General features: G+C 60.7%; 34 protein-coding genes and 1 pseudogene. 14 read left to right on the top strand and 21 right to left on the bottom strand.

The window, feature by feature from the left end:
* Positions 1 to 126 precede the first annotated feature (126 nt).
* Positions 127 to 849: pseudogene (locus GIW79_RS24115) on the top strand (penicillin-binding transpeptidase domain-containing protein); the annotation flags it as partial.
* 1 nt (position 850) lies between these two features.
* Here the strand turns inward: GIW79_RS24115 and GIW79_RS24110 are convergent.
* A complete protein-coding gene (locus tag GIW79_RS24110) occupies positions 851 to 1,252 on the bottom strand; it encodes a GFA family protein (RefSeq protein ID WP_054898206.1) in 402 nt (133 codons plus the stop codon).
* Between the two features lie 98 nt (positions 1,253 to 1,350).
* On the opposite strand from GIW79_RS24110, the gene GIW79_RS24105 reads away from it, so the two are divergent.
* The 4 genes from GIW79_RS24105 (at position 1,351) to GIW79_RS24090 (ending at position 5,772) form a co-directional block, all read left to right on the top strand.
* On the top strand, positions 1,351 to 1,818 hold the full coding sequence (locus tag GIW79_RS24105; protein WP_054898207.1) for an SRPBCC family protein: 468 nt from the start codon (positions 1,351 to 1,353) through the stop codon (positions 1,816 to 1,818).
* Between the two features lie 186 nt (positions 1,819 to 2,004).
* Entirely contained in the window at positions 2,005 to 4,362 is a 2,358-nt protein-coding gene (locus tag GIW79_RS24100; RefSeq protein ID WP_127882044.1) for a DNA polymerase II, read from the top strand.
* 49 nt (positions 4,363 to 4,411) lie between these two features.
* A complete protein-coding gene (locus GIW79_RS24095; RefSeq protein WP_236454853.1) occupies positions 4,412 to 5,044 on the top strand; it encodes a glutathione S-transferase family protein in 633 nt (210 codons plus the stop codon).
* A 152-nt stretch (positions 5,045 to 5,196) separates the two neighbouring features.
* Positions 5,197 to 5,772: a DUF4174 domain-containing protein gene (locus GIW79_RS24090; RefSeq protein ID WP_034125844.1), complete on the top strand. Its 576-nt coding sequence runs from the start codon at positions 5,197 to 5,199 to the stop codon at positions 5,770 to 5,772.
* Positions 5,773 to 5,843: 71 nt separating this feature from the next.
* Here the strand turns inward: GIW79_RS24090 and GIW79_RS24085 are convergent, their stop codons facing one another.
* The 15 genes from GIW79_RS24085 to GIW79_RS24015 all read right to left on the bottom strand — a co-directional run bounded on the left by GIW79_RS24085 (position 5,844) and on the right by GIW79_RS24015 (position 25,650).
* Positions 5,844 to 6,887, bottom strand: a complete 1,044-nt coding sequence (locus tag GIW79_RS24085; protein WP_060772669.1) for an acyltransferase family protein — start codon at positions 6,885 to 6,887, stop codon at positions 5,844 to 5,846.
* A 22-nt stretch (positions 6,888 to 6,909) separates the two neighbouring features.
* Positions 6,910 to 8,319: a lipid II flippase MurJ gene (locus tag GIW79_RS24080; RefSeq protein WP_236454852.1), complete on the bottom strand. Its 1,410-nt coding sequence runs from the start codon at positions 8,317 to 8,319 to the stop codon at positions 6,910 to 6,912.
* Complete coding sequence (locus tag GIW79_RS24075; RefSeq protein ID WP_054898211.1) at positions 8,319 to 9,752, bottom strand: O-antigen ligase family protein; 1,434 nt, start codon at positions 9,750 to 9,752, stop codon at positions 8,319 to 8,321. Before GIW79_RS24075 ends, GIW79_RS24080 begins: the two co-directional genes overlap by 1 nt.
* Positions 9,749 to 10,852, bottom strand: a complete 1,104-nt coding sequence (locus tag GIW79_RS24070; protein WP_181125379.1) for a glycosyltransferase family 4 protein — start codon at positions 10,850 to 10,852, stop codon at positions 9,749 to 9,751. Before GIW79_RS24070 ends, GIW79_RS24075 begins: the two co-directional genes overlap by 4 nt.
* Positions 10,843 to 12,060, bottom strand: coding sequence for a glycosyltransferase family 4 protein (locus GIW79_RS24065; RefSeq protein ID WP_181125378.1), 1,218 nt, complete (start codon positions 12,058 to 12,060; stop codon positions 10,843 to 10,845). Before GIW79_RS24065 ends, GIW79_RS24070 begins: the two co-directional genes overlap by 10 nt.
* A gap of 8 nt (positions 12,061 to 12,068) precedes the next feature.
* Entirely contained in the window at positions 12,069 to 13,397 is a 1,329-nt protein-coding gene (locus GIW79_RS24060; RefSeq protein ID WP_034125838.1) for a cellulase family glycosylhydrolase, read from the bottom strand.
* The gene (locus GIW79_RS24055; protein ID WP_054898214.1) at positions 13,387 to 14,577 is read right to left on the bottom strand and encodes a glycosyltransferase; all 1,191 of its coding nucleotides are present in this window, start codon (positions 14,575 to 14,577) and stop codon (positions 13,387 to 13,389) included. The genes GIW79_RS24060 and GIW79_RS24055 overlap by 11 nt, the downstream gene beginning before the upstream one ends.
* A complete protein-coding gene (locus GIW79_RS24050) occupies positions 14,577 to 16,568 on the bottom strand; it encodes a GumC family protein (protein WP_034125836.1) in 1,992 nt (663 codons plus the stop codon). The genes GIW79_RS24055 and GIW79_RS24050 overlap by 1 nt, the downstream gene beginning before the upstream one ends.
* Positions 16,569 to 16,582: 14 nt before the next feature.
* Positions 16,583 to 17,359 (bottom strand): polysaccharide biosynthesis/export family protein, encoded by a 777-nt coding sequence (locus GIW79_RS24045; RefSeq protein ID WP_034125835.1) that lies wholly within the window; start codon positions 17,357 to 17,359, stop codon positions 16,583 to 16,585.
* Between the two features lie 29 nt (positions 17,360 to 17,388).
* Complete coding sequence (locus GIW79_RS24040; protein WP_054898216.1) at positions 17,389 to 18,300, bottom strand: glycosyltransferase family 2 protein; 912 nt, start codon at positions 18,298 to 18,300, stop codon at positions 17,389 to 17,391.
* 1 nt (position 18,301) lies between these two features.
* A complete protein-coding gene (locus tag GIW79_RS24035) occupies positions 18,302 to 19,759 on the bottom strand; it encodes a mannose-1-phosphate guanylyltransferase/mannose-6-phosphate isomerase (RefSeq protein ID WP_054898217.1) in 1,458 nt (485 codons plus the stop codon).
* Complete coding sequence (locus GIW79_RS24030; protein WP_054898218.1) at positions 19,759 to 21,198, bottom strand: undecaprenyl-phosphate glucose phosphotransferase; 1,440 nt, start codon at positions 21,196 to 21,198, stop codon at positions 19,759 to 19,761. Before GIW79_RS24030 ends, GIW79_RS24035 begins: the two co-directional genes overlap by 1 nt.
* A gap of 405 nt (positions 21,199 to 21,603) precedes the next feature.
* Positions 21,604 to 24,093 carry a TonB-dependent siderophore receptor gene (locus tag GIW79_RS24025; RefSeq protein WP_054898219.1) on the bottom strand — a complete coding sequence of 830 codons (2,490 nt, stop codon included), beginning with the start codon at positions 24,091 to 24,093 and terminating at the stop codon, positions 21,604 to 21,606.
* Positions 24,094 to 24,197: 104 nt separating this feature from the next.
* Positions 24,198 to 25,148 carry a FecR domain-containing protein gene (locus tag GIW79_RS24020; RefSeq protein ID WP_127882049.1) on the bottom strand — a complete coding sequence of 317 codons (951 nt, stop codon included), beginning with the start codon at positions 25,146 to 25,148 and terminating at the stop codon, positions 24,198 to 24,200.
* Positions 25,135 to 25,650 carry a sigma-70 family RNA polymerase sigma factor gene (locus tag GIW79_RS24015; RefSeq protein WP_127882050.1) on the bottom strand — a complete coding sequence of 172 codons (516 nt, stop codon included), beginning with the start codon at positions 25,648 to 25,650 and terminating at the stop codon, positions 25,135 to 25,137. Before GIW79_RS24015 ends, GIW79_RS24020 begins: the two co-directional genes overlap by 14 nt.
* Positions 25,651 to 25,818: 168 nt before the next feature.
* Between GIW79_RS24015 and GIW79_RS24010 the strand changes: the two genes are divergently transcribed.
* A complete protein-coding gene (locus GIW79_RS24010; protein WP_236454850.1) occupies positions 25,819 to 26,448 on the top strand; it encodes a LysE family translocator in 630 nt (209 codons plus the stop codon).
* Between the two features lie 692 nt (positions 26,449 to 27,140).
* Here GIW79_RS24010 and inhA read toward each other — a convergent pair.
* Positions 27,141 to 27,821, bottom strand: coding sequence for an isonitrile hydratase (gene inhA / locus GIW79_RS24005; RefSeq protein WP_236454849.1), 681 nt, complete (start codon positions 27,819 to 27,821; stop codon positions 27,141 to 27,143).
* An 89-nt stretch (positions 27,822 to 27,910) separates the two neighbouring features.
* Here inhA and GIW79_RS24000 point away from each other — a divergent pair, with 89 nt between their 5' ends.
* Positions 27,911 to 28,879, top strand: a complete 969-nt coding sequence (locus tag GIW79_RS24000; protein WP_089042739.1) for a GlxA family transcriptional regulator — start codon at positions 27,911 to 27,913, stop codon at positions 28,877 to 28,879.
* Here GIW79_RS24000 and GIW79_RS23995 read toward each other — a convergent pair.
* The 3 genes from GIW79_RS23995 to GIW79_RS23985 are packed head-to-tail and all read right to left on the bottom strand — an operon-like array spanning position 28,865 to position 32,383.
* The gene (locus tag GIW79_RS23995) at positions 28,865 to 29,776 is read right to left on the bottom strand and encodes an alpha/beta fold hydrolase (RefSeq protein WP_236454847.1); all 912 of its coding nucleotides are present in this window, start codon (positions 29,774 to 29,776) and stop codon (positions 28,865 to 28,867) included. The two genes, GIW79_RS24000 and GIW79_RS23995, sit on opposite strands and share 15 nt — an antisense overlap.
* On the bottom strand, positions 29,764 to 31,590 hold the full coding sequence (locus GIW79_RS23990) for a glycoside hydrolase family 15 protein (protein ID WP_034125824.1): 1,827 nt from the start codon (positions 31,588 to 31,590) through the stop codon (positions 29,764 to 29,766). The genes GIW79_RS23995 and GIW79_RS23990 overlap by 13 nt, the downstream gene beginning before the upstream one ends.
* Positions 31,583 to 32,383, bottom strand: a complete 801-nt coding sequence (locus tag GIW79_RS23985) for a glucose 1-dehydrogenase (protein WP_054898226.1) — start codon at positions 32,381 to 32,383, stop codon at positions 31,583 to 31,585. Before GIW79_RS23985 ends, GIW79_RS23990 begins: the two co-directional genes overlap by 8 nt.
* Before the next feature lie 146 nt (positions 32,384 to 32,529).
* Here GIW79_RS23985 and GIW79_RS23980 point away from each other — a divergent pair, with 146 nt between their 5' ends.
* The 7 genes from GIW79_RS23980 (at position 32,530) to GIW79_RS23950 (ending at position 39,794) form a co-directional block, all read left to right on the top strand.
* The gene (locus GIW79_RS23980) at positions 32,530 to 32,931 is read left to right on the top strand and encodes a cytochrome c (RefSeq protein WP_082423435.1); all 402 of its coding nucleotides are present in this window, start codon (positions 32,530 to 32,532) and stop codon (positions 32,929 to 32,931) included.
* A 79-nt stretch (positions 32,932 to 33,010) separates the two neighbouring features.
* Positions 33,011 to 33,511, top strand: a complete 501-nt coding sequence (locus GIW79_RS23975) for a sigma-70 family RNA polymerase sigma factor (RefSeq protein ID WP_054898227.1) — start codon at positions 33,011 to 33,013, stop codon at positions 33,509 to 33,511.
* A gap of 26 nt (positions 33,512 to 33,537) precedes the next feature.
* Entirely contained in the window at positions 33,538 to 34,488 is a 951-nt protein-coding gene (locus GIW79_RS23970) for a FecR family protein (RefSeq protein ID WP_236454845.1), read from the top strand.
* A 97-nt stretch (positions 34,489 to 34,585) separates the two neighbouring features.
* A complete protein-coding gene (locus GIW79_RS23965; protein ID WP_034125820.1) occupies positions 34,586 to 36,979 on the top strand; it encodes a TonB-dependent siderophore receptor in 2,394 nt (797 codons plus the stop codon).
* A gap of 245 nt (positions 36,980 to 37,224) precedes the next feature.
* Complete coding sequence (locus GIW79_RS23960) at positions 37,225 to 38,241, top strand: type III secretion effector protein (RefSeq protein WP_169918900.1); 1,017 nt, start codon at positions 37,225 to 37,227, stop codon at positions 38,239 to 38,241.
* Between the two features lie 292 nt (positions 38,242 to 38,533).
* Positions 38,534 to 38,710, top strand: a complete 177-nt coding sequence (locus tag GIW79_RS23955; protein ID WP_080757665.1) for a type III secretion effector protein — start codon at positions 38,534 to 38,536, stop codon at positions 38,708 to 38,710.
* A gap of 421 nt (positions 38,711 to 39,131) precedes the next feature.
* Positions 39,132 to 39,794, top strand: coding sequence for a type III secretion effector protein (locus GIW79_RS23950; protein ID WP_230633825.1), 663 nt, complete (start codon positions 39,132 to 39,134; stop codon positions 39,792 to 39,794).
* 9 nt (positions 39,795 to 39,803) lie between these two features.
* Here GIW79_RS23950 and GIW79_RS23945 read toward each other — a convergent pair.
* The coding region (locus GIW79_RS23945; RefSeq protein WP_236477422.1) for an MFS transporter at positions 39,804 to 40,476 on the bottom strand (673 nt) is incomplete at its 5' end.

Genomic DNA, 40,476 nt, shown 5'->3' with positions numbered 1-40,476 from the left:
GCCTGGAAAGTGTCCGGATGGCCGTGGAATCGGTGTCCGGATGCTCGTGGAATGAGTGTCCGGATCAGCGTGGAATCACTGTCCGGATGTGCGTGGAATGGGTGTCCGAGTCAGCGTGGAATCCGCAATCTGGCCCATAAACTCGGGATCGATCGCCTGCACGACTATCTGGCCGAGTTCGGCCTGGGTCAGAAAGTGTCCCTGGATATGTTCGAAGAGTCTGCCGGCTTAATGCCATCCCAGGCCTGGAAGCGTGCAACCCGACGCCAGCCGTGGTTCCCAGGCGAAACCGTGATCCTCGGCATTGGTCAAGGCTACATGCAAGTAACACCTCTGCAATTGGCCCAGGCCACTGCATTGATCGCCAACAAAGGCGTATGGAACCGACCGCACCTGGCCAAGACAATCAATGGTGTGCCACCGGTGGATGAGCACCCAATGCCCAACGTGATCCTCAAGGACCCGCGTGACTGGGAACAGGTCAACCATGGCATGCAATTGGTGATGCACGATCCCCGCGGTATCGCCCGAGCGGCAGCGCAAGGCGCGCAATACCGCATCGCCGGCAAGAGTGGTACCGCCCAGGTGGTGGCGATCAAGCAGGGTGAGCGCTACAACCGTAACAAGACGTTGGAGCGGCATCGCGATAACGCCTTGTTCGTCGGTTTCGCGCCGGCCGAACATCCGAAAATCGTGATTTCAGTCATGATCGAAAACGGTGAGGCCGGCGGCCGTGTAGCCGGGCCTGTGGTGCGACAGATCATGGATGCCTGGCTGCTCGACCAGGAAGGCCATCTCAAGCCGCAATATGCAGCGCCGGCCAAGGCGCCCGGCGATCCAAGGGTTTGACTCAAACCTCCCACTCATCCCAGCGTGCTACGCCGTCATAGGCCAGCCACGGTACTTCATGGGCCGTCCAGATATGCGAGGTGGGCCTGACGCCCGGATCATCATCCAGCGTCGCCACCCGCACGATCACGTGAGGCTGATGCCCACGTTCAGCGATCAGATGTGAGCCGCAACGCGAGCAGAAATGTCTGAATTTGCCCGGTGAAGATTCAAATGACGACAGCAGCTCTTCACCCTGCGTCCAGCGAAAATGCTCACGCATCACCCCGGCCGTGGCAACAAATGCTGCCGCGTGTGCCTTGCGGCAGCTTTCGCAGTGGCAGTGGCTGATGGGCATGTCCAGGCTGTCCACTTGGTAGCGCACGCCTTTGCACAAGCAACTTCCATTCAGTGGGTCAGTCATAACCTATGGCCAGGCAAGGAGGGGGTCATCATCATCGCGCACAACGCAAGGTTGCGCATTGATTGATGTCGCCTACTGTTCAATGAAGGAGGTGACTTATGCACGTATTAGATCGCATCGAACGTAAAGTCCTGCTCAATGCGTCACGTAAACAGGTCTGGGAGGCTCTCACGCAGGCCGAGCAATTTGGACACTGGTTCGGTATCGCGCTTAAGGGTAAAACTTTTGTGGCTGGGGAAACCATCGAAGCGCCGATTACCTATCCAGGTTATGAACATGTCGTATGGAAGGCCCGGATCGAACGTATCCTGCCCCAAACGCTGTTTTCCTTCTGGTGGCATCCTTTTGCAGTGGAAGAGGGCGTCGACTACGACAAAGAGGAGCCGACGCTGGTGGAGTTCACGATTGAAGATCGCGCTCCAGGCATTCTGTTGCGGGTCGTTGAGTCCGGTTTTGACAAGGTGCCCGAAGCGCGGCGTCAGAAAGCCTTCAAAATGAACTCCCGTGGCTGGGATGAGCAAATGGGCAATATCGAAAATTATCTGAGCAAGCCCCCAACAAAGTGATGGCGCACACCGGAGGGCAGTCTTCACTCCCCTAGGCAGACAGGCCGCTGACGGGCTCACAAAGCACGTTCAGCTCGATGCCTTTTCTTGATTTGCTGGCCTTCATGCACATAGCGGTCGGTGGTGGCGTTTGCACGGATGCCGAGTAGAATCACGCCCTGAAAGCGATTCCTGAGGTGCGGTACGGTGGATCTACAGCAGGGTTTTGTCCTGACCCGGCATTGGCGCGATACCCCGGCGGGTACGGAGGTCAGCTTCTGGCTAGCCACCGACCAAGGGCCAAGGTGCATTCGCCTACCCGTGCAGACCTCGGTGGTTTTCATCCCAGAGGCCCATCGCAAGCCACTCGATTGGCTGCTCAAGGGGGAGCGCGATCTCGAGTTGCGCCCCTTGCAGCTATGCGACTTTCATCACCGCCCGGTTCTGGGCCTCTACGCCCGCCAGCACCGCCAGTTGATGGACATCGAGAAGCGCCTGCGCGCTGCCGGGGTCGATGTCTACGAAGGTGACGTGCGCCCTCCGGAGCGCTACATGATGGAGCGTTTTATCACCGCTCCTGTCTGGTTCGGTGGCACCGCTGATGCAAGCGGCACCTTGCTCGACGCGCAAATGAAGCCCGCCCCCGACTACCGTCCTCCCTTGAAGCTGGTGTCCCTGGACATCGAGACCACCGCCCAGGGCGATCTCTACTCCATCGCTCTTGAAGGCTGTGGCGAACGCCAGGTGTACATGCTCGGCCCGCCGAACAAAACCGACGCCGTGGATTTCAAGCTCGACTATTGCGACACCCGCGCTCAACTGATCGAACACCTCAACCAATGGCTGGCCACTTTTGACCCCGACGCGATCATCGGCTGGAACGTGGTGCAGTTCGACCTGCGCGTACTCCACGAACACGCCCAACGCCTGAACGTGCCGCTGTTGCTGGGACGTGGCGGGGAATCAATGGCCTGGCGCGAACACGGCAGCCGCAATCACTACTTTGCGGCGGCGGCAGGAAGACTGATCATCGACGGTATCGAAGCGCTGCGTTCGGCCACTTGGAGTTTTGAATCCTTCAGCCTGGAAAACGTTGCACAAACCCTGCTCGGCGAAGGCAAGGACATCTCCACGCCGTACCAGCGCATGGACGAAATCAACCGCATGTTTGCCGAGGACAAGCCTGCCCTCGCGCGCTACAACCTCAAGGACTGCGAACTGGTCACGCGGATTTTCGAGAAGACCGAGCTGCTCAAGTTCCTGCTGGAACGTGCCAGCGTCACCGGGTTGCCGGCCGACCGTAACGGCGGCTCCGTGGCCGCCTTCACCCACCTGTACATGCCGTTGATGCACCGCCAGGGTTTTGTAGCACCGAACCTGGGCGACAAACCGCCCCAAGCCAGCCCCGGCGGTTTTGTCATGGACTCGCGCCCAGGCCTCTATGAGTCGGTGCTGGTGCTGGACTACAAAAGCCTTTACCCGTCGATCATCCGCAGCTTCCTCATCGACCCGGTGGGCTTGATCGAAGGCCTCAAGCATCCCGACGACAGCGATTCGGTGGAAGGCTTTCGCGGAGCGCGCTTCTCCCGCACCCGGCATTGCCTGCCGTCCATCGTCACGCGGGTGTCCGAAGGCCGCGAAGAGGCCAAGCGCGAGCGCAATGCGCCGTTGTCCCAGGCACTGAAGATCATCATGAACGCCTTTTACGGTGTGCTCGGCTCCAGCGGCTGCCGGTTCTTCGACACCCGGCTGGCGTCCTCGATTACCCTGCGTGGGCATCAGATCATGCGCCAGACCCGCGCACTGGTCGAGGCCCAAGGGTACGAGGTGATTTACGGCGACACCGACTCCACCTTCGTCTGGCTGGGCAGCGCGCACTCTGCGCAGGACGCCAATCGCATCGGCCTGGCGCTGGTGCAGCACGTCAACGACTGGTGGCGCGCGCACCTGAGCAACGAGTACGGCCTGCAAAGCGCCCTGGAACTGCAATACGAAACCCACTTCAGTCGCTTCCTGATGCCGACCATTCGTGGCGCCGAGGAGGGCAGCAAAAAGCGCTATGCCGGCCTGGTCGTGCGCGAAGATGGCAGCGAAGAAATGGTCTACAAAGGCCTGGAAACCGTGCGCAGCGACTGGTCGCCCCTGGCCCGGCAATTCCAGCAGGAACTCTACCAACGCATCTTCCATCGCCAACCCCATCAAGACTACATACGCGACTATGTGCGGCGTACCTTGAGCGGCGAATTCGATGAGTTGTTGATCTACCGCAAACGCCTGCGCCGGCCCTTGCACGACTACGAACGCAACGTCCCGCCCCACGTACGCGCCGCGCGCCTGGCAGACGAGTACAACGATCGCCTGGGCCGCCCGCGTCAGTACCAGCGGGGTGGCTGGATCAGCTACGTGATCAGTGTCAACGGCCCGGAACCGCTGGAAGTGCGGCGGGCACCCATCGACTACGACCACTACGTCACGCGCCAATTGCAGCCCGTGGCTGACGCAATCCTGCCGTTCGTGAATGACGATTTCGGTACCCTGGTAGGCGGGCAGATGGGGCTATTCTAGGTACCCGACCACAGGCTCGATATTGCCCATCGCTCAGGAGGAAACGCCCATGTACACCCTTTATGGCACCGACGAATCCGGCTCCTGCATGATCGAAATTGCCCTGCAACGCTGCGCAGTGCCGTGGCATCGCGTGCAGGCCAGTTCCTGGCAGGACGGCGAGGGTAGCGACGCGCTTGCACGAATCAATCCACTCAAGCAGATCCCCACCCTGGTCACTCCAAATGGCCAGGTACTGACCGAAAGCGCCGCGATCCTGATCCACCTGGGCCTGGAGTATCCCAAGGCCGAGTTGCTGGCTGGCGATCGTGCGCAGATCCTGCGTGGCTTGCTGTATATCGCCGCCAACTGCTATTCGGCGATCGGTATGATCGATTACCCGCAACGCTGGTTGGGCAATGCCGATGAGGCGCAGCAAGCGCAACTGGTCAGCGGCACACGGCGCTACCTGCACCAGGCTTGGGTCGTGTTTGCCGATCAGTTTGCCGGCCAGCTGTTTACCCCGAGCAACGCGCCGAATGCACTGGGCATCATGGCGGCAGCGGTGTCGCGTTGGGACGACGCGCGCGAGGTGCTCGGCAACCTGGCGCCGGGCTTTGCGCAGAGCCTGGAGCGGGTAGACGCTGACCCTGTCGTGGCCCCCGTTTTTGCCCGGCATTGGCCGCAGTGGAAGGTCTCGTAACCGGAAGAAACAATGACCAGGCCACTGTCCAAGCCCTTGCGTAGCGGGCTTCCTGACCTACGCTTCTTAAGGTGGTGTAGGAATCATCCTTGAATTTGGCTGTCGCAGACATGAAACTCAAGAACCCTGCATGGAATTCAAAGGAGGTGCGCATGCTCATCCGGTCGCTGACCCTGGCTACCTTGATGGCTTTTACGGGGCCGTTGTTGGCCGCTGATGATAATCCGCTCAAGCAGGAATTGGGCAAGACGCGCCCCCTGGTGGTCGTGGAGCTTGATGCTGGAAACCCGACACTGGCAACGCTGAAGAAACAGCTGGAAGAGGCTGCCACCAAGCAGGCCTTCGAAGAGCGCAGCATGGTGTTCTACACCGTGAAGTTCGGCAGCATTGGTGCCGAAGGGGAGAAGTTCGCCAAGGATCCCAAAGACAGCAAAAAGCTCACGCCGCCTGAAACCAACGCACTGATCCGTGCCCTCAAGCTCGGCGTCGGCAGCGGCACCAAAGTGATTCTGGTCGGCAAGGACGGCGAGAAAAAACTCGAGAAAACCGTGCCGCCGGACAGCCTCGACCTGAAGGAATTCTTCAGCGCCATCGACCAGATGCCGATGGCAGAAAAAGAAGCAGCTGCCGTGGCAGAACCTGAGCCTGCCGCACCTGCTGCGCCGGCCAAGGGGGCCAAACCTGGCAAACCCGTCAGCAAGTCGGCGCCTCAGCAACTTGATGATTAACTACATGACCCATGTGGGAACTGGCTTGTTGTGGCAAGCAAGCCCGCTTCCCCATTAGTCCTGTAGTGCTTTTACGGTTTAGGCGCTTTGCGCACCGGAAACGGAAAATAGAAAAATCGCAAGAACGCCACCCGCTTGATCACTTCCCCGATCAGCAACGGCACCAACAGTGCCACCACCAGACCTACACATGCCGCCATGAACGGATGCAGGCCCAGGCGCTCCATCAGGTCAAACGTCTTGTGCTGGATTTCGCCATGGAAGATCAACAGAATCAGGGTGGACTGGCCGATATAGGTCATCACTCGGGTGAGCAGCGCCGACACCATCAACACCCGCGCCAGCGCCCAGCAAATGTACACGCCGATCACTGCCAGCAGGCTGGTCCACAGCCAGTGGTCGTAGCGTCGCTGGGCCAAGTCCATGGTGTCGTGGCTGTAAATGAACACGGCGGCGAACAGCACCACCGAGATCAACAGGGTCAGCAACGAACCTTCATGCCGGCGCAGCCAATCGCGCAGCAGGTAGCCATAGATGAAGTAGGTGCTGCTGATCAGCGTGACGTCGAGGCTGAAGGGCAGGCCGGGCAGCGTCCAGGTGTGGTCACCGACGCTCACCGGTATCTGCCAGAACCATTGCAGCGTCCAGATGCCTAGCAACAGTTGCACACCGATCAGCATGCAGGCGGCCAACAGGGGCAGCTTCAGGCGCTGGATCAGCCGCAGCATCAGCCAACTGAATAGAATCGCCACCCAGAAGTGCGGCAAGAACCACAGCGCTTGCCATGGGATAGTGTCCACCGAGGCATACAGCACGCCGCCTATATCCGGCAGCAGCGGTTGCCCCCGCAGTACGTCACGTACGATCACGTACAGCAGCATGGTGAAAAAAAACGGCTTGAGCAGGCCATCGGCCTTGCGCACCGCCATCTCCACGAACGGTTGCTCGGGCTTGAAGAACACCCCTGACAGGAAAAAGAACAACGGCAGCACGAACGACGCCAGGATCGGGTACATCAAGTCCAGCGAGGTGGCGACGAACCAACTGTGGCCATACACAATAATCAGGATACCAATGCCCTTGGCGATATCCATTTGAATCCAGCGATGTTTCATCTAAGTCTTCCCGAACGATCATTCACGCCTTGCGCCACGGCCTAAGCCACAGCCCCATGCCCAGCAACACCAAAGCACCTGCCAGGGTACTCAACCCCAACTGCAGCCATACGCCTTGCAACCCGAACAACACCAGCGCCGCCAGCCCCAGCATCAACGTGCCGAGCAGCCAGTGCCGCGCCCAAGGCAGTGCCGTGAGCAGCCCCTGGCGCTGCATCAGCAGCAGCGCGGTGCAGATCACCCCAGCCAACGCCGCCAACGGAATACCGGCCAGGCCAAATGCAAACGGCAGTACGCAGAGCAACAGCACATTGACCAGGCTGCCCAATAATTCACAGCGCAGCGGCTGGCGCGTATCGCCCGCGGCATACGCATAGCGCGCCAGCAGGGCGTTCCATGCGCCAAACACCAAGGGCACGGCAAACCATGCCAGCAGCAGTGGCAGAGGCGAATCAACCGATTGCTTGGGCAGCAGCAACGCCACCAGACTGGGCGCCGCCGCCACCAGGCCGACGCCGGCCGGCAGCGTCAGCACACTGGCGGTTTCCAGGCCGCGCTTGAGCAGGGCCAGGCGTTCATCGCCCTGACGGCGGCTCATCATGCCCAGCAGCACCTGGTTGAGGCTCATCAGCGCAATCAGCGGCAGGTTCATCAGCTTGCGGGCCAGGTTGACCCAGGTCACCGCACCTTCCCCCAGCAGCGACGCCACCAGGCGTTCTATCAAAGCCAAGCCCTGGCTGGCGCCGTTGCTCAGTAACAGCGGGCCTATACGCTGGCCCAACTCCCGCAGGGGGGCAACCGTCAGCTGCATGCGCCACGGCCGCCAGCCCTGACGCCAAATCGACGGCAACAACGCCAAAGGCATCAACAGGCTACCGGTGAGACAGGCCAAGGCGAGGCTATGGGGTTGACTGGCCGTGCCGGCCAACGCGAGATAGGCCACCGGCGGCAGGTTAAACAACAACGAGCCGAGCCCTGCCAGCACAAAACGCTCGCTGGCCTGCAAGGGAATACTGAACAGTGCATGCAGCATCAAGCCTGGCACGCACCAGGCCACGACCTGCAAATTGCTGGCGGCCAGGGCGGTGGCACTGGTCGCCAGCCCTGGGCCCAGTACCTGCACCAGCCAGGGGGCTGACAGCATCAGCAGCAGACTGACCAGCAGGGCAACCAACAGCAATGCCGGGAACAACACGGCCAGCCAATCGAGGCGCTCGCTGTCCTTGCGCTTCAAGTAGAGCGGCAACGCGGCGGCGCTCAACACGCCACCGGCCAGCGACATTCGCAGCGCCTCGGGCAAGAACAGTGCGATCAAGAACGCATCACTGCGCTCCCCCGCGCCCCAGGCCGCCACCAGTAACCATTCGCGTGCGAACCCCAGGCACAGGCCGAGCAGGGTCGCCAGCGTCAGCCATACGGCAGAACCGAGCATCAGGGGCGCGCGCCATCAAGCAGCGGCTTGCGAAAAACCACAGTCTTGACCTGTGGCAGGCGCGCTGGGAACAAGCGCCGTGCTTCCAGCACATTGATCCCAACCATCAGCCAGAACAGCGCGACCATCACGACGGCAAAACTGAAGTAGTGGTCAAATAACCCACTGACCAGCGCCGACAGAATTCCTGCCGTGCTGCCCAGCCACAGGGCATTGTCCTTGGTCAGGCGGATCGGGCCTTTTTCCGGCCTGGCTTCACGCCACCAACGCACCGTAACGGCTATAAAGAGCAGCATGCCGACGATGCCGGTCTTGTAGATAAAGTTCAGCCACAGGTTGGAGATCCCCAGCAAGTGTGTGCCCGGTACCGGAGGGTCAACCTTGAAGCCAATGCCGAACGGATACGCCACCATGGCCTGGGGGAACATGCGGTATTCATCAAAACGAACTTCGGTGCTGGCGTTGCTCGACGAAAAGATCGTCGCCAAGCGTTCCTGCAGCGGTGGATAGGCCATTACCAAGGCCACGGTCAACGCCGCGCCGATCATCAACAAGCGTCCGGTGTAAGGCACGCGACGGGTGGCCATCCACATCAATACCAGCGCCAGGCTGACCATCGCGCCACGGCTGCTGGCCAACAGCAACGCCGCCGCTCCCAGGCACGCCACGCCAAGGCCCAGCGCACGTTTGAAACCTTGTTCGGTCATGCCGTAACAGAACGCCAGGGGCAGCAACAGCGCCATGATCCCGCCGATGGCGTTCGGGTGCATCCACGGTGAACCCATGCGCGACGACATGGCTTCCAGGCCGAATTTCAACATGTCGAAGTTGCCGTAGTTGAGAAGGGCGAGAATCGGCGCAATCCCTGCCCCGGAGCGCGTGCGCACGAACACGGCGATCGACATCACCAGCATCGCCAGAGTGCCCAGCAGCAAGGCGATCACCAGGCTTTCGCGGCGTTTATAGTCCACCAGCAGCTTGGCGGCCAGGAACACCCCCGACAGGTTCAACAACCAGCGCAGCCAGTTGGCTACGCCGCTGCTTTCGGCGTGGATGCTCACCTGGCCAACGATAAACGGGAACACGCTGAACAGCATCAGCCACAGCAGCATCTGGTCGGTGGGCCGGCGTGCCAGGCGCGGTGCATCGGGCAGGCGTGACAGGAAGCTGTGCCACAGCACGGCGCCCCAGGTCAGCGCCAGGATGGCTTCGCTTACCGTGCTGCGGATGCCCAGGTTGAGGGTGGAGTAGGGCATGAAGGTCGCGACCAAGGCAAACAGCAACAAGCCCCAGAAGGGAAAGCGCAGGATGGTCACGGCTGCCGCAACACCCATCACAGCGAGAAAGGCCTTGGCCGGTGACAGCGCCAGGGCGGCTGCACCAAACAGCACGCCGAAGAGGATGGCGACGAGGCTTGCCAGGGAGAGTCTCATTTCAGTTCCTCGATCAGTTCGGCCAGGCGCCGACGATAGGCGTTTGGGTTGTAGCGTTCGGCCCATTGCTTGCGTTGTTCTGCAGAAGACTCGTCGCTGCGCTCGCCCAGGCTCAGCATCAGTTGCACCAACGCCGGGCCATCGGTCGGGGAAAACCGCGGCGCCGACGGCGGGGTGATTTCATCCAGCGAGGTACCGCTGGCCACGGCCACAGGTGTGCCGACGCTCAGCGCTTCAATCACCGGTAAACCAAACCCTTCCGCGTAGGAGGGCTGCCACACACGGGACGCCTGGCGGTACAACGCCTGCAGTTGGGCATCGGTGACACCACTGAGTGCGCGAATTCCCGGTAGCCCGCGCAGTGCTTCGGGCAAATGCTCAAGGCTGCCCACCAGCATCAATTCCGGTACAGCGGGTGATTGCTGCCGCGCCTGCTGCCAGGCCTTCACCAGAAAGGGTACGTTCTTGCGCAACTCGCGAGTACCCACCAGTAGCCAGAAGGCTTCGGGTAAGTGGAGATCGGACAGGTCTGCTGCCGGCTCATTGAACCCATCCACCTGATTGGGCAGCACACGCACCTTGCCCGCCGCCTGGGGAAACAGGCGTACGGTTTCATCGGCACTGTATTGCGAGGGTGTCCACACGCGGTCGGCGCTGCGCACCGCATAGGCAATCGACAGCCGGTCGCTGGTCTTGTAGATCAGGGCCTTGAGGCGATTGGCGTGGTAGTTGTCCAAAGTGATCTGGAACAGGTCGTGCAGCAGTACCACAGTGCGCAGCCCCTTGGGCTTGGGTGGTAATGGCAAGCCCATATTGAAGGTGCTGATGTACAGGTCAATCTGTTGTTCGCGCAGGGCCCGGGGTAAAAAGCCGGCTTCGAAACGCAGGCGATTCTGTGGCTGATGCATCGCCGTCTTCGCGCAACCCCAGGTCGGGCAGTGGGCCTGCAAGCGTGTCTGGTCGCCCAGCGGGGCCACGGTAAACCGTTCCAATTCGATACCCGGCAAGGCACGCAAGGCGCTTTCCAGGGCATACACCTGGCGGCTGATACCCGATTGCGGCGAGGTGCCGACGGTGCGGTAATCCAGGCCTACACGCATACAGGCTCCTTTTGAGTGAGCGGCGACAGGCTGGCGTACACCTGCTCCAATTGGCTGGCGGCCACGCTCCAGTCATGGGCGCGCCGCACATAGGCGCGCCCGGCTTCGCCCATGGGCGCTGCGGCCGCGGGGAATTGCAGCAGGCGTACTACAGCATTCGCCAGGTCAGCGGCGGTTTGCCCTGCGAGGTAGTCCAAGCCGTCGACCAGGTCCAGGCCCGACACGCCCTGCTCGGTGCTGGCCAGGGGCAGGCCGGCCGCCAGCGCTTCCAGCACTTTGAGCTTGGAGCCGCCGCCATGGCGCAACGGTGCCAGGAACACTGAACAACTCGATTGCAGGCTCAGCAGGTTCGGCACGAACCCTTGCCACTCGATGCGGGGGTCCTGCCAGCGCTCGCGCCAGCTGTCGGGCATGCCGAAACCGCACACGCTCATGCGCGCATCCGGGCAGCGCTCCCAGACTTTGGGCAGAATTTCATCCAGGGCCCACTCGATCGCATCCACATTGGGCGCGTACTCATAGTTCCCGAGAAACAGTACACGGCGTGTCGATGGATCTGGGTGTGCGGCGGCAAAGTGGTCGCAGTCCACGCCATTGACCACCACCGGCACCGGTTTGCCGGCGATGCCTTGCATCACCTGTGCATCGCTGTCGGTTACTGCTACTACCTGGGTAGCCTGGCGCATTACCCGGCGTTCCCAGCGCATATAGCGCCATTGATCGTAGCGAATGAACGGCAGCGCCCAGCTCGGCAGGCGGTCATAGGTGGCCGCGCCCAGGGCCGATTCCACGTTGTGTTCGGTGAGCACGAAGGGCTGGGGTTTGCGCACCAGGGCGTCTTCATACGGCTGGAAGCTGTAGCTGTGTTCTATTTGCACCACATCCCAGTGCTCATTGAGCAGTTGGTTGAATCGGTCCTGCAACGCCCCCGACAGCCCATTCACGCTGGCCAGCAAGGGGTAGGGTGCAAAGAGTCCGGCCACCAGGGTCTTCACGCTGCGCAGTGGGCGGCGGGGCAAGATGATCAATTGCTCGAGAAAGGCTTCCAGTACCTGGCGATCGGTCAGCGATACCGGGTGTTTGTCATGCAGGAGCAAGGTGATCCGATGCCCCCGGGCCGCCAGGCTGCGCAGCAGGTGGAACTGACGCGTCTTGCCGCCGCTGGTGGCGGGCCAGGGTGAGTAGGGCAGGATCCATAAAATGCGCATGACGGGTTTCAATCCCATAACAGAATTTGCAGGTTCGGCTTGACCGCAACGGTCAAGCCGTTGGTGCCGCTCACTGGGGTTTGCGTGCCGCGCAGCGGGTCATACAGGGTGGCGTTGGCGAGGTCCGGCAGGTGCGCATTACCGCCTTTTGCCGACCAGAAGAACCACAGCTTGCGACCATCGGCGCGGGTCCATCCGATGCTGAACAGGCCCTCGGGCAGTTGATCGGCGGCGGGTGGGTCGCCAGGCGTCAATTGCGGTCCGCTGACGTCGAGAAAATGCTTCAGTGCGGTATAGACCGGTTTTGGCTTGGCATCGAGGTCGAGCAAGCCGTAGGCACGGTCGCGCACGCTGGCGCGCTGGTCGAGGTCGCTCAAGGTGAACAGGAAGATCTTGTCGAAATCCATCGCGCTCATCAGGGCCAGGCGGCGGAGCACATAGTCGGCCTGGCCTTGCAGGGTAATGATGTCCTGGACTTCCTTGGGCCCCGTGTACGCTGACCAGCCCCATTCGGTGCTCCACAGCGTCTTGACGCCATTGCTGCGCAGTTTTTGGTTGAGCGCAGTTGTCTTGGCGACGAAGTCCAGGTTGGCGGGGTCGTTTCCTTCGGGCAACTGGGTGTAAGGGTGATAGGACATCACGGTGTTCAGGCTGGGCACGCCGAGGGCATCGAAGGCGTCGAGCATGGTCTGGCCGTTGGGCATCTCGCTGAAAAACGCCAGGCCAGCCGCCACCACTGGTTTATTCGGGTTGACCGCACGCAGGGCCGCTGCGCTGCTTTTCAGCAGGGCGGCGTAGCCGGCCGGGTCGGCCACGGGGCGCCAGAAGCCGAGCAGATTCGGTTCATTCCACACCTGCCAGGCATCAACGCTGGGATAACGTTGGGCCAACAGCGCCATGCGGATCGCGAACACATTCGGGTCCTTGGGCGGGTACTGGTCCTGATACGGCGCACCCACGGGCGCGGTGGTGATGAAGGGCGCCGAACCCACCAGGTAGAAGACCGACTTGAGCTGGTTGTCCTGCAACTTGGCCACCAGTTCGTCCAGCGTGGCCACCTGGTACTGATCAGCCACCGGCTCCAACCGATCCCAATGCAGGTCCAGGCGTACCCACTGCAAGCCCAGGTCCTTGAGACGGTCGATCTGCATCTGGTAACGCTGGGGGCTGAACCACAGGAACTGCGCGTTCACTCCCAGGAAATCCTTCCACACCAGCACCTTGTTGCCCTTGAGCACATGGCTCTCGGCATCGGCCGGGCGCCCCCAGATAAAGACGGTAACGCCCATGACCGCCACCAGTGCAAGCGTGGCCAAGTACGTACGTTTACGCACCATAAGGGGCCCCCGCAATCGCTTGCTCAAAAAGCTGCTTGAACTGCCGTGCGGTCAGTGGCCACAGGCGTTGGCCGCCAATGTGCGCGGCGCGTTCGGCCCAGTCCCTGGCCAGCGTCGGGGTCTGCGCCAGGCGCAGTAGTTGCGCGCTCAACGCGGCGACGTCGCCTTGGGGATAGATTGCGCCGTTCCCGCTGGCAACCTCTTCGGCAAATGCCCGTGCATCCGAAGTAATCGCCCCGCGCCCGCACGCGGCGGCCCAGGACAACGCGCCGCTGGTGCCGCGCTGGCGACCCAGCAGGCCGAGTTTTTTCGATTCGCGATACGGCAGCACCATCACGTGGTGCGCCTGTATCGTCTGCGCAATCTCGCTGGCCGGCAGGTTCAGCCGCCAGTCGATGGAGCCAGACAGGCCAAGGTCGGCTATCTGGCGGTTCAATTGTTCAAGGTAATTGCCGCCAGCCCCAAACGCCATTTCGGCGGCAGTGCCACCGGCCAGGGTCAGGCGCACACGGTCACGCAATTGGGGGGCTTGCTGGAAAACTGCGGCCAGGGCCTGTAACAGGTCTTCAATGCCTTTGCCCCGGTAGATAAAGCCGAAATACAGCAGGTGCAGCGTATCCAGGGGCGGCAGCGCCACCGCCGCAATCGCCAGGTTGGCATGGTTGATCACCGCCACTTTGCCTGCGGGCAATTGCATGCGTTGGCTGAGGCAATCGGCGCCCAGGCGGGTGAGGGTGATCAGTCTTGTGAGGCCGCGGGCCACCTGCCGCTCTTCACGCAGGGTCAGCGGGTCTGCCAGCACCACCGCCGCTTGCGGCAACGGGCTGGGCAAGCGCTCCAACAGATTGAGCGGGAAGGGCAGTTGCTCGCGCCGCCATACCATGCGCTCGGGGTCATGCACGGTTGCCGTCAGCGGCAGGTTGGGATAGGCCTTGCGCAACTCGCGCAACGCCAGGAACTCCCCCAGCCGGCCGCCGCCCAGCTCGGCGTGGACCAGGTCCACGCTCTGCCAGTCGAATGCACCGATGGCCTGTTTGATCGCGATGCTGGTGCCCTCGACGCCGCTCAACGGTGTCGCCACCGTCACGCCCAGCTGCTCCAGTGCCGTCTTGAAATGGTTCGCGTAGTCGGCGATCCCATTTTTTTCCGGCGGCAAAGGCGCGAGCAGGGCGATGCGCATCAGAACGCCCCCCGATATTTGGCGATGGTCTGCAGCACCTTGGCCGGCACTTCGAATTTACGCCGGTTGATGATGATGCCGTCCACTTTGCCGAATGCGGTATTGAGGATCGACAGCGCATGCTCCACCACCGGGACCGTGCTTTTCTGCGCCTCCACCACCAGGGCGATCAGGTCGGCGCGACGCAGATTGACGAAGGCATCGCGGTTGTCCAGCAGCGCCGAGGCATCCAGCAGTACCACTTCGCCCGGCGCCGCCGGGGCCGCACCGCCGACACGCACAGTAATGCCGTTTTCCTGAAGCAACTGGCGCAACTGTTCCACTACGAACGTCACCCCTTCACCATGGCGCGCGGAGGTCAACCCGAGGGTCAGGCCGCGTTCAGTGATACGGTCCAACTGCAGCAGACCGTAGAGCCGGTAGATGCTCGCGTTGAATGCGTTGGTGCCTTGTGCGGTACTGGTATCCAGTTCTGGCAGGGTGGTCCACAGCGGCAGGCCGAACTTGCGTTCCACCAAGCCACCGTCATGGATGCGCTGGTCGAGCAGGTAGCACAGGTAGATCACCAGCAAGCCGACCACGATGGAAAACGGGATCGCCAACAACAGCATCAACAGGGTTTTAGGGAAGATTCGGCCAGGGTTCAGGGTGGCCTCCTCAATCACCGCGATGTTGCTGATCTGGCTGTTATCCAGCTCACGGTCGATGCGCGATTTTTCCAGGTTATCGACATACAGCGCATAGTTACGCTCGGTGGCACTCAGTTCACGGGACAGGCGCGCCAGCTCCGGTTCAATCTCCAGGGCTTCCTTGCGTTGCGCCTCGAGGTTCACCAGTTGTTTCTGCTGTTGCACCAGTTGTGTACGCAGTGCCGAGTTGTTGCTGGACTCATCGAGCAGCACGCGCTGCAAGTGGATCTCCAGGGTGTTCGGCGCACGGTTTTCCGAGCTTTGCACGGTGTTGCTTTCATTCGCGACCTGGGCCTGCATGGCGCGGATCGACGCATCCAGGGCTTTGACCGGCGGCGCATTGTCGGTGTAGGTGCGCATCATGTCGGCCTTTTCCAGCAACTTCTGGTTGAGCAGGCGACGCAAGTCCTGCTGCTGCGGGTTCAGCGCAATCTGGCGTACCGTGGTCACTTCCTTGGGTTGGGTCTTGAGCTGAGTGCGGGTGCTCTCCAGGGCGCTGTCGGACGAGGCAATCAAGCGCGTGGTATTGAAGGTTTCGCCACGCAGCACGTTGATGCGCTCGGACAAATCCTCCAGGCGATCGGTGATGCTTGCCGCGCCGATCTGGTTCAAGTGGGCAAGAATCTGCTCCTTGTAGCTCTTGATTTCGGTAGCGCTGTTGGCTACCTGGCCTTCATAGAAGGCATACAGGCTCTTGCGTCCCAGGGCCTGGGTGCGTTCGTTGATGTAGGTCTCGACCCAGCTTTTGACCACCGCCTGGGCGATTTCCGGGTCGCTCCACTTGAAGCTGATGTCCATGACGGTGGAACCGGCCGCGTGGCTGACGTCGAAGTTTTTCTCCAGGCTGGCGGCCAGGCGCTCCACGGGTGTGGTCTGTTCAATGATGCCCACGGTTTCCAGCACCACGCGCACACCGTCGAACACTGCGCCGATACCACTTTTGACGTAGTACTTGGTGCGCTTCCAGAGGCCTTCCGGTGGCGGCATTTTGTCGATGACTTCCAGGTAATGCTCGGCCACCGCCCGCACGATAGGGCGACCGGTCAGCAGGCGTTCCTCATCGACAATCGGGTCGCGTTGAGTGCTCGGCATGACCAGCGCCTGGCGGTTGCTGATCTCAATGGGCAGCGTCGAATCGCGCCCCGGCTTGACCAGCAAGCGTGCGGTGGACTCGTATTTGGCTGGTAGTAAAAAGGCCCCCAGCAGAATGATCACCAGCGCCGCGATGGCCGCCAGCTTGAACTCGTGCCGGAAGATGAAGAACAAGCGCAGAAGATCGCGAAAAGAACGGATCTCGATCATGGGATGTCGCTCCTTTAGTTACTGCCGCCGCTGGTTCGGGTGTAGTTGTAGCCAACCCCGATCGACTTGGTGAATGGGATCAACTGGTTCAAGTAGGTATCTACGCCCTGGATGCGCTCGCCCACGTTGGATTTGGGCACGAACACCACATCTCCCCGCTGCAGCGGCACTTGTTTACGCCCGTTGGGGCCGGTCTTGAGGTATTGGCTGAAGTCCAGGAAGTAAGCGCGGTAGGTGCCTTGGGTGTCTTCGCGCAACAGTGCGACCATGCTGGCGTTGCCCGCCGGGTTCACCCCGCCGGCGCCGACGATGGCTTGTTCCAGGGTGTTGGCCGAGGCGATCGGCACCGTGGTCGGGTTGTTTACCGCACCGCCGACGATGATCGAGTTGCCCGGTGCCTGGTTGATGTTCACCGTCACCCGTGGCTCGCGATACACCGGCGCAAGCTTGTTGCTCAGCTCGTTCGCCACCTCGGCTGGCGTGCGACGGGCTACCTGGATCGGGCCCAAGAACGGGTAGTTGATCTTGCCATCGGTTTGCACGGTGTACAGCGTCAGCTCATAGATGGTGCTGACGTTGAACGCCGACAGCGTTGGCATCTCACCGGCATCGCGCACAATGCGCAACTGATCGCCGATGCGGATACGCTCTACCGCCGGCGGCAGCTGCGCAAGCTGGTCGAGGGCGCGCTTGCCGTCCTCGACCGTCTTGCCGTCGGGGGGGACGATACGTGCAGGGGTATTGCAGGCGGCCAGTGCCATCATGGCCAGGACGAGCATAGTTCTTTTCATCAAGGGGGACTTCCTGTAGGTCATGATGCTCACCTCCAATAACCGGGAAACATGCTGATGCGCCGCTTTAGGGCGAGGGGTAGGCGGCGTTCCAGATGGCCCAGCCGATAGCCGAGCAATTTGAACGCGCTGCGCACCAGTACTTCGGGTACGCGGTGCAATGCACCGGCTGCGCGCAACGCTGCGAGTTCAGCCTGTACATAGCGTTTACCTTCACCGCCGGCATCGCCAAAGGCTTGGCGAATCCACGGCTCGCGACCGTAGAACACGCCAATGTCGAAGTAGCGGTGAAACTCATCCATGAGTCGGTAATCGTGGGAGTGGTACACCCGCGCCGTGGCGGCGTAGCGCACCTTGTAGCCATCAAGCAGCATGCGCGCCGCGACGTAGGCATCCTCACTGCCGATCACATCGGCGGGGAAGCCACCCACGGCCTGCAGGGCGCTGCGCCGGTAGACTGAAAACGAGTCGGAGCTGAAGCAGGTTTTAATCCCCAACTGCGCAGCGTCGGCAAGGCTCTTGGTGCGGCTCTGGGCCGGGTAATTGAAGTGGCGTGACTGGGCTCCCAGCACGCCAGCGCCAGGGTGCGGCAATTGCCGGCCGTAGGCCACGCCGTTGAGTGGGTCTTGTTGCAATTCTTCGAGCAGGTTGGCGAAGGTCTCTGGGTCAGCCGGGATTGCGTCCTGAGTCATCACGATCAGTGCGTCACCGCTCGTGTGTTCACTGGCCCAGCGCCGTGTGCCACCGTGGTTGAAGTCGCGTGCGTCGATAACCTCGACCCGCGCGCCAAATTCGCGAAAGCGCGCCACGGTGTCATCGCTGGACGCGCTGTCGACTACCAGCATCTCGTCCGGTTGCAGAGTCTGCATCTGCAGCGCGGGCAGCAGTCGCGTCAAATGACTGGACGCGTTGCGGGTTGGAATGATCAGCGAGGTGCGCATGTCATTTCTTCTCTGCGGGCGCGCGCCCATAGATGTCATCGAAGCGTACGATGTCGTCCTCGCCCAGGTATTCGCCGCTCTGCACTTCGATCATCACCAGGTCGATGATGCCGGGGTTGGTCAAGCGGTGCTTGTGCCCAGCCGGGATGTAGGTCGATTCGTTGGCGTTGATCAAAAATTCGCGCTCGCCATTGGTGATCTGCGCGGCACCGCTGACCACTACCCAGTGTTCGCTGCGGTGGTGATGCATTTGCAGCGACAGCGATGCCTGGGGCTTGACCACGATGCGCTTGATCTTGAACCGGCTGCTTTCCTCCAGCACGGTGTAGGTTCCCCACGGCCGGGTGACGGTGCGGTGCAGGCTGAACGCCGGATGGTTCTGGCGCTTGAGTTCGGCGACGATGTAGCGCACGTCCTGGCTGCGGTTGGCGTCGGCGATCAGCAGGGCATCGGGGGTATCGACGATGATCAGGTCTCGCACGCCGACGGCACCGAGTACGCGTTTGGGCGAGTCGATATAGCAGTTGTGCACGTCATGCAAGATGGCTTCGCCATTGACCTGGTTGCCCTGGGCATCGCTGGGCGTGAGCTGGCGCAGGGCTTCCCAGGAACCGATGTCGCTCCAGCCGATGTCGCACGGCACCACGGCCACTTGCGTGGACTTCTCCATCAACGCCACGTCGATGGAAAGGTCTGGCGCGGTGCCGAAGGCCTCGCTGCCCAGTTCACGCTGGCGCGAGGTGCTGTTTTGCAGGTGCTGGCTCTGCTCGAGGGCTGCACGAGCGGCCCCCAGTACGTCGGGAGCATGGGTCGCCAGCTCGTCCACCAGAGTACTGGCCTTGAAGCAGAACATGCCGGCATTCCACAAGTGCTTGCCGCCGTCGAGATAGGCTTGGGCCGTGGCCAGGTCGGGTTTTTCGACGAAACGCTTGACCCGGTTACCCAGGCTCAGGGCGTCACCTTTTTCGATGTAGCCGAAGCCTGTTTCCGGGTGATCGGGTTGAATGCCGAAGGTCACCAGGTAGCCGGCTTCGGCCAACTCGCGTGCCTGGGTCACGGCGTCGGCGAACGCGGTTTCATTCAGCACCAGATGGTCGGCTGGCATCACCAACAACTGGGCGTCGCCACCGAAATGCTCCTGCACGTGCAGTGCCGCCACCGCAATGGCCGCTGCGGTATTGCGACCGAACGGCTCCAGCAACAGGTCCAGAGGCAGCCTGGCCTGGTTGACTCCGCGGTAGTCATCCAGGGTGCGAAACAGCAAGTCGCGATTAGTGACGGTCAGCACACTTTCCACGCCGGGCAGGCGCGCGGCACGTTGAAAGGTTTTCTGCAGCAGACTCTGGCCGTCACGCATACGCATGAATGGCTTGGGCATGTTCTGCCGGGACACCGGCCACAGCCGCGTGCCTGACCCACCGGAAATAATGCAGGGGATTAATCCGTTGAGTGTATTCATCAATAGACTTCCTTGGTGGAAAGGACGGCTGGGACCGTCATGAAGACGATGTACAAATCGAACCACACGGACCATTTGGAGATGTACTCCAGGTCGTATTCGACGCGTTTCTGGATTTTGAACAGGGTGTCAGTTTCACCCCGGTAGCCGTTGATCTGCGCCCAACCGGTGATGCCGGGCTTGACCCGGTGGCGCGAGCTGTATTCGCTCACAGCCACTTCGAACGGAATACCGGCGGCTTTGGTGGCGGTGGCATGAGGGCGCGGGCCGACCATCGACATGTTGCCCTGCAGCACGTTGAACAACTGCGGCAGCTCATCGATGCTGGTCTTGCGGATGATGCGGCCAACCCGGGTAATGCGCGGGTCTTCACGAGTGGTCTGGCGTTCGGCGGTAAAGTCGCTCTGGTCGGTGTACATCGAGCGGAACTTGAACACGCGAATTTCGTTGTCGTTATAGCCGTAGCGGTTCTGGCGAAACAGCACCGGGCCCTTGGAGTCGAGCTTGATCGCAATGGCCGTGACCAGCATCACCGGTGACACCAGCACCAGGGTGATGCTCGCCAGGAGCAGGTCTTCGCAACGCTTGATAAACGGCGACCAACCGCGCAGCGGCAACTGCGAGGTATTGAACATCAGGATGCCGCCCACGTCTGTGATCCGGCTATGGCCGTAGCGCAGGGCAGCCATGTCGGGCACCAGCATCACGTTCACCGACATTTGCCGCAGGCGATTGACCAGGCCGTGAATGCGTTGCTCGGCAGCCCAGGGCAGGCAGATCATCACTTGGTTGACCTGTTCGGCGCGGATCAGTTTTTCCAGGTCGCGGGTATTGCCCAACAGCGGCAGGCTGCTCAGTTCCTTGGGAATACGCTCGGTGCGGTCGTCAATAAAGCCGATAAGCCCGGAGCGAATGTCGCCGTTGCGTTGCAAGTGGTCGGCGACATGCACGGCGGTGTCAGTGAAACCCAGGATCACTGTGCGTTGCAGGTATTTGCCCTTGCGCATGAGTTTGCGGTACAGGCGTAGCATCACCAGGCGTTCGGCACAGAACATCGTCAAGCTGGCGATATACCACACCACCAGGTTGCGCGGGTTCAATTGCGGAAATACCTGCAGGATCTGGTACATGAACAACAGGATGCAGAATGCGGAGGACCAGGCCACGATATTGGTGCGCAGGCGCAAGCGATTACTGAACAGTTCCTCGGAATAAATGCCCAGGGCCTGGAACAGAATGATGGTCAATACCGCAAAAAACAGCAGCAAGCCCAGAAAGTGCGAACGCATTTCAGGGGCCATCGGGTCGAGGAAAAGCGCCAGGACCAGCGGTGGGAAAATGGCCGTCAGACCGTGGACCAGCTTGACGAAAACCACAAAAAACTCGACAAACCCTGCTCGGGTCAAAAACAAGCTGACAACTGACGACTTCTCTCGCATACAAACATCCCTCATTGCACACCAGGCGTTCTATTCGGTCGTCTGAACCAGACGGCAGCGGACTACGCTGGGTAAAACGCATCCCTTCCTTCGAATGGATCGCTCCAAATGAAAGAATTTTGCAAGGGCAGTGGCTACTACAGGAGGACTTCCTTTTCTCTTTCAGTCAATAATTTGACCTTGTTTCAGCGATGATATCATAGACACTTTAAATGTTCCTTCTTGTGTCATTTTGTTGACATTCCTTGTGCAAGAGGACCCGGTCTCGGGGTGTGATTTTGAGTGTAGGAACAAAAGTGTGAATTTTCCTGTTTGTCAGGAAACACTTTTTTGACGGGCCCCGGGGAGGCGTAGGAAAAGAGGGCGCAACGCACCAGGCGCCTGCCCTCCAGAGGATTGAGCGGGTTAAAAGGTGCCTTTCAGACTGACCGTGAAATTACGCGGTTCGCCATAAAAATTGCCCCATGAGGCTGTGCCCACGGTTTGGTAATAGTTTTTGTCGAAGAGGTTCTTGGCGTTAAGGGCGACGGTCCAGGTGTCATCTACGCGGTAGGCCAATCGTGCATCCCAAACCGTATAGCCGGCCTGTTCGAGCTTGAGGCCCTGCTGCATGCGATAGTTGCCGCTCTGGGCATTGACCCCCGTACCCACGCTCCATTTGGACAGCGCGCCATCCAGCTGGTAATCGCCCCACATGCGCAACATGTGGCGGGGTACATAGGTGTTGGACGCGCCTCCTTCGATAGCGGTATCAATGTTTTTAAGCGATTTGGTCTGAGTGTAGGTGTAGCCCCCCGAGACTTGCAGACGTTCGAGCAACTGGCCGCTGACTTCGGCTTCGACGCCCTGGGCGCGGACCTTGGCAGTGTCGGTATAGCAGTAGCCATCGGACGAAGTTGGGCAGAAACTCAGGAAGTCAGTCTCGGCGCCGTTTTTCTCTGTGGCCCGGAACAACGCTATGGAACTGTTGAGACGCCCGTCGAACCATTCGCCCTTGATACCCAGCTCGTAGTTGTCCCCCATCTTGGGCTTGAGTGCCGCGCCGTCGGCGGTGGCATAAGAGCTCTGCGGCTGGAAGATATCGGCGTAGCTGGCGTACAGGGAAAGGTGTTCGTCGAGGTCGTAGATCAGAGCGGCAAACGGCGTGACTTCACCGGATTCCTTGGTGCGCGCATCTTGCACACTCCACTCGCCCCAACCCAGGGTGTTGGACTGCCGACGGTTTTCGTACCAGCTCACACGGCTGCCCACGATGAACATCAAGGGCTCGGCCAGGCGCAGGCGCAAGGTGGCGTAAGTACCATACTGGGTAGCGGTTTCCTTGACCGTGCCACCGCGGTACATGTTTGGCCAGAAGGTGTCATTGGCTGGTTCGGGGAAGTGGTGGTCGGGCTGATAAATGCTCTGGCGCGTGGGCAGGTTCTGGATCGCGAATACGTCATCCTGGGTGCCTCGGCTGCCGTTGGCCCCAAGGATCAGTTCGTGTTCCAGGCCAAAGGCTTGGAACTTGCCATCGATGTAAGCGTCCAGGCCGAAGTCCTTGTGCTCATAGTCCATCAATGCTGCGTAGGAGTTGGCGGTGGGGGTTGGGGCGCCATAGGCGATGGTACCTTCGCTGGCGGCGTACTTGGTGTCTTGCAGGTTGCGGCTGTGCACAGCGGCGACTTTGATTTGCCAGTCGTCATTGAAGTGATGGGTGAGGTCAGCGAAGAACGTCGTGCGTCGGCTTTGCCAGTCGTTCCAGGATTGGCCCAGGCAGGTGGAACGGCTTAACCTGGCGCTCTTGCCATCGCTATAGCGCGGCAAGCCACCCCAACAGGGGCTGGCGTCGACGTCTTCGTAGCTGGCTCCCACGCCCAGGGTTGTGTCGGGGCTCAGGTCGACGTCCAGTGCGGTATAGAAGGCTTGGTCCTGGCGCTTGGAAATGTCCATGTAGGAGCCGCGATCCTGTTGGCTGAACGCCGCGCGGCCGCGCACGGTGCCGCTGTCATTGAGCGGGCCACCGGTATCGACGTCGGCGCGGTAGTTGTCCCAGGTGCCGGCGGACAGCATCAGGCTTGAGGTCGGGGTGGCCTGTGGCCGCTTGCGCACGAAGTTCACCGCACCGCTGGCCGTGCCGGCCCCCTTGAGCATGCCGGCTGCGCCTTTGAGTACTTCCACGCGATCATAGATCGCCATGTTGGCGCTGAAACTGTCCGCCTGCACATAGTCCTTGCCCATGTCCAGCGGTACGCCGTCGTACTGGTACTGGCCGAGCATCTTGAATCCACGGGAATAGAAATACTTGCCGCCCATGGGCGACTCGTAGGTGGTGATCCCTGGTGTACGTTCCATCACATCGTCAATGGTGGTGACATTCTGATCGTCCATCAATTGGCGGGTCATCACACTCACTGACTGTGGCGTTTCCCGCAGGCTGTGTTGGCCTTTGCCGATGGTGACCGCGCCGGTAGTGTAAGAACCGGTGCCTTCGGTCAGGGCCCCCAGGCGTTGGCCGGTCACCGTGGTCGCGCTCAGGTTCAGGGCACCGGTGTCGGCCATTTGTGGCAACAGCAGCCAGATATCCTTGCCTTGGCGCTGGGCTTGCAGGCCCTGGCCGCGCAGTAACTGGCCCAAGGCCTGTTCTCGATCGAAGTTGCCGCTCAGGCCTGTGCTGGTTTTACCGGCAACGCTGGTGGCATCGTAGGACAAGCTGATGCCGGCCTGACGGGCAAATTGATCCAGTGCCGAGGTAAGGGAGCCGGGGGCGATCGCCCATGCGCGAACCTGGGTATCAGCGCTAGCGGAGTCGGCCATCACGGCGAGTGGCAAGACGCCGCCGCCCAGGCAGGCGCCAAGGAGGGCGGCCTGCACCGCGTGTTTGAGAAGAGAACGTTTGGAGGGGAACGCTTGCATGACCGCGGGATGCTCCTGAAGGAAGTGGACAAACCGGCCTGTTGATCGGCCCTTCCTTACAGGTCGAATGGCAATGAGAATTCACCTCATTTATTTTCGGCCGGTCACACCCGAGCGGAGACGGTTACCCAGTAGCGGCTGCGGTAGGTCACATCGATCGCCAGCGATTGAGTGACCAACTTGAGCACTTGGTCGGTGTCCTCCAGTTGGTAAGTGCCCGACACCCGCAGCCCTGCCACGGCTTCGCTGCAACGCACCAACCCATTGCGATAGCGGCCCAGTTCGGCCAGGAAGTCGTCCAGGCGCATGTTGTGGGCGCTGATCACGCCGTCACTCCAGGCCCAGGGGTCCAGGCCGTTATTGGGGGAAGGGCGAATGCCGCTACGGTTGAACATCACCTGTTCGCCTGGCTTGATCACCTGGCGTGCGGCGCCGTCATGGCGATCGGCAAACACCGCTACCGCACCCTGTTGCACGGCCAGCAGGGTACCTTGGGGTTCTTCGCGCACCAGCAAGCGTGTGCCCAGGGCGCGTAGGTAACCGTCGCGGGTATGCACCCATAGCGGACGGCGGTCGACGCCGGTATTGATCAATATTTCACCCTGGCGCAGGTTCACCAGCCGTTGTTCGGCGCTGGAGGTAATGTCGACGGCGCTGGCGCTGTTGAGCTGGACTTTGCTGCCATCCTCCAATGTTACCCAGCGCCGCTCGCCAGTGGCGGTGCGGTAGTCCGCCATCAAGGCGGGCAGGGGCGTGTAGTCGCGGCCCAGCCAGGCTAAACCTGCGGCGCCGGCAAACAGCCCGAGCAGTTTCAGGCTTTCACGACGGCTGATGTGCTGGCGTGCGCCGTCGAGTGCATGGCGACTGACATGCGCCGGCAAGTGGTTGAAATCGTCATTCAGGGTGGCGACCCGTTGCCAGGCCTGTTGATGCGCCTCGCTGGTGTGCAGCCACTGGTCAAAGGCCGCGGTGCTGGCGTCGTCGGCGGTGTTGTAGCGCAGCTTGATCATCCATTGGATGGCCTGGTCGACCAGGTGCGAGTCAGGAGTCGGCATAGCGCAACCGGTAACAGGCGTGCAGCGCCTTGGACAGGTCGCGTTCCACCGTGGCCTTGGACACGCCCAGGCGCAAGGCGATCTGCGGGCAGGTCAGGCCGTCCAATTGGGCCAACAGGAACGCCTCGCGCACCCTCGGCTTGAGCTGGTCGAGCAAACGGTCAATACGCTCCAGGCTGTCGAGGATCAGCCGCTTTGTTTCTTCGCTCGGCACCTCTACTTGCGGGAAGTGCGCCAGGCTTTCCAGGTAGGCGCGTTCCAGTTCGCGGCGCCGGTATTGGTCGATCATCAAGCTGCGCGCGATGCTGCTCAGATACGCGCGCGGCTGCTGAAAAGTCTGTTGCTGACGCGCGTTGAGCAGGCGCACGAAGGTGTCCTGCGCGAGGTCAGCGGCGCGCTCATGGCAGCCCGTGCGCCGGCTCAACCAGCCGCGCAGCCATGAATGGTGGGCTTGGTATAGCTGGCCGATGGCAGCAGGGTCCAGTGGGTGATCGCTCGACATGGTCATCCTGGCGCAGCAGGCTTAATTGATAATGTTTCGCATTCTAGACGTTGGTCGTGGCATTCAGCAATCACTCGGTTCGCTGCGTGAGCAATGTATCCAGCACAATTTTTTGTAGGGCCTGCAAGCGCCGATTAATCTGTTTTTTTTCCAGCGGACGGTTCAACCATGATCAGCCTTGTCACACTCGGTGTTTTTTCCGGCGCTGTGTTGCTGTTGTTGCTGTCACCGGGGCCGAACATGGCATTTGTCATCAGTCAGGGCGTCACCCATGGCTGGCGCGGCGGCGTTGCTTCGGCCCTGGGCATTGGCGTGGCCGACCTGTTGCTGACAGCGTTGACCGCCATGGGGGTGACGGCGTTGGTCGCCAGCTGGCCGCCAGCGTTCGACCTGATCCGTTATGCGGGCGTGATCTACCTGCTGTGGCTGGCCTTCAAAACCTTGCAGAAACGCCCCGGCCTGGACACCGCTCACGTCGGCCGCGTGGCGTTGGGCGGAGTGTTTCTGCAGGCCATGCTCAACAGCTTGCTCAACCCCAAGGCGTTGTTGTTTTTCATGGTGTTCCTGCCGCAGTTTGTGCGGCCCGAGGCAGGGCCTATCGCCTTGCAATTGATGGTGCTGGGCGGTGTGTTGACGTTGATCGCCAGTGTGTTTCATGTGCTGTTGGGCGTGTTTGGCGGGGCGCTCAGTCGTTTCTTCGCCAAACGCACCAAAAGCGCCTGGCTGCAGAAGTGGGGCTTGGCAGCGGTGCTGACGGCGTTGGCCGTGCGCTTGGCGGTGATGTCACGTCCTGCCTGAATGACAGGCGGGAAGCCAAGCAAGTTTCTTTGTGGCGGGGGCCCGACAGCCGATGCTCATCTACCTTACACCCCATAATCCAAATGTGGGAGCTGGCTTGCCTGCGATGACGGCCTGACAGCCGACGCTTCTCTACCTGACACTCCACGATCCAATTGTGGGAGCGGGCTTGCTCGCGAAGGCGGCCTGACAGTCGACACAGCTATACAGTGTACATATCCATTCCTGCGGTAACGGCCACTTAGGGTTCCGCTTTTACAGCGGCTCACTTTTGAAAAGCCGGAATGCCGGCCCAGACAAAAGTAAGCAAAACGCTCTCGCCCCACCACTCGGCACCTCGCTTAGGCTCGGTGTGCCCTCACTCCGGCTTGAATCCGTGGGCCGCCGTCATGGGCCATCCTTGGCCCAGGACGGCTAACCCGGCGTCCTGCCGGGTTACCCACGAATTCCAGCCTGCGTTCGGCCAGCGTGGTTTAACGGGGCGCCTAAGATCAAGAGCAAGTTCAAGAGCGACTCGCTTCGCATCGTGGTTACTGTTGGTTACAACTGGACAGCCGTTGAGCACCGAAAGAATCAAAAGGAGTTTCGTACAGCGGACTAGGACTTACCTCACGTTCAAGCGTTGAAACCGGTTCATTCCCACGGACCTTCAGTCGCTGCAAATTCAGCGACCGGACGTGAGAAATCCAACTTCACCCCAACCGCGCAGCCGCCCGCGCCACGATCTCCCCGCGCACTTTGCGTGACTCCACCGTGCGCTTGTTGGCTTCCTCCAGCACATGCCGGGGCGCCGTCTCCGGGTGGCCTGAGTCAAACGGTGGGGCCGGCGCGTATTCGATCTGCAGTTGCACCAGTTGCGCTGCCGCTTCGCTGTACAACTCCGCGGCCAAAGTCAGGGCAAAATCGATGCCCGCGGTGATCCCGCCGCCGGTAAACAGGTTGCCATCACGCACCACACGTTCCTGTACGGGGATGGCACCGAGCGGGGCGAGCAGGTGGTGGTACGCCCAATGGGTGGTGGCCTTGCGACCGCGCAGCAACCCTGCCGCGCCCAGTACCAATGAGCCGGTGCACACCGAGGTCATGTAGCGCACTGCCTGGGCCTGGGCCTTGAGGAAGTCCAGGGTTTGCGGGTCTTCCATCAATGGGCCCACACCGGCGCCGCCGGGTACGCAAAGCACATCCAGGTTCGGGCAGTCGGCGTAGGTCATGGTCGGCGTGAACACCAGGCCAGTGCTGGAGGTGATCGGCGCGAGGTCTTTCCACACCAGGTGCAGCTTCACGTCTGGCAGCGAACCGAGGACATCATAGGGGCCGGTAAGGTCCAGTTGCTGGATGCCGGGAAACAACAGAAAGCCGATCTGCAAGGTCATGATTCAAGCTCCGAAAAGGAATGGACGTGCTCACTGTAGAAGCCTAGGCTTTGGCGAATACGCCATTGAGCCCACCAATCTCGCCAATCATGCCTAAAATTATTCATGTACTCGCGTTTGAGAATGCCCAGGTACTCGATGTCACCGGGCCTCTACAGGTGTTCGCATCGGCTAACGATTTGGCGCGCCAGCGTAGTTTGCCATTGCCCTACGCGGTCAACGTCATCGCCGCTCAGGCTGAGCCGGTGATGACGTCCTCCGGCCTCGCGCTGCTGGCTGAACCGCTGCCCGCCATCGATGCGCCTTGCGACACCCTGATGATCGCCGGTGGCTGGGGCGTGTACGGCGCCGCCGAGGACCCGGCGCTGGTGCAATGGGTGCGCGATAAATCCTTGCACACCCGGCGCATGGCTTCGGTTTGCACCGGGGCTTTTCTGCTGGCCGCCAGTGGCTTGCTCGATGGTTGCCGCGTGGCCACGCACTGGACGCGCTGTGAAGAACTGGCGCGCAAGTTCCCTGCGCTCACGGTGGAGGCCAATCCGATTTTCATCCAGCAAGGTGCGGTGTGGACGTCTGCTGGTGTGACCGCCGGGATCGACCTGTGCCTGGCCCTGGTAGAGGATGACCTGGGGCGTGCGATTGCCCTGGAAGTGGCGCGCCACTTGGTGGTGTTCCTCAAGCGCCCTGGCGGTCAGTCGCAATTCAGCGTGACGTTATCCCTGCAAAAGAGCGACAGCCGTTTTGCCGAGCTGCATGCCTGGATCGCCGAAAACCTGACGTTGGATCTGAGCATCGCCACCCTGGCGGCCCAGGCTGGCATGAGCGAGCGCAGCTTTGTACGCCACTATCGCACCGAGACTGGCCAAACCCCGGCGCGGGCCGTGGAACTGATTCGCGTCGAAAACGCACGCCGGCAACTGGCAGATAGCACAACCTCCATCAAGCGTATCGCCATGCAATGTGGTTTTGGCTGTGAAGAGACTTTGCGCCGCAGCTTTCTAAGGGCTTTGTCGGTGACGCCCCAGGCTTATCGAGAGCGTTTTTCACCGCTCCAGTAGTTCCAGCAAAGCTTGAAGCGTGACCTGGGGCGCTTCCTGGAAAACGTTATGACCCACGCCGGGCAACACCTGGCGGCGATAAAAACCGCTGAAGTGCTCCACGTCATCATCCTCCAGCGACGGCGGGCCCACGCCATCGTCGGCCCCGCACAGCGAAATGCTCGGTACTGATATCGGCGGTTGCGGCACCAGCGCCTGCTCGATGTATTCCAGCGCGGGATCACCCGGCGCATACATGAAGCGATGGCGATAGGAGTGAATCACCACCTCGACAAAATCCGGGTTATCAAACGACGGCGCGGTCAGGCCGTAGCGGCTTGGCCCTTCGGCCCAGGACGGTGACCACAGCGTCCAGAGCAATTGGCAGAGTTCACGCCGATTGGCCGTCAACCCGTCGACCCCGCGCTGGGTGTGAAAGTAATACTGATACCAGAGCCGGTGCTCTGTCTCAGGTGGCCTGGGCTTGAGCGACTGGCTGATGGCCTGGATGTTGTAGCCATCGCCGGTCACCAGGCCGCGCACCCGCTGCGGCCATAGCGCCGCGACAATACAGGCGGCGCGCCCACCCCAGTCAAAGCCGGCGAGTGTGGCTTGCGGGATCGACAATGCATCCATGAAGTCGAGCAGGTCCTTGGCCAGCGCTGCCTGTTGGCCGGAGCGCATCACTTGCGTGTTGATAAATCGCGTCGGGCCATAACCGCGTAAGTACGGGACCAATACCCGATAACCACGTTCAGCCAGCACCGGCGCGATGTCATCGTAGCCCCGTGGATCGTAAGGGAAGCCATGCAACAGGATCACCGGTTCGCCATCGATGGGGCCGTGGGTTTCGTACGCCACATCAAGCAGGGTTGTGCGCACATACAGCAGTGGGGCGGGGGACGTCAGGGTTGCCATACGGTTTTCTCCCCGCTGAGTTTGCGGTCCAGGAACGTTGCCGCGCTGATCAATGCCAAGTGGCTCAAGGCCTGGGGCGTGTTGCCCAGGTGCCGGGCCTGGCTGTCGAACTCTTCGGCGTACAACCCCAGCGGGTTGGCGTAACGCAGCAACTGTTCGAATTCCAGATGGGCCTTTTCAACTTGCCCGGCGCGCGCCAGGCATTCGACGTACCAGAACGAACAGGCGGCAAACGCGCCTTCGACGCCTTGCAGCCCATCGATCTGGCTATCGTCATTGCGGTAGCGGTAGACCATGCCGTCGCGCACCAGGCTTTTCTGGATCGCTTCCAGTGTCGTGAGCCAGCGCGGGTCCGTGGCGGCGACAAAGCGCACCAGCGGCATCAACAGCATCGAACCGTCGAGGGCGGTGCTGCCGATATGCTGCACAAAATGCCCGCGCTCTTCGTTCCAGAAGTTAGTCCAGATGTCGGCGTAGATCGCCTGGCGCGTCTGGTCCCAGCGTGCGAACGGGGCCGGCAGCGAACGTTTGGAGGCCAGGCGAATGGCACGGTCCAGGGCCACCCAGCACATCAGGCGTGAGTGCAGGAAGTGGTGCTGCTCGCCGCGCATTTCCCAGATGCCCACGTCTTTGTGGTTCCAGATCTCACACACTTGGTCGACCACTTCCACCGTGTGTTTCCAGCCTTGGTGGGAGATGGCTTCGCCGTACTTGTTCACCAGGTAAACCGCGTCCATCAGTTCGCCGTAGATATCCAGCTGGATCTGGTCGAACGCTTCGTTGCCCACCCGCACCGGTTGGGCGCCGCCGTGGCCGCTCAAGTGGTCGAGGGTGGTTTCCGGCAGTTCCTGGCGACCGTCGATGCCGTACAGGATGTTGATCTTGGTCGGCTGGCCGCAGCAGTCGCTGACCCGGCCCCTGAGCCAGCGCATATAGGCGTTGGCTTCCTCGACGAAACCCAGGCGCATGAACGCATAGACGGTGAACGAGGCATCGCGGATCCAGGTATAGCGGTAGTCCCAGTTGCGTTCGCCGCCGGGCGTTTCCGGCAGCCCGAACGTGGCCGCGGCGATGATGGCGCCGTGTTTGCGCGAGGTCAGGAGTTTCAGCGCCAGGGCCGAGCGGTTGACCATCTCGCGCCAGCGCCCGCGATAGTTGGACTGGCTGATCCAACCGCGCCAGAACTTCAAGGTGCGCTCCAGGTAGAGGTCGGTACAGTCGTTGGTGACGCGCGCATCCTCCTGGCCACCGAGGACAAATTCGGCGCCTTCATCCTGGGCGAGGGTAAAGGTGGCGATGGCGGTGTTGCCTTGGAGGGTCAGCGGCTGACTGCCAATCAGGCGCAGGCCGGGCTGGCCGCTGGCGGTGAACACCACGCTGGCAGCCTCGGCCTTAGCCTCGGTGGGGGCCCGGGCATAGTCGTGGCGCACGGCGCAGCTCAGGTGGATAGTCGCCTTGCCACTGACCACCCGTACCCGCCTGATCAGCAAGGGCAGTTCATCGACGTTTTCGCTGACGGTCAGCAGGTCGGTGATCTCCACCACCGCTTCATCGCTCAGCCAGCGAGTCTGCAGCACATTGGTGTCGGGCAGGTAGATCTGCTCGCGGCGGGCGTTGGGCAGGTCCGGGGTAAGCTGGAACGTGCCGGCCTCGGGCGTGTCGAGCAGTGCGCAAAACACCGAAGGGCTGTCGAATTCCGGCCAGCAGAAGAAGTCGATGCTGCCGCGGTCGTTCACCAGTGCCGCGCTGCGCATGTCGCCGATGATCCCGTGGGCATCGATGGCGCTTTGAGGTTCGTTCTTGAAATCAACCATTGCCACGGAACTCCGGGTAGAGGCTCATACCGCCATCGATGAACAAGGTGCTGCCAACCACATAATCAGAGGCATCGCTGGCCAGCCACACCACCGCATTGGCCACGTCTTCGACGTCACCGACACGACCATAAGGAATCAATTTGAGCAGCTCTTTTTCTGCAGCACCTTCAGTGGCTGCGCGGTTGATCGCCGTGCGAATCGCCCCAGGCGCAATGCCATTGATACGGATGCGCTGTTCGCTGACTTCCTGGGCGAGGGTGCGCATCAGCATCTCCACGCCACCCTTGGACGCGGCGTAATTCACATGCCCGGCCCAGGGGATGACTTGATGCACCGAACTCATATGGATGATTTTGCCGGCGGCCCGTGACACACCTTCGCGAATACCCTGGCGATTGAAGATACGCACCGCCGCGCGCGCGCAGAGGAACTGCCCGGTGAGGTTGACGCCAATCACCGTGTTCCAATCCTCAAGGGTCATATCGACCAGATTGGCATCTTTTTGCAGGCCGGAGTTGGCCACCAGAATATCCAGATGGCCGAAGGCGTCGAGGGTTTGCGCGAACAGGCGTTCGACATCGGCCTCCTTGGACACATCGCCGCCAATCGCAAGCGCTCGGCCGCCGTTGGCATTGATCTGCGCGGCGAGAGCCTCAGCCGGTGCCGCCTGGGAGTTGTAGTTAAGCACCACCGCCGCGCCTGCTGCGGCCAGGGCTTTGGCCGCGCCCGCGCCAATGCCGGAACTGGCCCCGGTGACCAGGGCCACTTGTTGCTGCAAGGAAATCTGCATCGCCCACCCACCGTTTTATGAGAGTCCTTCTTGCTGACTGGCGGCGGCGAGCGGAAGTTCACCCCCTGGCGCTTACGCCCAACTCGGGCAAAGCGCGACTTTATCGTATGATGCTGAAAATAAAGGGCAATACAGGAAGCGATGGAATGCATGCGTGGGCCGTTACCCGATGGATGAAACTATTACTCAGCGGCGTAGTGGCCGCTTTATCACTGGCTCAGACAGCCTTGTGCGTCGCGGAAAACAGCAATGGTAAAACGCTGTATCTGCAGCGCTGTGCTGTGTGCCACGGGCCCGATATCAAAGGCACGGGGCCATTGGCAAAAAAAAGTAATCCGCCAACCCCCGACCTGACAACTGCCACCTTCAAGAAACGACTCCATGATTATCCGGGCGTTATCGTCTCCTCGGTCATCCTTCGCCCCAATGGCAACCTGATCCCCAAGACGCTGCAAGACAATGGCGTAAAGATCGCGCCACATGCCTGGAGCGTTAAAGACTTTCGCGATTTGCATCAATACATGAGTGAGGTCATTTCAAACAAATAGTGGGTCGGCGATGAGCAGCAATTGCCCCACTTAATAGGAAGCATTACTATTCACGCCCCGCCTCCCCAGTGCTTTCGCGATGACTCCTCAGCCGCCCCGCAGAACAGGCTTTTTCGAGCACTATGAAGAGTTGATCGGAACCTGGACGCGCCGCCTGAGAAACCGTCAGCAAGCCGAAGACCTGGCGCACGACACCTTCGTGCGGGTGCTTGAGTCCGCTGCCTGCGAGGTGGCGCAGCCACGCGCCTACCTGCATCAAACCGCGCGCAATATTGCGGTGGATGCCTACCGCCGCGAAGACCGCCGCGAGGCGTTGACGCTGCAAGCGGCTGATCACAGTACGCCTCACAGTAGCGACCCGGAGCATTACATGCACGCGATCCAGTTGGCCGACGCCATCGAGCGGGCGCTGGCCGAGTTGCCGCTCAACTGTCGCAGGATTTTCATCTGGCAAAAGATCGAAGGGCTCACCCAGCAGGAAATCGCCACACGCCTGGGGCTGTCTAAAAACATGGTGGAAAAGTATATGATCCGCACCCTGCGGCATCTGCGTGATCGTCTGGATGCGAGCGCGCCATGACCGGCTTTGAAACAGGATCTTCCACGATGGATAACCGTGTCCGTGATGAGGCCGCGCAGTGGTTTGTACGCCTGCAAGACGGCCCATTGAGCGCCCAGGAACGCCAACGTTTCGATGCCTGGCGCAGGTCGCAGCCCGCGCATCAATACGAAATCGATGTGCTGCAAGGGTTATGGAGTGCGACGGATTTGCTGCCCAAGGCCCGCTTGCAGGCGCTGGGCGATGCGCCGACCGAGCGCCTTGGACGGCGTGCGCTGATGCGTTATGCCGTGGCCGCCAGTGTGGTCGCCGTTGCAGTGGGCCTGGGTGCGTACAGCGGTCTGGGGCAGCCAAAGCCCTACAATGCCGAATTCAGCACGCGGTTAGGCGAGCATCGTCAGGTGACCTTGCCTGACGGTTCCGTGATGGACCTCAACAGCCGCAGCGTGGTCGCGGTTCATTACGAAAAGGGCCGTCGGGGCGTAGAGCTCAAGCAGGGCGAGGCGATGTTCAGCGTGCAGCATGACGCCGGGCGCCCGTTTGTGGTCGCAGCCGGGGCAGGGCAGGTGACCGTCACCGGCACGCGCTTTGATGTACGTCGGGAGGCGGACCAGACCCGCGTGGCGGTCGAAGCCGGCACGGTCAAGGTGCAGGGCCGGGCATCCGATCACATCGTCACGCTCACCGCCGGGCGTGGCACCCATGTCGATCCCCAAGGCCAAGTGGCGGCGGCCTACGCGGTGAACCCTGAAGAACTGACCGCGTGGCGCAACGGTAAACTGGTGTTCAACAACGCCACCTTGGTCGACGTGGCGCGGGAAGTGTCGCGCTACCGCGAGCAACCGCTGCGGGTCAGTACGGCAGCGGTGGGCAATCTGCGCTTGACCAGTGTCTTCAACTCCAGCGATACCGATGCCTTGCTCAAGGCCTTGCCCCACATCCTGCCGGTCGCCTTGCGCACTCTGCCGGACGGTAGCCAGGAAATTATTTCGCGCTGACATTCAGGTTTTTTTCGAGTTCTTCGTCTTCTCCTGCAACTGCAACTGGTTTGCATTAACGGCCGCGCATGCTTGCGATCACAGGACTAGGTTCGACGTGAAAAAACTTGCCCCCCACAACAATAAAATTTCCCGCTGGGCGCCCTTGGCCCTGGCCGTTGCCATCAGTACCGCACAGGCTGCCGAGGGTATCCACATTCGTGCGCAATCCCTCGGCGCAGCCTTGAGCCAATTGGGCCAGCAGACCTCGCTGCAAGTGTTCTTCAGCCCCGATATGGTTGCTGGCAAGCAAGCTCCTGCGGTCGATGGCAATCTCTCGCCCGAACAAGCCCTGCGGCAATTACTGCAAGGCAGTGGCCTGGATTACCAGATTGACGCCGGCTCCGTGACCTTGCGTCCGGTGAGCCGCGGCACCGGTGAAGCGGGCTCACCGCTGGAACTGGGGGTCACCGATATCAAGGTGGTGGGCGACTGGCTTGCCGACGCCGATGCCGAAGTGGTGCAGAACCATCCCGGCGCACGCACCGTCATTCGACGCGAAGCCATGGTAGAGCAGGGCGCGATGAACATCGGTGACGTCCTGCGCCGCGTGCCTGGCGTGCAAGTGCAGGAATCCAACGGCACCGGTGGCAGTGATATTTCCCTCAACGTCGGCGTACGCGGCCTGACCTCGCGCCTGTCACCGCGCTCCACCGTGCTGATTGACGGCGTACCGGCTGCGTTCGCTCCTTACGGCCAGCCACAGCTGTCGATGGCGCCGATTTCTGCCGGTAACCTGGAAAGTATCGACGTTGTCCGCGGTGCGGGTTCGGTGCGTTATGGGCCACAGAACGTCGGCGGCGTGATCAACTTCGTGACCCGTGCGATCCCGCAAGACTTCTCCGGTGAAGTCGGCACCACCCTGCAAACGTCTGCCCACGGTGGCTGGAAGCATGTAGAGAATGCCTTTATCGGTGGCACGGCCGACAACGGTATCGGCGCCGCGCTGCTGTACTCCGGGGTCAACGGTAACGGTTACCGCAACAGCAACAACGGCAACGACATCGATGATGTGATCTTCAAAACCCACTGGGCGCCGACCGATCAAGACGATTTCTCGCTGAACTTCCACTATTACGATGCCAGCGCCGATATGCCCGGCGGCCTGACCCAGAAGCAGTTCGATGCCAACCCGTACCAATCGGTGCGTGACTGGGACAACTTCAGCGGGCGCCGCAAGGACGTGTCGTTCAAGTACATCCGCCAGATCGACGACCGCACCCAGGCCGAAGTGCTGACTTACTATTCCGACAGTTTCCGTGGCAGCAACATTGCCAACCGCGATCTCAAGACCCTCAGCTCCTACCCGCGCACCTACTACACCTTCGGCATCGAGCCGCGTGTGTCCCATGTGTTTGACCTGGGGCCCAGTACCCAGGAAGTCAGTGTGGGGTATCGCTACCTCAAAGAAGGCATGCACGAGGAGGCCACCAGCCTGAACCTGGTCAACAACGTACCGACGCCGGGCGGGCAGAGCGACGGTCACGTGTATCAGGACCGCACGGGGGGCACTGAAGCCAACGCCTTCTATATCGATAACAAAATCGATATTGGCAAATGGACCATCACCCCGGGCATTCGCTTTGAAGATATCCGTACCGAATGGCATGACCGCCCGGTCGTTGCCCTGAACGGCAAGCGTACCGAGGAAAAACGCCGCGAGGTCCACAACAACGAACCGCTGCCGGCGCTGAGCGTGATGTACCACGTGTCTGACGCCTGGAAACTGTTCGCCAACTACGAAACCTCCTTCGGCAGCCTGCAGTATTTCCAACTCGGCCAGGGCGGTACCGGCGACCAGACGGCCAACGGCCTGAACCCGGAAAAGGCCAAGACCTACGAGGTCGGTACGCGCTACAACGACAGCGTCTGGGGCGGCGAAGTGACGCTGTTCTACATCGACTTCTCGGATGAACTGCAATACGTCAGCAATGACGTGGGCTGGACCAACCTCGGCGCCACCAAGCACAGCGGCATCGAAGCATCCGCCCATTACGACCTGTCCAACCTCGACCCGCGCCTCGACGGCCTGACCGCCAACGCGGGCTTCACCTACACCAAGGCCACCTCCGAAGGTGATGTGCCGTTCAAGGGCCGTGACCTGCCACTGTATTCCCGCCAAGTGGCGACCCTGGGCCTGCGTTACGACGTCAACCACTGGACCCACAACCTGGACGTCTATGCCCAGTCCGGCCAGCGTGCGCCCGGCACCGGCACCACCTATATCACCCAAGGCTCTGCTGATGGCCAATACGGTGATATCCCCGGGTATGTCTCGGTCAACCTGCGCAGCGGCTACGACTTTGGCGCGCAACTGTCGAACCTGAAACTGGGCGTGGGCGTGAAGAATGTCTTCGACCAGCAGCATTACACACGCTCTAGCGACAACAATGCAGGGTTGTACCTGGGTGAGCCTCGCACGTTCTTCCTACAGGCAAGCGTAGGGTTTTGAGCTTTAGCCGATGAAGAAAAATCGCGATCTCAAAGGTCGCGATTTTTTTTTGGCCCGGGCCAGGGGCACCGCCCATTCATCGCGAGAAGATCGCCGCTGTCCAAGCTGTTTACTACACCTTGATCACATATTGTTGCTGGATCAGGAACTGATTCCGACGCAAAACCACACATGGGAAAGCTGGTGGGCTTCGACATTGCGTTGGAGCGACAAGCTGAAAATCGCCCACTGTCATGGAGAAACTTATGTCGGTATCGATGTTGGATACACCCGTCTCTGCTTCAGCAACGTCTGACCTTCCACCGGCCAAGGTCGACATTAAAGTCGCTAACGAGGCTGCGGCTGCGCGTTCTTTCAATGGCCAGAATGCTGCCCATGTTAATTTCCAATCCAGGGAGAACAAGGACGGGCCGGTATTTGGTAGTCCTCAGGCGCCGACCACCGCGGCTGACGCGCATGGGCGTCACCACAGCCCGCAGGGGGCGCAGAGTTTGCTGAGCCAATTCAAGCAGTGGGTCGGTCATTGCTTCAGCGGACATCGGCCGCCCACGCATCCTGGTTGTGAACATCGGCCGCCAAGGCCGAACCCAGGTTGCAGCAACCCGCCCCCCAGACCGAATCCTATTGAGAGCAATCCTCCACCACGACCGGACCCCACCGCAGGTCGACCGTATCCGCCCGCCCCCGGCAGGCCGGATCCGCAGTACGCGTTGAAGAACCGCGAAGAGTTGGCCCAACAACTGCTCGACAACTTCAATGCCTTCAGAGACCCGAAGAAGCCTGGCTACGTCAGCGTTGACAGCATTCTTGCGATGGCGAAAAGAGGGTGGTCGCCTAATCCCGTCATGAACGAGAACATCCGCCTGGCCAATGAGCTGCTACGACGTCCGGAACTGATGGCAGCGATGGATAGGCACAGTTCCACCGGCGCCCTGGATGGTCTTATCGACCGGCAAAAACTGAATATGGTGATCAAAGGAGAGAACTACTTCAAGTACAAGACTGACAAGGAACTGGCCGGTGAGCTGCTTGATCATTTCGACGAGTTGAAGAAAAGGAGCGGGGGCTCAAGCCTGAAAATCAGCGAACTGAAAGAGTGGGCGCGCAAGCCGCTCACTGGCGATGCAGCCAAGGATCATCTGATTCAGTTATCCCAGGAAATACTCACGCGCAGTGACGTGCTCGAAAAAATGGATAACCACCTCAGTAAAGACGGCGATGGGAAGATCAGCCGTAGAGGGCTGTACTCGTTGTCCCGCTGACCGCTCTTGCGGCGCCACCTTTTTGAGGTGGCGCCAGTTTTATATGTTTCAAGGAACGAATTATTCCCGGTTGCCACATAGGTGGTACCTGCGGTAGTGATTTGGCATGCCGTTTTTTCAGCTTTCGAATGAGGGAAAACATATGACTTCAACCTCGTTTAATTCCCCCAAACCTGGCCCTCTCGAGCTTTTGCGCAACACCCAGCAAGCGAGTCTGGCAATGCCAGAGGAGTGCGCAGCGTCGCAAAGTCTTCCCTTTGAGTCGACCGAATATGAGGCCGAGGCGCGGCGCATGAAGGCGTATGCCGGCGAGCGCAAATTCCAGGCGCCCGTTTCGGATGATTTTTCCCGGGGCCTGCTGGCGGAGTTGCAGACGCCGGGGGCCGGTGGCGATTCATTGAAAGACACCGGCTTGATCAACAGCCTGGCAGGCTGGTGGCGTAGGCGAAAGCTGGATGAGGGTGGTTGACCACGGTTTTACATATTGTCATTGGTATTAGCCTTTTACTCGGAACTGTCGAGCCCATCCAACCACACATGAGGTACCTGCCTGAGGAGAGTCTATTCGTTGATTTTGCCCATCACGGCACAGACCACCCAGCGGATATGCATCTGAAAAGAGTTGGAGAAAACCCATGACAATTAAGGGTGCAGTACCTTCCGGCCGGCCGCTTCCTCCCGACAGGCTGGCCGCACAATCAACCACTCCACCACCGGTCTGCCAATCTGAAACCTGGTATGAAGCCCCATCCGCGCCCTCGGCTGGAGGCTCGCACAAACCCTTTCTCTTGCGTGGGACCTTATCCGCTCTGCGCTATCGAGACTTGCAGAACTCCCCTGTTGAGCGGGCCAGGGGTTCCCTGCCAAGTGCAACTACAAAGGATAGCCAGTTGGCAAAGGCCTTGGAAAAATCCTTCGGCGCGGTGCACCCGTTTCTGAATGACGGGCGCTTGACTTGGACGTCCTTGAAGCGGATCGCTGCTCAACCGACGGGTGAAAACGAGGTGTTGGACAACGCGATCCAGGTCGTCAGAGAAATTCTCAAACGCCCTCGGCTAAGCGACGCTATCTTCAGCCGTGATGGCGATATCACACGTGACAGCCTCAGTGCGGCTGCCCAGACCTTGCAGGGCAACAGCTCTCCAAGTGTTTTCAGCCAGGATCCGTTTCATGCCCAAAGCAATGCACAGGTGGTGCAAGCGCTGCAAAGCCAGTTTGCGCACCTGCGAGACGAGACCATGGATCGAACCTATCTCTTTGAAACGCATCAGTACGTTGAAATAGCCAAGCTTCGGTCGGTTATGCAAGACCCGTATGAGGTAGATCAACACGGCGCGCCTGTGCTGGATACGTCTACAGGCATGCCCAGGTCCCAATACAGCGAGCTCAGTGTCTACACAGCGAAGAATATTCTTGACCGTCCGGGTTTGCTGTCGTCATTACAGCGAGCCAATGGCACACGACTGTTTGGCCCGCCTCATAAGGACGGTTGGCTCAGCAACAAAAGCCTCGAACGTTGGCGGGAGCAGGACGATGCTCGCAAAGCGCGTTGAAGCTTGGACTCATACCTTGAGGATTTTTCCACTGATGGCTACTGCCGCCAGCAATACCGCGATCAGGATGAACGCAGTACTCAAGCTGCTGCCATGGGCGATAAAGCCAATCATGGCGGGGCCGGCGAGAATCCCGGCGTAGCCCAATGTGGTGATGGCAGGCACTGCGATATGCTCTGGCATCACCGTTTGCTTACCCACGGCGGTATACAGTACCGGTACGATATTCGAACACCCTGCACCCACCAGCGCGTAGCCGAGCAGCGCCGTTTCCCACGTTGGCAATAGGGTCGCGAGGAGCAAGCCGGCACAGGCCAGCGCGCCACCGATCACGATTACGCGAGTGGGCCCCAGGCGTCGAACAATGGCATCGCCGGTCAGGCGTCCAGCAGTCATGGTCAAGGCAAATGCCGCGTACCCCAGGCCGGCGTAAGCCTCATCGAGGCCGCGCTCGGCGCTGAGGAACACAGCACTCCAATCCAGCACGGCACCTTCAGCCAGGAATACGATGAAACACAGGCAACCGATAAACAACACCACGCCATGGGGCACTGCAAATGCCGGTCCCGAGCTTTTGCTGCCATAAGGCAACAAATGCGGTGCTGCTTTTAACAGCGCCGCCACCGTGATAACGACGACCTCCAGGGTCGCCTGCAATGGCGACAGGCCCAGCCCCAGCAAC

The organism is Pseudomonas sp. PA-7-1E, from assembly GCF_021605325.1.
Taxonomy (GTDB): domain Bacteria; phylum Pseudomonadota; class Gammaproteobacteria; order Pseudomonadales; family Pseudomonadaceae; genus Aquipseudomonas; species Aquipseudomonas fluorescens_BV.
Note: the sequence above shows the minus strand (reverse complement) of the source record. Positions and strands in the feature narration are given on the sequence as shown.

Excerpts from the sequence above, each read along its gene's own strand:
- GIW79_RS24050 (WP_034125836.1), bottom strand. The coding sequence starts at position 16,568 with ATGATCGAGATCCGTTCTTTTCGCGATCTTCTGCGCTTGTTCTTCATC.
- GIW79_RS23955 (WP_080757665.1), top strand. The coding sequence starts at position 38,534 with ATGAAGGCGTATGCCGGCGAGCGCAAATTCCAGGCGCCCGTTTCGGAT.
- GIW79_RS23970 (WP_236454845.1), top strand. The coding sequence starts at position 33,538 with ATGGATAACCGTGTCCGTGATGAGGCCGCGCAGTGGTTTGTACGCCTG.
- GIW79_RS24110 (WP_054898206.1), bottom strand. The coding sequence starts at position 1,252 with ATGACTGACCCACTGAATGGAAGTTGCTTGTGCAAAGGCGTGCGCTAC.
- inhA (WP_236454849.1), bottom strand. The coding sequence starts at position 27,821 with ATGACCTTGCAGATCGGCTTTCTGTTGTTTCCCGGCATCCAGCAACTG.
- GIW79_RS24015 (WP_127882050.1), bottom strand. The coding sequence starts at position 25,650 with ATGTCGAGCGATCACCCACTGGACCCTGCTGCCATCGGCCAGCTATAC.
- GIW79_RS24060 (WP_034125838.1), bottom strand. The coding sequence starts at position 13,397 with ATGGTGCGTAAACGTACGTACTTGGCCACGCTTGCACTGGTGGCGGTC.
- GIW79_RS24090 (WP_034125844.1), top strand. The coding sequence starts at position 5,197 with ATGCTCATCCGGTCGCTGACCCTGGCTACCTTGATGGCTTTTACGGGG.
- GIW79_RS23960 (WP_169918900.1), top strand. The coding sequence starts at position 37,225 with ATGTCGGTATCGATGTTGGATACACCCGTCTCTGCTTCAGCAACGTCT.
- GIW79_RS23995 (WP_236454847.1), bottom strand. The coding sequence starts at position 29,776 with ATGGCAACCCTGACGTCCCCCGCCCCACTGCTGTATGTGCGCACAACC.
- GIW79_RS23985 (WP_054898226.1), bottom strand. The coding sequence starts at position 32,383 with ATGCAGATTTCCTTGCAGCAACAAGTGGCCCTGGTCACCGGGGCCAGT.
- GIW79_RS24055 (WP_054898214.1), bottom strand. The coding sequence starts at position 14,577 with ATGCGCATCGCCCTGCTCGCGCCTTTGCCGCCGGAAAAAAATGGGATC.
- GIW79_RS24030 (WP_054898218.1), bottom strand. The coding sequence starts at position 21,198 with ATGCGAGAGAAGTCGTCAGTTGTCAGCTTGTTTTTGACCCGAGCAGGG.
- GIW79_RS24070 (WP_181125379.1), bottom strand. The coding sequence starts at position 10,852 with ATGCGTGTAGGCCTGGATTACCGCACCGTCGGCACCTCGCCGCAATCG.
- GIW79_RS24010 (WP_236454850.1), top strand. The coding sequence starts at position 25,819 with ATGATCAGCCTTGTCACACTCGGTGTTTTTTCCGGCGCTGTGTTGCTG.
- GIW79_RS23990 (WP_034125824.1), bottom strand. The coding sequence starts at position 31,590 with ATGGTTGATTTCAAGAACGAACCTCAAAGCGCCATCGATGCCCACGGG.
- GIW79_RS24000 (WP_089042739.1), top strand. The coding sequence starts at position 27,911 with ATGCCTAAAATTATTCATGTACTCGCGTTTGAGAATGCCCAGGTACTC.
- GIW79_RS24095 (WP_236454853.1), top strand. The coding sequence starts at position 4,412 with ATGTACACCCTTTATGGCACCGACGAATCCGGCTCCTGCATGATCGAA.
- GIW79_RS24025 (WP_054898219.1), bottom strand. The coding sequence starts at position 24,093 with ATGCAAGCGTTCCCCTCCAAACGTTCTCTTCTCAAACACGCGGTGCAG.
- GIW79_RS24035 (WP_054898217.1), bottom strand. The coding sequence starts at position 19,759 with ATGAATACACTCAACGGATTAATCCCCTGCATTATTTCCGGTGGGTCA.
- GIW79_RS23975 (WP_054898227.1), top strand. The coding sequence starts at position 33,011 with ATGACTCCTCAGCCGCCCCGCAGAACAGGCTTTTTCGAGCACTATGAA.
- GIW79_RS24105 (WP_054898207.1), top strand. The coding sequence starts at position 1,351 with ATGCACGTATTAGATCGCATCGAACGTAAAGTCCTGCTCAATGCGTCA.
- GIW79_RS24040 (WP_054898216.1), bottom strand. The coding sequence starts at position 18,300 with ATGCGCACCTCGCTGATCATTCCAACCCGCAACGCGTCCAGTCATTTG.
- GIW79_RS24065 (WP_181125378.1), bottom strand. The coding sequence starts at position 12,060 with ATGCGCATTTTATGGATCCTGCCCTACTCACCCTGGCCCGCCACCAGC.
- GIW79_RS23980 (WP_082423435.1), top strand. The coding sequence starts at position 32,530 with ATGCATGCGTGGGCCGTTACCCGATGGATGAAACTATTACTCAGCGGC.
- GIW79_RS24045 (WP_034125835.1), bottom strand. The coding sequence starts at position 17,359 with ATGAAAAGAACTATGCTCGTCCTGGCCATGATGGCACTGGCCGCCTGC.
- GIW79_RS24080 (WP_236454852.1), bottom strand. The coding sequence starts at position 8,319 with ATGCTCGGTTCTGCCGTATGGCTGACGCTGGCGACCCTGCTCGGCCTG.
- GIW79_RS24075 (WP_054898211.1), bottom strand. The coding sequence starts at position 9,752 with ATGAGACTCTCCCTGGCAAGCCTCGTCGCCATCCTCTTCGGCGTGCTG.
- GIW79_RS24085 (WP_060772669.1), bottom strand. The coding sequence starts at position 6,887 with ATGAAACATCGCTGGATTCAAATGGATATCGCCAAGGGCATTGGTATC.
- GIW79_RS24020 (WP_127882049.1), bottom strand. The coding sequence starts at position 25,148 with ATGCCGACTCCTGACTCGCACCTGGTCGACCAGGCCATCCAATGGATG.